We start from the raw sequence: 56,069 nt of genomic DNA, 5'->3' as shown, positions 1-56,069 counted from the left end.
CGGCGATGCGCCCAGGCTTCGCTCACGCTCAGGAGCACGCGCGCTAACCCAGGGCGGCCGTAGCGGTCATCCGGCGGAAAGTAGGTGCCACCGAAGAACGGCTCTCCTTGCGGTGTCAGAAACACCGTGAGGGGCCAGCCGCCGCCCTGTCCCATCATCTGGGGGATTTTCTGGTAAACGTCGTCGAGGTCGGGACGCTCCTGCCGGTCAACCTTGATGCTGATGAAACGCTCGTTCATCAGGCCGGCGATCCGGGGATTCTCGAACGATTCATGCGCCATGACGTGGCACCAATGGCATGTGGCGTAGCCGACGGAAAGCAGTACCGGCTTGTCCTCGTCGCGTGCGCGGCGAAACGCCTCTGCGCACCAGGGATACCAGTCGACCGGATTCTCCGCGTGTTGCCGGAGGTAAGGCGAGGTTTCTGTGGCGAGCCGGTTTTTCATCATGATCTCCAGCCTGGGCCGGTGGGGCTACTGTGGCGCAGAAGAAGGCGCCCGGCAAGCGCCTGGCTACCATGGAATCGACTGGCGATCGCGGAAGAAGCCACCGGTGGGGCCATCGTCGGGCAGCGTTGCCAGCCAGACCACGGTGTCGATGCCTTGCTCGGGCGAGCGCGGCGCATCGGGGCCGCCCAGGTCGGTGCGACACCAGCCGGGACACACCGAGTTGACCTTGACGCCGCTATCGGCCATCTCGGCGGCCAGGATGCGTGTGACAGCATTCAGCGCTGTTTTCGAGATCCGGTAGGCCGGCACGCCGCGGCCCATCTCCGCCAGCTGTCCCATGCCCGAAGCCAGGTTGACCACCCGGCCGGCGCGGCTGGCGCGCAGCAGCGGCGCCAACGCCTGGGTGATCCGAAGCACGCCGAAAAGATTGATATCCAGGGTGCGGCGCAGGGTCTCGAGCGACAGTTCGAGCAGGCTGGTGTCGTAGTGGTCGAGCGAAACACCAGCGTTGTTGATCAGCACGTCCACGCGCCCGAAGCGTCCGGTCAGCCAGTTGGCCAGCGCTGCCGCCGAGCTGTCCTCCGCGACGTCAAGGGGGTGGCAAGCGATCGCATGACCCGCGAGCCGGAGCTCTGTCTCCAGCACCTCGAGGTCCGCCGGCTGGCGCGCCGTGGCGACGACCAGATGGCCTTCAACGGTGGCCAGCCGGCGCGCGGCCGCGCGGCCCAGGCCGCGGCTTGCGCCAGTGATAACGGTAATAGGTTGGTTGACCATGCCGGAGTCTCCTCGCCGCCGGTGCCGCTACTCATCTATACACCGTCGACGGCTGCCTGGTGATTGTGGATTCTCCGTTTCCTGGCCTGACGCGAAACGGGGATGCTGGAACGAATGGGGACCAAATTGGTTCTAATTGACAAATACTGGTGGCGACCATGCTCAGACTAAGCAAGCTGACCGACTACGGCACGGTGATCATGACGCACCTGGCGCGAAACCCTGGCCGAACTTACAGTGCCGCCGAGCTCGCCGCCGCGATCGGCGTGGCGGTACCGACGGCAAGCAAGATTCTGAAGACGCTGGCAAGGCACCACTTGCTGCAGTCGTTGCGCGGCGCCAATGGCGGCTATCTGCTGGCACGAGCGCCGGAACAGATCTCGATCGCACAGGTGATTGACGCCATGGAAGGCCCGGCCGGCATGACCGAGTGCAGTGTCGCTGCCGGTCTGTGCGCACAGGAAGGTCTGTGCGCCATCCGCGCCAACTGGCAATCGATCAATAGAGTGATCTTTATGGCGCTTAGCGGTGTGACACTGGCAGATATGGCACAACCGATGTTGCACCCGGTGGATATTGGCGCCTTGCACGCCCGACGCGCACACGGCTCCGCAAGCTGACATTTCGTGATTCAGGTGACAGTGGCAAGCGAAGGCAGAACATGGAAACCCCGGCACGCAAGCTCGATGATCTGATCAGCCAGGGCTACAAGCATGGCTTCTACACGCCCGTGGAGACGGACACGGTGCCGTGCGGGCTGAATGAGGACGTGATCCGCATGATCTCGGCCATCAAGAGCGAGCCGGAATTCATGCAGGAGTGGCGTCTCAAGGCCTTCCGCCACTGGCTGACGATGTCCGAGCCGCACTGGGCGACGGTCAAGCACCCGCCCATCGACTACCAGGCGATCGCCTACTATTCAGCGCCGCGCTCGCAGAAGGCGGGACCGAAGACGCTGGACGAGGTCGATCCGGAGTTGTTGCGCACCTACGAAAAGCTGGGCGTGCCACTGCACGAGCGTGAACTGCTGGCAGGCGTGGCGGTGGACGCGGTATTCGACAGCGTCTCGGTGGCCACCACCTTCAAGCAGAAACTGGGCGAACTCGGCATCATCTTCTGCTCGTTTTCCGAGGCGGTGCGGGAGCATCCGGCGCTGGTGCAGCAGTATCTCGGCTCAGTCGTGCCCTATACCGACAACTTCTTCGCCACGCTCAACTCCGCCGTGTTCAGCGACGGCTCGTTCTGCTATATCCCGCCCGGGGTGCGCTGCCCGATGGAGCTGTCGACCTACTTCCGCATCAATGCCCGCAACACCGGCCAGTTCGAGCGCACCCTGATCATCGCCGACCAGGGCGCTTACGTCAGTTATCTGGAAGGTTGCACCGCGCCGATGCGCGACGAGAACCAGCTGCATGCCGCAGTGGTGGAGTTGATCGCGCTGGAAGATGCACAGATCAAATACTCGACGGTGCAGAACTGGTATCCGGGCGATAAGGAAGGCAAGGGCGGCATCTACAACTTCGTCACCAAGCGCGGCGACTGCCGCGGCGCGCGCTCGAAGATTTCGTGGACCCAGGTGGAGACCGGCTCCGCCATCACCTGGAAGTATCCAAGCGTGATCCTGCAGGGCGACGACTCGGTCGGCGAGTTCTATTCAGTCGCGCTGACCAATCACTACCAGCAGGCCGACACCGGAACCAAGATGACCCACCTCGGCAGGAATACCAGGAGCACCATCCTTTCCAAGGGCATTTCGGCCGGTCACGGCCGGAATGCCTACCGCGGGCTGGTGAGGATGGCCAGGAGCGCAGTCGGCGCGCGCAACTACTCGCAGTGCGATTCGCTGCTGCTGGGCGACAAATGCGCCGCCCACACCTTCCCATATATCGAGGTGAAGAACGCCACTGGCCAGGTCGAGCACGAGGCCTCCACCTCGCGTATCGGCGAGGACCAGTTGTTCTATTGCCAGAGCCGCGGCGTCAGCGCCGAGGATGCGGTTTCGATGATCGTGAACGGATTTTGCAAGGAAGTATTCAAGGAGCTGCCGATGGAATTCGCGGTGGAAGCCCAGAAGCTGCTGGGCGTGAGCCTGGAAGGCAGTATCGGGTAAGGGTGGCGCGCACGGGGCGCGCTGCAGGCGCATCGGAGAAAGAAGCCAGCCATGCTTGAGATTCGCAAGCTGCAGGTCAGCGTAGATGACAAGCCCATCCTGCACGGCATCGACCTCAGCGTGAAGGCCGGTGAGGTGCACGCCATCATGGGCCCCAACGGTTCAGGCAAGAGCACCCTGGCCCACGTACTGGCCGGTCGCGACCGCTTCACCGTGACTGCGGGCGAAGTCCTCTACGGCGGCACCAATCTGCTTGGCATGCCGCCCGAAGAGCGCGCCCGCGCGGGCATCTTCCTCGCCTTCCAGTATCCGGTGGAAATCCCCGGCGTCTCCAATATCTACTTGCTCAAGGCGGGGCTCAACGCAATCCGCAAGCACCGCGGCCAGCCGGCGCTGGACGCCATGGATTTTCTCGCCCTGGTCAAGGACAAGCTCCAGCTCATGGAAATGGACCAGGACCTGCTTTACCGATCGGTGAACGAGGGCTTCTCGGGCGGTGAGAAGAAGCGCAACGAGATCCTGCAGATGGCGGTGCTGGAGCCCCGGCTTGCCATTCTCGACGAGACCGACTCCGGGCTCGACATCGACGCGCTCAAGATTGTCGCAAGGGGCATCGAGGCCATGCGCAGCCCGCAACGTGCCATTGTGCTGGTCACGCACTACCAGCGCCTGCTCGACTACATCGTGCCGGACCAGGTTCACGTGCTTGCGCAGGGCCGCATCGCCAGGTCCGGCGGGCCCGAGCTGGCGCGCGAGCTGGAGCGGCACGGCTATGCCGGGATGGAGTCTTCAACATGAGCGCAAGCGGACAGGAGCACTATCTCGCCGAGTTCGACCGGGTCGAGGCCGCACTGCCCGGCCGCCACCTGGGCTGGCTCGCGCACGCGCGCCGGCAGGCGCTCGACCATTTCGCCCAGGCCGGGTTCCCCACGCTGCGTCAGGAGGACTGGAAATACACCAGCGTGGCCGCACTCGAGAGAAGCCGCTTTGCCGCGGCACTGCCGCAGGCCGGCGACGGCCTGGTCGCCGCGGTGGCAGCGCGGATCGAGGCGCTTGCCCTCGACGGCGCGCACCTGCTGGTATTCGTCAACGGCGCGCACCAGCCGCAATGGTCGCGCATCGGCGCCCTGCCAGCGGGGATGGAGCTCGCCAGCCTCGCCGCCACGCTGGAGCGCGCACCGGACAGCCTGGAAGCGCCGCTGCTGCGTCGCGCTAGCGATTACCCGTCCGGTTTCGCCGCCCTGAACATGGCGTTCATGACCGACGGTGCCTATATTCGCGTGGCGGCCGGAACCGTCCCCGAACAGCCGATCCACTTGCTGTTCCTCGCCACGGCTGGCGAGCTGGCTACCCATGCGCGCAACCTCGTGGTGGCGCAAGCCGGCAGCCAGGTCTGCATCGTGGAGCACCACGCGGGCCTGGATGGCCTGGGCTATTGCACCAATACCATCACTGACATCGTTGCCGAGCGCGATGCGCAGGTCGAACACCACAAGCTGCAGCAGGAGAGCCTCAAGGCCTTCCATATCGCCGGCGTGAACCTGGACCAGCGGCAGGGTAGCCGCTTCGTCTCCAGTTCCTTTGCCCTGGGCAGCGCCCTCGCGCGTGTCGACATCGAAGTCGGGCTGAATGCCGAGCATACCGAGTGTTCGCTGGACGGGCTGTATATGACCGCCGGGCGGCAGCATATCGACCACCACACCCGCATCGACCACGCCAGCCCGCACAGCAAGAGCCGCGAGCTGTATAAAGGCGTGCTGGCGGGCGCCTCGCGCGCCGTCTTCAATGGCAAGGTGGTGGTGCATGCCGATGCCCAGCACAGCGATGCGCATCAATCCAACCGCAACCTGCTGCTGTCCGATCAGGCCGAGGTCGACACCAAGCCGCAACTGGAGATCTATGCCGACGACGTCAAATGCGGCCACGGCGCCACCGTCGGCCAGCTCGATGCCGAGCAGATCTACTACCTGCGCTCGCGCGGGATGGACGATGCCGCGGCGCGTGCCCTGCTGACCTTTGCTTTCGCCGAAGAGGTGGTCAGGCGGCTCGGCCCCGCCCCATTGCGCACGCGGCTGGAAGCGATCCTGCGCGGCCGGCTGTCCGAGCCTGTGAAGGAGCTGCCATGAACACGGCTGCGCATGAACTGATGGCCGTAGAACGCGCGTTGCCGGGCGAAACCCTGGAGGTAGAGCGGCTGCGGCAGGATTTCCCCATCCTGCGCCAGACCGTCAACGGCAAGCCGCTGGTCTATCTGGACAACGCCGCCACCACCCAGAAGCCGCAAAGCGTGATCGCCGCCGAAGCGCGTTACTACAGTGCGCTCAACGCCAATATCCACCGCGGCGTGCATACCCTGAGCCAGCGCGCCACGGATGCCTATGAGGCCGCGCGCGACGCGGTGCGAGACTTGATCAACGCGGCGAGGCGCGAGGAAATCATATTCGTGCGCGGCACCACCGAGGCAATCAACCTGGTGTCGGCAAGCTTCGGCCAGCGCCTGCGCCCGGGCGACGAGATCCTGGTCAGCGCGATGGAGCACCACTCCAATATCGTGCCGTGGCAACTGGCGTGCCAGCGCGCCGGCGCCTTGCTGCAGGTGGCACCGATCAACGATGCCGGCGAGCTGATGCTGGAACAGTTTGCTCATTTGCTCGGCCCGCGCACCAGGCTGGTCGCGCTGACGCACCTCTCCAACGCGCTCGGCACGGTCAACCCGGTGCGAGACATCATCGAGCTGGCGCATGCCCGGGACATCCCGGTCCTGATCGATGGCGCCCAGGCGGTGCCGCACCTCAAGGTCGACGTACAGGCCCTCGATTGCGATTTCTACGCCTTCTCGGGGCACAAGCTCTACGGCCCCACCGGCGTCGGCGTGCTCTATGGCAAGGCCGCGTTGCTCGATGCCATGCCGCCTTACCAGGGCGGCGGGGACATGATTCGCGAGGTCACGTTCCGCAAGACCACATACAACGAGCTTCCCTACAAGTTCGAGGCCGGTACCCCCAATATCGCTGGCGTGATCGCCCTTGGTGCCGCCATCGAGTATGTGAGCGCAGTCGGCCTGGAGGCCATCGCCGCCCACGAGCATGCGCTGCTCGCGCACGCTAGCGCACAGGCAGCGCGGATCGCCGGCCTGCGCATGATCGGCACGGCTGCCGACAAGGCGAGCATCCTCTCGTTCACCCTGGCCGGCATCCATCCGCACGATGTCGGCACCATCCTCGATCAGCACGGCGTGGCGGTCCGTGCCGGCCACCATTGCGCCATGCCCGTGATGGAGCGCTTCGGCGTGCCTGCCACGGTGCGCGCTTCCTTCGCGCTGTACAACACGCATGAAGAAGTGGATGCACTGTTTGCTGCCGTGCGCGCGGCACAGGAGGTATTCGCCTGATGTCTGACCTGCGCAACCTCTACCAGGAAGTGGTTGTCGACCACAGCCGCTCGCCACGCAATTTCGGGCGGCTGGCGGCGGCAAGCCACAGCGCCGAGGGCTTCAACCCGCTGTGCGGTGACCGGCTGACGCTGTACCTGAGAATCAGGGACGGGGTGATCGAGGACGCCAGCTTCGATGGCTCAGGCTGCGCCATCTCCACCGCCTCAGCCTCGCTGATGACAGAAGCGCTCAAGGGCAAGACCGAGGCACAGGCACGGGCCTTGTTCTCCGGCTTTCACGCGATGGTGACCGGAGAGGCAGGGGAAGCCGGCGTGCCGCTGGGCAAGCTGGAGGTCCTGGCCGGCGTGCGCGAGTTCCCGGCACGCGTGAAGTGCGCAACGCTGGCCTGGCATACCATGCAAGCCGCTTTGGAGCATCGCGCCAGGCCAGTCTCAACGGAGTAAAACGTGAGCATGATCGATTGGCTGCACAAAACCAGGGAACACGAAGACAGGTTCGAGGCGGAGCCGGACAGCCTCGAGGGGCGTGTGATATCGGCCCTGCGCACCGTGTACGACCCCGAGATCCCGGTCAATATCTACGACCTCGGCCTGATCTACCAGTTATCGGTGGACGAAGCCAGCGGCAAGGTGAGCGTGCGCATGACCCTGACCGCACCGGGCTGCCCGGTGGCGCAGACCTTCCCCGGTGTGGTGGAGGGCGCAGTGATGGAAGCCAGCGGAGTGAACGAAGTCGAGGTTGAACTGGTGTGGGACCCGCCCTGGTCGAGAGAACGAATGAGCGAGGCGGCGCGCCTGGAACTGGGGCTGATCTGAAATGAGCGAGTGGATCGATGTCGCCCGCGCCGAAGACTTCGCGCCCGGCACTTGCCGCAACGTCGATGTCGATGGCGTACCGGTCGCGGTATTCAATGTGGGTGGCAATTACTACGCTATCGAGGACCTCTGCTCGCACGAGGCCGAGCCGCTTTGTGGCGGCGACCTGGAAGGCCAGGAAGTCGTCTGCCCGCGCCACGGTTCGCATTTTTCCCTGCTGACGGGCGAGGCGCTGTCCCCGCCCGCCTACGAGCCCGTGGCGACCTTTCCGGTCCGGGTGGAGGACGGCAAGGTGCAGGTCAGGGACGAGCGCTGGGACTAAGCGGCCGCGCCAACCTGGCACATTGATGCCGTTGTCGGGTGGCGGCGGCCATCCCATTGCTTAGGAACAACCTGGCGTCACCGCTAGTCGATCAGCTTGCCCTGCGCGTCAAAGAACGGATGCGCGGCCCCATAGTCCCCGATCGCCGCCGCATGCGTCACCAGTCCGTGCGCCGGATGCCACCAGTGCAGCAGGTAGCCGGGCGGCTCCATGCGAAAGCGCGAGGGCGCCTGGGGGTCCAGGTCCAGCGCCACCTGGTGCGCCGGCCCGGGCGCGGTGATCGCGACCGTGCCGCCGAAGCGGCGCGTGATGTGCCGGTGCAGATGGCCGCACAGCACGCGTTCCACTTGCGGGTGGCGGCGCACGATGGCTTCTAGCGCGTCGGCGTTGGCCAGGCCCTGCTCGTCCATGTGGCCGATGCCGGTAAAGAACGGCGGATGGTGCAGCAACAGCAGGGTGGGGCGGGCCGGGTCGGCAGCCAGTGCGGCTTCCAGCCACGGCAAAGCGGCCGGATCGACGCGCCCGCCGGGCTGGCCCGGCACGGTGCAGTCGAAGGCCACCAGCCGCAGCGGGCCCGCGTCGATGCTGTAGTGCACCGGGTCTTCGCCGCTGCCGGTGGCGAACAGGTAGTCGTGATCGGCGAAGACGCGGCGCAGCGCGCCGCGGCTGTCGTGGTTCCCCGGCAGCAGCCGCACGGGCATGGGCAGCCGCTGCAGGATCTGGCGCAGGAACTGGTATTCGCTGTCGGCGCCGAAGTCGACCAGGTCGCCGGTGACGATCACCGTGTCGGGCTGCTGCGGGGCCGCCAGCAGTGTGTCGATGCAGCGGTGCAGTGCGCCGGCGGTGTCAACCAGCCGGTACGACAGCTTGCCGCCGGCCTTGATATGGAGGTCGGTGATGTGCGCGACCAGGTAGGGGGCGGTGTTCATGCTGCCAGGGCTTCAGGAAGGGTGATGAGGTGGCCGGTGTCGATGCGCAGGCCGACGCGCTCTCCGGCGCGCCAGTTGTCGCGGCGCGTGGTGTCGACGATGAGCGGCGCGGCGGCGCCGACTTCCACCAGCAGGCGCGTGCAGTTGCCCAGGAACAGGGCCGTGACCACGCTACCGTGCAGATGGGCGTTGTCCGCGTCCACCAGCGCCACGTCTTCGGGGCGGAACATCAGGTCGGCGCGCGGCGCAAGCGCGGATTCGTGCGTCCGGGGCACGACGCCGCCAGGCACGCGCCAGGCGCCGTTTTCGGCAGCGGCGGGCAGGCGGTTCATGGTGCCGATGAAATCCGCCACGAAGGCATTGGCCGGCGCGCGGTAGATATCCTGCGGCGTGCCCGTCTGCGCGATGCGGCCCTTGTCCATCACGATGATGCGGTCGCCCAGCGCCATGGCTTCGGCCTGGTCATGCGTGACATAGACGGCGGTGATGCCCAGGCTGCGCAGCAACTGGTTGATGTCGGCGCGCAGGGCGTCGCGCAGCTTGGCGTCGAGCGCGGTCAGCGGCTCGTCCAGCAGCAGCACGCGCGGCTGCACGGCAATGGCGCGTGCCAGCGCCACGCGCTGGCGCTGGCCGCCCGAGAGCTGGTCCACGCGGCGGTCGGCAAAGGGTTCGAGATGCATCATCGCGAGCATGTCGTCAACCCGCCGGCGGCGCGTGGCGGCGTCCACGCGCCGCACGCGCAGCCCGTAGCCGATGTTCTCGGAGACGGTCATGTTGGGGAACAGCGCGTAGCTCTGGAACACCATGCCCACGCCGCGCTGCTCGATCGGCAGCGCGGTCACGCAGGTATCGCCGAACCAGACTTCGCCGCCCGCATCGGGATATTCCAGCCCGGCGATGATGCGCAGCGTGGTGGTCTTGCCGCAGCCGGACGGGCCCAGCAGCACCACGGTTTCCGCGGCGCCGATCTCGAGATCCAGCGGCTGCAGCGCCAGCGTGCCGTCGGCAAAGGTCTTGCCGCAATCGCGCAGCCTGATGGTGGTGGGTTCATGCATGGCGGGTCTCGGTATGAGGGTTGGCCGGTGTGGCGGCAACAGCAGGGGCGTGCGCCGCTTCGGGGACATGCTTGCGGGAACGCGCGCCCAGCGCGCTGAGCGCCTGCATCAGCACCAGCAGCGGAATGATCATGACGAAGAAGACGATGGTGTAGGCCGAGCCGATCTCGAGCCGCATCGAGGCATAGCTGTCGGCCAGGCCCACCGGCAAGGTCTGCGTGGTGGGCGTATGCAGCATCCAGGTCAGGTTGAATTCACCCACCGACAGCGTGACCACCATCAGCGCGCCGGCCAGGATGCCCTGGCGGCAATTGGGCAGCACCACGGTAAAGAAGCGCTGCAGGCGGCTGGCGCCAAGGCTGGCCGCCGCGTCTTCGAGCGTGCGGATGTCGATGGCGGACAGGATGGCCAGCACCGAACGCACCATGAAGGGCAGGGTGAACAGCACGTGGCCGATCAGGATAAATACCCAGCTCGTGCGCAGCGCCTGCCAGGTGCCGTAGAGCAGGATCAGGCCAAGCGCGGTCGCAAGGCCCGGAACGGCCACCGGCAGCATCAGCAGTTCCTCGATCAGCCGGGTGACGCGGTTGCGCCGCAGCGCCATGCAGTACGCGGCCGGCACGCCCAGCACCAGCGTGCACGCAAGGCAGGCCAGCGCGATCAGCAGCGACAGGAAGATGGTATTGCGATAGAGCGACCAGACTTCCACGAGCCAGCGCGTGGTCAGGCCGCTTTGCAGGCCGACGAAGATATTGTTGGTCAGGCCAGCCAGCACGGAGAGCACGACCGGTACGGTCATGAAGGCGCAGACCGCCAGCGTGAGCGCCAGTTGCAGCCAGTAGCCGGGGCGGCGATGGTTTGGGGTCATAAGGTTGGCTCCTAGGCGGTCGCGGCCACGGCGTCGCCGGAGAACCAGCGGGCGACGGCCAGCAAGGCCCAGGTGACGGTGCCCAGCAGGATGGACAGCGCGGCGGCCATGCCGAAGTTGGCGTAGTTGGTGAACTCGTTGTAGATGGTGAGCGGCAGCACGTCGAGTTGCGTGGCCAGCGTGAAGGCGGTACCGAACGCGCCCATGCTGGTGGCAAAGCAGATCGCGCCGCTGGAGATCATGGCCGGCATCAGCGCGGGCAGCATCACGTCGCGCACCACGCGCCAGGGACTGGCGCCGAGCGAGCGGGCCGCTTCTTCCAGCGAGGCGTCGAGCTTCTCCACGGCCGCCATCACCGTCAGGATCACGCGCGGGATCGAAAAATACAGGTAGCCGACGAACAGCCCGGCCAGGCCGTAGGCAAAGGTCCAGCGCTCGCCGGCGATCTTGTCGCCGACCATGGCCAGCAGGCCGTTGCGGCCGCCGAGCATGATGACCATGAAGCCGATCACCACGCCGGGAAACGCCAGCGGAAAGGTCAGCATGGCCACCAGCACGGACTTGCCAGGGACCGCGTTGCGCTGCAGGAAGGTGCCGGCAATGCCGGCAATCACGAGCGTGGCCAGCGTCACGGCGGCCGACAGCAGCACGGTGACCAGCAGGCTGTGCAGGTAGCGCGGACTGGAGACCACGGTCCAGTACACACCCGCGCCTTGCTCGCCGTTGATGCTGACCGCCAGGAGCCGTGCCATCGGCAGGCAGAAGAAGGCCAGGAAGACCACCAGCGCCGGCAAGGCGAACAGGAAGAGGGAGGGGGATCGGTTTGTCATGGCAGTGACGGGGTGATGAGCAGTGGGCAACGGCCTGGGTGAGCCGCACGGTTGTCTCCCGGCTCGCGGGGAGACAACCATCAGGCGGGAAACACCAGCGCCAGTCCTTAGCGCACTTGTCAGCGCACCTCCTTCAGGTACTGTTCGCTGAACGCCTTCTGCACGTCGGCCATCTTGCCGAAGTCCACCGCCTTGGCCCGTGCGTATTCGGTGGCCGGCAGGAAACGCGCCTGGACTTCCTTGGGCACCACGCCGGCGCGCACCGGGCGCAGGTAGGCGTTGGCCCACAGCGCCTGGCCGGCGTCGGACAGCACGAAGTCAAGCACCTTGCGGCCTTCGGCCTCATGCGGCGCCTTGTTGACCAGGCTCATCACGTAGGGCACCACCACCGAGCCCTCCTTGGGAATCACGAAGGCAACATTGGCGTGGTCCTTGTAGCGGGCACGATAGGCGTTGAAGTCGTAATCGAGCAGGATAGGGATTTCGCCGGACAGCACGCGCGCATAGGCGGTCTGCTTGGGCACGATCGGCTGGTTTTTCTGCAGGTCCTTGAAATACCTGAAGGCCGGGCCGAAGTTGTCGAGCGTGCCGCCCATGGCCTGGTTGACCGCCACTGCGCCCACGTAGCCGACGAAGGCGCTGGCAGGGTCGAGATAGCCGACCAGGCCCTTGTACTCGGGCTTGAGCAGGTCGGCCCATGACTGCGGCACCGGCTTGCCGCGCAGCGCGTCGACGTTGACCATGAAGCCCAGCGTGCCGGAATGGATGGCGAACCAGTTGCCCTGCGGGTCTTTCAGGCCGTCGGGAATGTCGGCCCAGTGGGCAGGCTTGTAGGCGGCGGTCACGCCGTCCTTCCTGGCCTGGATGCCGAAGGTCACGCCGTAGTAGACCACGTCGGCCACCGGGCTGGCCTTCTCGGCGACCAGCTGTGCCAGCGACTGGCCGGAGTTCTTGTTGTCCAGCGGCACGGTAACGCCGGTCTTTTCCTTGATGGCGCGGATCTGTGCCGCCCAGTCGGCCCATTCGGGCGGGCAGTTGTAGCAGATCGCGGTCTGGGCGGCCACGCCCTGGCTGAACGCGGCGGCGCCAAGCGCCAGGGCAATCCAGCGCAGCGGGCGGCGCCAGGAAGGAATAGGTTGCATGAGAGGCTCCTTGGTTGGGGACAGCGGTGGGGAATGCAGCATGCGCAGGCGGTCAGGCGCGATTCGGCGCGGTTATGGTGACGGCGGGGCGGCCACGGTGCCGTTGACGCGCAGCGCGTGCGGCAGCAGCGTGACGCGCGGCAGCGCCGCCGAGGCGCGTCCGCCATCGTGCAGCCGGGCAAGCAGCCGGGCGACGGCGCCGGCGCCAATCTCCGCATTGGGTTGCACGACGGTGGCCAGCGGCGGTTCGACCACGTTGCCCAGCGCGATCCCGTCATAGCCCAGCACGGAGATATCGCGCGGCACGCTCAGGCCGAGGCGCCGGAGGTCGGAGATCACGCCGATGGCCAGCAGGTCATTGGTGCAGAAAAAGGCGCTGGGCGCATCGTTTGCCCGCACCAGCGCGCCGATCTGTCCGGCATTGCTGGCGGTGTGCGATGGCAGGCAGACTGGCGCGGCGGGCTTCAGCCCGTGCGCGCGCATGGCGTCCTGATAGCCGGCAAAGCGCTGGCGCGCGCGGTCCGAGGCGACAAAGGCGCCCGACACCACGGCGATGCGGCGGTGCCCGGCGGCGATCAGGGCCTCCACGCCGGCGCAGGCGCTGCGCCGGTTGTCCACCGATACCGAATGACGCCGGCTGCGCGGCCCGGCCTGGTTGTACGCCAGCACGTAGGGCACGCCCTCGCCGTCGAGTTGATCCAGCACCGTGCTGCGCGCCGCGTCGGCCACGGTCAGCACCATGCCGTCCACGCGATGGCGCAGCAGGTATTCCACACGCTCGCGTTCGCGCGCCGGCTCGTAGCCGCTGGTGACCAGCATCAGCGAATAGCCGCCCGCCAGCGCGGCTTCCTCGATGCCGTGCCAGCACTCGGCGAACACCGCGTTTTCCAGCGTCGGCAGCATCACGCCGATCATGCGGGTCTGCTGGGCGCGCAGCTTGCTGCCCAGCAGGTTGGGGCGAAAGCTGAGCCGGCGCGCCGCCTCGTGCACACGCTGGGCCGTGCTGTCGCGCACCAGGTGCGGGCTGCTGAACACGCGCGATGCGGTGGCGAGCGAAACCCGCGCGGCTTGCGCCACGTCGATCAGGGTGGCGCCGGCCGTCGTATCGGACCTGGCCCCGGCGGGATCCTTGCGATTCACGCTTGCGGCTCCGGATGAAAACGTTTTCATTGAAGGCGGAAAAAAACGGGCGTCAAGGCATTCCGTCGCTGCACTGCCGCAGAAGGCGGCTGGCGGACGGGTGCCTGCACCCTGTCTGGACGGCATTCTGAGTGGGCTGGATGACAGGGGGATGACATCCGGTGGGAAGGGCGGCGCCCGGCCTACGTCACGACTGTCTGCGTCAAGGTGCGCCTGCCGGGCGTGCCCGGGGATCTGGCGTGGACCTGGCTGCCTAGGCCACCTCGCGCAGCGCGGTCTCGCGCGGCATGGGGATATCCCCCACGTGCCGCACCGACGGATACCCGGCCGCAAACACCAGCCGCCCGCCGGACCAGGTATGCGTGACCATCGGCAGCCCGGCGACGCCGGACACGGCAATCACGTCCGCGCGCAACCCCGGCGCCAGGCGGCCGCGGTCGTCCAGCAGGCAGGCGTCGGCGGGATTGGCGGTGACCAGCGCCAGCGCCTCGTTCAGCGGCAGGTCGGCCAGGCGCGCGGCGGCATACGCGGCGGCGATCAGCGTGGACGGCTGGTAGTCCGAGCACAGGATGGTGCCCACGCCGGCATGGATTGCGTCGATGGCGCGCATCGACCCGCTCTGGCTCTTGCCGCGCAGCACGTTGGGCGCGCCCAGGATGGTCGGCAGCGCGTGGGCGTAGGCGGCCTGCGCGGTTTCCAGGTTGATCGGGAACTCGCTCATGCGCACGCCCAGCGCCTGCATGGCGGCAATGCGCTGCGGCGAGTCGTCGTCATGGCTGGCGGTAGGAATACCCAGCGCATGCGCGCTGGCCACCAGCCGGTTGACGCGCTCATGCGCGCCCTCCAGCGCGGCGGCCTTCTTGTGGGCGGCGTCGGCGGCTTGCTCGCGGCTCATGCCGTGGTTGCCCATCATGTAGGCCAGGTAGGCGTCCATGGTCTTGAACTGGCCCTGGCCCGGCGAATGGTCCATCACGGACAGCAGGTCGACCACGCCCTCGGCCATCAGGGCTTCCAGCACCGGCACCGCGCCGGTATCGGTGACCTCGTAGCGGCAGTGGATGCGGTTGTCGACCAGGCTGTGGCTGCGATATGCGGCTACCGTGCGTACCACCGCGGCCGCGGTCTCGACATTGCGCACGCCGAACTGGTTGCCGGCAAAGGACAGCGCGTGGTACGGCGTGGTGATGCCCGCCGCGGCGTTGCGGCGGTCGACCTGGGCCACGGCAAAGTCCAGCGGGAACAGCACGCTGGCGCGGGGCTCGACTTCTTTCTCGATGGCGTCGCAATGCACGTCGACCAGGCCCGGCATCACGGTGTGGCCATGCAGGTCGATCACCGTTGCGTGGGCGGGCACGGCGGCGGGTGCCGGTTCGATGGCGGCGATGCGGCCATCCGCGATCAGCAGCGCGCTGTCATGCAGCACGCGGTCCGGCAGCACCAGGGTGGCGTGGGTCAGGTAGGTCGCAGACATGTCTGGCTCCGTTCTGGGCAGTTCGATTCAGGCTAGGGCGGTGGCGGGGTGCAACGGCAGCAGGCGGGTGGCGACGGCATCGCGCACGGTTTCGTCGTGGAAGATGCCGATCAGCGCGCGGCCTTCGGCCAGGGCTTCACGGATCAGGTCGACCACCACGGCGCGGTTGTCGGCGTCGAGCGAGGCGGTGGGTTCGTCCAGGAGCAGGATCGGATGGCCCCCGATCAGCCCGCGCGCAATATTCACGCGCTGCTGCTCGCCGCCGGAGAAGGTGGCCGGCGGCAGGTCCCACAGGCGGCGCGGCAGGTTCAGCCGCGCCAGCAGTTCGGACGCGCGGGCGCGGGCTGCCTCATGGCTGGCGCCGCGCTGCCGCAGCGGATCGGCCACGACGTCGAGCGCGCCGACGCGGGGAATCGCGCGCAGGAACTGGCTGACATAGCCGATCACGTCGCGGCGCAGCTTCAGCACGCGCTGTTCGGGGGCATCGGTCAGCTCGACCCAAGGCTCGCCCTCGGCGCTGGTATCGCGCAGGCGGATGCTGCCTTCGGTGGCCAGGTAGTTGCCGTACAGGCAGCGCAGCAGGGTGCTCTTGCCGGTGCCGGACGGCCCGGACAGCACCAGGCATTCGCCGCGCGCGGCATCGAAATCCATCGCGCGCAGCACCGGCAGGCGGATGCCGCCCTGGTTGTGCAGCGTGAACATCTTGCCGAGGCCACGGACCTCGACCAGGTTCTGGGAGTGTTCTGCGTGCATCGTCGTCAGCCCTGCAGGATGGAAGAGACCAGCAACTGCGTGTACGGATGCTGGGGATCGTCGAGGATCTGGTCGGTCAGGCCTTGCTCCACCACGCGCCCGCCCTGCATGACCAGCGTGCGGTGCGCCAGCAGCCGCGCCACGGCCAGGTCGTGCGTGACCAGCACGGCTGCCAGGCCAAGGTCCGCCACCAGGCGGCGCAGCAGGTCCAGCAGGCGGGCCTGCACCGACACGTCCAGCGACGCCGTGGGTTCGTCCATGAACACCAGGCGCGGGTGCGTGACCAGGTTGCGCGCGATCTGCAGGCGCTGCTGCATGCCGCCGGAGAAGGTGCCGGGCACGTCGTCCAGGCGCGCCAGGTCGATCTCCATCTTCTCCAGCCAGTTGCCGGCGACTTCGCGCAGGTTGCCGTAGTGGCGCTCGCCCACGGCCATCAGGCGCTCGGCGATATTGGCGCCGGCGCTGACCTGCATGCGCAGGCCGTCGCGCGCGTGCTGGCGCACGAAGCCCCAGTCGGTGCGGGCCAGCAGCCGCAGGCGCGCGCTGGACAGCGTGGCCAGGTCGGTCAGGCCGGACTCGCGCATGTCGTAGCTGACGCTGCCGCGCTGCGCCGGGGCCTGCATCGACAAGGCCTGCAGCAGCGTGCTCTTGCCGGAGCCCGATTCGCCCACCACGCACAGCACCTCGCCCGGGTACAGATCGAAGCTGACGTCATGGCAGCCGTGCAGGCCGTCCCAGGTGCGCGTCAGGTTGCGCACCGACAGCAGTGGAGTGGTGCTCATCGGGCACCTCCGGCAGCGGTCCTGACGGCCTGGGCCGCCTGGCGGTCGGCGCAGTATTCGGTGTCCGAGCACACGAACAGGCGCGTGCCGGCGTCGTCGGTAATGATCTCGTCCAGGTAGCTGTCGGTAGCACCGCACTGGGCGCAGCAGCTCGACCACTTTTCCACGGTGAAGGGGTGGTCGGCAAAGTCCAGGCTCTTGACCGCGGTAAAGGGCGGCACCGCGTAGACGCGCTTCTCGCGCCCGGCGCCGAACAGCATCAGCGCGGGGCTGCGGTCGAGCTTGGGGTTGTCGAACTTGGGAATCGGCGACGGCCGCATCATGTAGCGCTGGTTGACGATCACGGGGTAGTCGTAGGTGGTGGCGATATGGCCGTGATGGGCGATGTCCTCGTACAGCTTGACGTGCATCGCGCCGTACTCGGCCAGCGCGTGCATGGTGCGGGTCTCGCCCTCGCTCGGCTCCAGCCAGCGCAGCGGCTCGGGGATGGGCACCTGGAACACCATGGTCTGGCCCGCGCGCAGCGGGGTTTCCGGGATCCGGTGGCGGGTCTGGATGATGCTGGCCTCGGCGGTGCGCTCGGTGGTCTGCACGCCGGTGACGCGGCCGAAGAAGCGGCGGATATTGATGGCGTTGGTGGTGTCGTCCGAACCCTGGTCGATCACCTTGAGCACGTCATCCTTGCCGATGATGGCGGCGGTCACCTGGATGCCGCCGGTGCCCCAGCCGTAGGGCAGGGGCATCTCGCGGCTGCCGAAGGGCACCTGGTAGCCGGGAATCGCCACGGCCTTGAGCAGCGCGCGGCGCAGCATGCGCTTGGTTGACTCGTCGAGGTAGCCGAAGTTGTAATGGTCGTCGCGGGCAATGCCCGTGGACTGGGTAGCTTGGGCGGAGGTCATGCCAGCGTCTCCTCTTGCGGCTGCGGTTGCGTCTGAACGGGAGCGGACACGGCGCCATCCTGGTCCGCGCGCAGCCGGCGCAGCAGTTCCAGGTTGGCCTGGAAGTCCACGTAGTGGGGCAGCTTCAGGTGCTGCACGAAGCCGGAAGCCTCGACGTTGTCGCTGTGGTACAGCATGAATTCGATATCGTTGGCCGGGGCGTCGGCGGCCTCGCCCAGCTCTTCGGCGCGCATGGCGCGGTCGGCCAGCGCCATCGACATGGCCTTGCGCTCGTTGTAGCCGAACACCAGCCCGTAGCCGCGCGTGAAGCGCGGGGCCTCGTCGGCATTGCCGGCGAACTGGCTGACCATCTGGCATTCGGTCAGCTCGATCTCGCCGATGGTGACGGCAAATCCAAGCTCTTCCACGAACAGTTCGACCTCGGCCGTGCCGTAGCGGATCTCGGCCGCGAACGGGTGCGAGTTGCCGTAGCCGCGCTGGGTGGAATAGCCCATCGACAGCAGGAAGCCTTCATCGGCGCGCGCCAGGTTCTGCAGGCGCGCGGCGCGGTTGGCCGGGAAGGCCAGCGGCTCTCGCGTCAGGTCGGGCGGCGTGGGGTCGCCGGGGGGGATCGCGTCGGCCTCGACCAGTTCGTCGGCTTCCAGCAGCCCGGTCACGCGCGGCATGCTGGCGGCGAGGGGTTCGGGCGAGGGCGGCAGCGCTTCGGGATCGCGGCCGGCTTCAAGCGAGAAATCCAGCAGGCGCTGGGTGTAATCGTAGGTTGGCCCCAGTACCTGGCCGCCCGGCACGTCCTTGAAGGTGGACGAGATCCGGCGCTGCAGGCGCATCGCGCCGGTATCGACCGGCTGGGTATAGCCGAAGCGCGCCAGCGTGGTGCGGTAGGCGCGCAGCAGGAAGATCGCCTCGATCTGGTCGCCGGCGGCCTGCTTGAGCGCCAGCGCTGCCAGGTGCGGGTCGTACAGCGAGCCCTCGGCCATCACGCGCGATACCGCCAGCGGCATCTGTTCGCGGATCTGCGCCAGCGTGAGTTCCGGCACCGCGGTATCGCCGCGGCGGTAGGCATCGAGCATCTGGTACGAGTTGAGGATGGCGCGTTCGCCTCCCTTGACGGCTACGTACATGTCATTCCTCCACCAGCGTGGTGCGTGTCAGGGCGCAGAAGCGCTCGCCGCTGGCCAGCAGCAGGTCCACGCCGAGCGGGAAGCCGGCGTTGTTGGCACGCCAGCTCGCGCGGAAGTCCGCGGGCAGACCGGCCGGGCGCAGCAACTGCGTGGTGTCGATACCGGGGCCGCGCAGCGTGAGGGGGTCGCCGTCGGTCAGCGAGGCGACTTCCACCAGCAGCGTGGCCGAGCGGTCCGGGAACGCCGGGTCGCCCTGCGCGCAGTCCGCCAGGGCCGGCATGGCGTATCCGGCGGGCACACATACGAAGGCCGCGGTGCCGACATCATCGGTAAGCGGGCAGCCACAGTGAAAGCGCAGGAACGCGCGTGCCGCCGCCGGCACGCCGGCGGGCAGCCAGACCTGGGTATCGGGATCGGCCAGCGTCAGCAGCAGCGCGGCCAGCGCGGGCGACAGGCCGTCGGGCAGGCCGCTGGTCACGGGCAGCGTTTGCAGCTGGCCGGGATGGGCAAACGCCTGCAGCGCGGCGCGGAACACCTGCTGGGCGTCGTCGACCGGGTTATTGAAGCCCGGCAGCAGCGAGGCGGCCGGCGCGGGCAGGGTCGGTTGGGTGGCAGTCATGTCAGTCCTCTCCCCGGACCATGGTGAAGAACTCGACGCGGGTCTGGGCGGCGGTGGCCGCCGCGTGCGCGGCGCGCTCGGCCTGTGCGCCGGCCAGCGGCGCGAGCACGAGTTCCTGCACGCGCTGGTGCCAGGCCGGGCGCTGCAGCAGCGCGTCCAGCACCGCTGCCTGTTCGGCATGGCTGGCGCTGCGGCCCTGGATATAGGCCACACCCGCGGTGGCGCCGGCTGCGCCGTCCTCCAGCACGACCGCGCAGCGCGTGACCGTGATTTCCCCCAGGTTGAACTGGGCACCGGTACCGCCTGCCCGGGCCCGGACCATCGCCATGCCGGACTCCGGCTTGCGCAGCAGCCGGTAGGCCGGCAGGGCCTGCGCCTGGCCGAGCCGCTGGTAGGCGCCGTCGAGCGCGTCGGTGGGCGCGGTCGCCAGGACCCGGAGCCAGGCGGCGCGGGCGCTATGGTCGGCAAGGGCCTGCGCGGTTTCGCTTTGCATCATCACCCCTATACGTCTATACGTTTAGATGTTATTGCTGGAACACGCAGCTACTAGACCACATGCAGATGAACGTTTCATGACGGGGCAGGGCATCGCTCGGGCACCGGCGCCGCGGGGCGCAAACTGAGGCACAATCGCATGGGATTGGTGAACGCTTGATGACAAGAGGCAGCGCAAGATGTCAGATCGAGAAGTGGAGCGGGGTTCGGGCGTGGCCGTCTGGCGCCAGATTGGCGAGGCGCTGGCGGACGATATCCGCAAGAAGCTGTACCTGCCCGGCGAACAACTGCCCCCGGAGCCGGAACTGGCCACCCGCTTTGCCGTGAACCGCCACACCATCCGCCGCGCCATGGGCGAGCTGGAGCTGAGCGGGCTGGTGCGGATCGAGCAGGGCCGCGGCACCTTCGTGCAGGAGCATGCAATCGACTATGCGATCGGGCGCCGCACGCGGTTCTCGCAGAACCTGGCCGCGCAGGGCGTGCGCGGACACACCGAGATCATCGACAGCCAGGTGGTGCGCGCGCCGGACGTCGCCAAGCAGCTTGGGCTGCCGCGCACGGCCGAGATCCTGCACGTGCAGATGATCGGCAAGGCCGAGGACCGCACCATCGACGTTGCCGAGCATTACTTCGATCTCAAGCGCTTCCCTGGTATCGACGAGGTGCTGCGCGCCAGGCAATCGGTGTCGCGCGCGCTGGCGCATTTCGGCATAGCCGACTACACGCGCAAGTGGTCGCGCATCACGGCGGCCATGCCCAGCGCGCCGGTGGCGCGGTTGCTGAACCAGCCCAAGACGCGCCCGGTGCTGCAGGTGGAGGCGCTGAACGTCGATATCGACGGGGCACCGGTGCAGTACAGCGTGGTGCGGTTTGCGGGCGACTGGGTGCAGCTGACGGTGTCCGACCATGACTGAGGACGGCTGCGCCACCGGTCGCCGGTGTGCCGTCATTGGTCTAGACATCCGGCTGTCATCTGCCTTGGCTAACATGTGGCCCGTCCACACCACCAGACCAGCGCGGCCGCCATGCCGGGCGTCAGACGCCGCTGGTAACCTTGCCGCATGACGCACGCAGCGCACCGTTACGCCATCTACCTGACGCCATCCGGGCCCCTGCACAAGTTTGGCAGCCAGTGGCTGGGCCGCGACGCCGATACCGGCGCCCGGCTGCCAGCCCCTGAAGGCGTGGCGCCACCGCCTGCAGACTGGGTCAGGGCCCCGGCCCACTACGGCCTGCACGCCACGCTGAAGCCGCCATTCCAGCTTGCGCAGGGCACCAGCGGTCCGATGCTCGATGCCACCGCCCGTGACTTCGTGCGCGGCCTGGCGCCGTTCAGCGCGCCGCTGGCGCTGCGCGCGCTGCGCGGCTTTGTCGCCTGGGTCCTGGCCGATGGCGGTTCGCCGCCCATGCACGCGCTGGCCGATGCCTGCGTGCTGGCATTCGAGCGTTTCCGCGCACCGCCCTCCGCGGAGGAGGTCGCCAGGCGCAAGCCGGACCAGTTGACCGACGAAGAGCGCCGCATGCTCGGCGCCTGGGGTTACCCTTACGTGTTCGGCACCTTCGTTTTCCATATCACGCTGACCGGCATGCTCGACGCCGCCAGCCAGCGCGCCGCGATCGAGCGCCTGGAGGTTGCCAGCGGCAAGCTGCTGCAGACGCCGCTTCATGTGGACGGCATCAGCGTATTCGCGCAGCCGGCTCCGGGCGACGACTTTATCGTTGCGCGCCACTACGGCTTCAACGGCAGCACCACCGACGGCGCCGGCGCGGCGCACCTGGACGCATGAACGCACACACCACGGCCGACGGACACGGCCTGTTCTACCTGATGGGGCCATCCGGCAGCGGCAAGGACTCGCTGCTGCGCGCGCTGCGCGAGCGGCTCGGGCAGGACGACCGCATTGTCATCGCACATCGCTATATCACCCGCGAGGCCGATGCCAACGAGGCCTCCGTTGCTCTGACCCGGGATGAGTTCCGGCGCCGCCAGGCGCTCGGCTGCCTGGCGCTGGACTGGCAGAGCCACGGGCTGCACTACGGCATCGGCATCGAGATCGAGCAGTGGCTGGCCAGGGGCCTGAAGGTGATCGTCAATGGCTCGCGCGAGTATCTGCCGCAGGCGGTGGCGCGCTACCCGAAGCTGTGCGCGGTGCACGTGCGCGTTCGGCCAGAGGTGCTGGCCTCGCGGCTGCGCCAGCGTGGCCGCGAGTCGGAAGCAGCGATTGCCAGGCGCCTCGCGCGCGCGGCGCAGGCGTTCCCCGTGCCGGCAGGGTGCCGGCTGGTCGAGTTCGACAACAGCGGGGCGCTGGAAAACGCCGCGGAGGCGTTCGCGCGGCTGGTCGGCGCGACACCGGGCAGCGCATTAACCTTAAGCTAGTGTCCTGTTCCGCAAATACCTTGCCATGAAATCGCCCAGTTGGCCGCCATGCGTCGTTGCTCGTCGTTGCCATAGCTACGGCTATGGCGCCTCCTCGCGCCTAGCCTGACGACCAACTGGGCGATTTCATTTTGCCAAGTTATCTACGGAACAGGACACTAGCCAGTGCGTGGAGCGCAGCATCCGCCTGCTGGCCTTGCCATCACAGTCCGATGCTGAAGCTGATGCCGTGCTCGATGAAGCCGAGCTGTCGATAGAACCGGTGGGCCTGCAGGCGCCGCGCATTGGACGACAGCGCCAGCTTGGACGCACCGGCCTCGCGCGCCAGGCGCATGGCCTCACGCATCATCGCCTTGCCGATGCCCATGCCGCGCGCGGACGGCGCCACTACCACGGCCTCGACAATGGCCTCGGGCCGCCCGTCGTGGACCATCACGGGAAATACCAGCAGGCTGAAGGTGCCGACAGGCACCTCGTCCTCATCCACCATCATGTAGCAGCGGTAGTCCGGATAACGGCGCATGGTGGCGTAGCGCTCGCGCATGATGGCCAGCGGCAGCGGCGGTTCGTCGTCCATCGCGGCCAGCAGCGCGGACAGGTGCCGCAACTCCGCGTCGGAACCGCGCACTTCGCGCAGGGCAAGCACGACTTCGGTCATGGTGTTCATGCGTCATTCCGCGCGCAACGCGCGGCCATATCCAGATAGTGCGCCAGCGGCGGCGTGGCCAGGTCGACCACCTTGGCCAGGTCGTCGTAGCGGCGCAGGCGTACCGCGGCGGCGGCATGGTGGCCGGCGGCGAATGCATCGGCCTGCGCGGCGTTGTACGGACCGCCTTGCAGCGCCAGGCTCTGCACCGAAGCCGGCGACAGGGTGGCGAAGTATTCGGGATCAACGGCGCACAGATAGCGCTTGGCCGCCACGTGCAGGCGCACGGGTTCAGTCACGTCGTCGCCGAACAGCCCGGCCAGCGCATCGGCGGCGGCTTCCTGGTGGCGCATGTCGGTGGTGGTGCTTTCGGCCAGCAGCAGGTGGCCGACGTCGTGGAGCAGGGCCGCGACGATCAGCGGCTGCGGCTCGCCGGCCTGTTCGGCCAGTTGCGCGCATTGCAGCGCGTGCGCGGTCTGGCTGACGGCTTCGCCGCCGTACCAGGCGTTGCCGTGGTCGGCAAACAGGGTTTCGATGCGGGACAGGGTTAGCATGGTGTCAGACCAGTACCTTGCGGATCTGGGCGGAGAGGATGTCGATGGCCGAGACAAAGAGGATGATGATGATCATCACCGCACAGGTCTCACCATACTGGAAGCTGCGGATGATCTCCCACAGCACGGTGCCGATGCCGCCGGCACCAACGATGCCCACCACCGAGGCCGAGCGCACATTGGATTCGAAGCGGTACAGCGCGAACGACAGCCACAGCGGCAGCACCTGCGGAATCACGCCGTAGACGATCTCCTCGAGCGGGCCGGCGCCGGTGGCGCGCACGCCTTCGACCGGGCGCGGGTCGATGGCCTCCACGGCTTCGGCGAACAGCTTGGCCAGCACGCCGGTGGTGTGGATCCAGATCGCCAGCACGCCGGCAAACGGGCCCAGGCCGACGGCCACGATGAACAGCATGGCAAATACCATCTCATTGATGGCGCGGCACGCGTCCATGATGCGGCGCGCGGGCTGGTAGGCCCACGCCGGCACGATGTTGGCCGAGCACAGCAGCCCCAGCGGCACCGCCATCACCACGGCCAGGGCAGTGCCCCACAGCGCGATCTGCACGGTGACGAGCATTTCATCCAGGTAGTGCTGCCAGTCGCGGAAGTTGGGCGGGAAGAAGTCGGCGGCAAACTTTGCCATGTTGCCCGAGTCGCGCACCAGGTCCAGCGGGCGCATGTCGGCGCCTTGCCAGGACAGGGCCAGCATGGCCAGCAGGACCGCCCAGGTCAGCATCACGGCAAGGGAGGTGCGCGGCGGGCGCACGTTGCTTTGGGGCGTGGGAGGCAGGCCGGGCCTGGCGGTGACAGTCATGGAGCGATCCGGAATCAAGCGGGGGAAGCGAAATCGATGCGGGGCCGGTGGCGGCTTGCGCCGTCGGCCCCGGTGGTGCGTACTTATTGCGTGCTGGTGGCGTGGCCGGCGGCCTTGTCCAGCTCAGCCAGGCGGCGGCCCACCTCGGCCAGGCGCTTTTCCTTGTCGGCGGCGGCCAGGGTGGTGTCCGATTCGATCTTGGCCTTCTCGCGGGCCAGCTCGATCTGGCGGATCGGCACCAGCTGCGCATCGCTCGCGGTGCGGAAACCCTGGTAGGTCAGGGTGGTCAGCACCTGCTTTTCACGCGCGGCGTCGGCGCCCTTGCCGTAGTTGACGAAGAAGGCCTGGATCTTCTTCTTCATTTCCGGCGGCAGGTCCTTGCGGTAGACCATCGGGTCGGCCGGGATCAGCGGCGACTTCCACAGTACGCGCACCTGGTCATAGGCGTTCTTGCCCGTGTTGATGCGATAGCGCTCCATGTTTTCCGTGTTGTTCACGGCCACGTCCACCTGCTTGTTCAGCACCGACAGCAGGTTGGTCTCGTGGTTGCCGATGCGGACGGCCTTGAACAGCGTCTTGGGATCGACCTTGTTGGCGGTCCACAGGTAGAAGCCCGGCACCGCCGTGCCCGAGGTGGAGTTGGGATCGCCGGCGCCGTAGCTGAGATCCTTGCCGCGCTTGATCACGTCTTCGACGCTCTTCAGGTCGCTGTCCTTGTTGACGATCAGCAGCGACCAGTAGCCCGGGTTGCCGTCCTTGTCGATCACCGAGGCAAAGACCTCGCCGCTGGCGCGGTCCACGGCCTCCATCGCCGACTTGTTGCCGAACCAGGCGATCTGCACCTTGTTGAAGCGCATGCCTTCGATGATGCCGGCATAGTCGGAAGCAAAGAACGGCTTGACCGGAACGCCCAGCGTCTTGCTGAGATCGTCGATCAGCGGCTGCCAGGCGGACTTCAGGTTCGACGACGATTCGGTCGAGATAAAGCCGATGTTCAGGCTCTTGGCATCCTGCGCGAAAGCGGGCAGGGCGACCACGCCCGACGCCACGACGGCGAGAAAGGTTCTGCGAAGCATGGACAACTCCGGTGGGAAACGGTTTGGGTTAAAGCGATTTCGCGGATCGGCGGCCGTTCAGGCGGCTGCCAGGTGCATCGTGACCATTGCCGGTGCCGGCATGGCCGTGGTGGATTCGTCTTCTTCCGGAACGGAATCGAGCAGCAGCTCGTCGGCTTCCGTGCCGTAGAGATCGCGCAGCATGCCGGGCGTGAGCGCCGCGGAGGGGCCGTCATAGACCACCTTGCCGTGGCGCAGCGCCACCACCCGGGGGCAGTAGCGCATGGCCACGTCCACCTGGTGCAGCGACACCAGCACCGCGACCTTGCGCGTGCGGTTGATCTGCCTGAGCAGCGACATCACACGGCGCGAGGATTCCGGGTCGAGCGAAGCGATCGGTTCATCGGCCAGGATTACCTTTGCGTTCTGCACCAGCGTGCGGGCGATGGCCGCGCGCTGCTGCTGCCCGCCCGACAGCGTCGAAGCCCGCTGAAACGCATAGTCGTCTATACCAACTTGCGCAAGCGCATCGAGCCCGCTCTGGACTTCATCGGCCTTGAAGATGCGCAGCAGGCTGCGCCACTTGGGTACCCGGGCCAGCATGCCGACCAGCACGTTGGTGATGACCGGAAGACGGCCCACCAGGTTGAACTGCTGGAACACAAAACCGATCTCGCCCCGCACCTTGCGCACATTGCCGGCCAGGCGGCCGTTGCGCTGCACGTGGCGCCCGTTCACGAGGATCTCGCCGGCGCCGGCATCGCCGGTGACAAATCCCGCCACATGGCGCAGCAGCGTGGACTTGCCCGATCCCGATGCGCCCAGCAGGGCGACCATCTCGCCTGGCGCGATCTGCAGCGTGACATCGTCAAGCGCCTTGCGGTCCGCGCGGAACGATTTGGAAAGCCCGCGGACTTCAATTGCGTGCGTCATGGCGACTCCCTGACTTGAATGACCTGCGCATTCTGGCCGGGGTGGATGACAGAACGATGACTTGGGGTGCGATCCGGACAGGAGATGCTGCCGGCGTGATCCCGGTGGCGTTTATGCACGCGGTAAAGTCTCGTATATTCCCGTGCTTTGGGCAGATTTCCGGTTGCGCCATGCCAGCGCACTCATGCTTCGAATGCATGCATCTGCCCCGAGTCCTGGCTGCGACGTCCAAAACTAAGTGTCTGATATGAAAAAGCTTTTCCCAAAACGAATCTGGGCCTTCGCCGCCGCGGCCCTGCTTTGCGGCACCAGTGCCCACGCTGCCGACCGCGTCGATCAGGCTGGGCTCGAGCGCGCCGTGAACGAGGCCATCCTCCCGGTCATGACGGCGCACAACGTGCCGGGCATGGCCGTGGCGGTCACGGCCGGTGGCAAGCAGTACTACTTCAACTACGGCGTCGCCGCGAAGGAGGGCGGACGCAAGGTCGACGCCGACACGCTGTTCGAGATCGGCTCCATCAGCAAGACCTTCACCGCCACGCTCGCCGCCTATGCGCAGGCCGGCGGCGCCTTGTCCCTCACCGACAACGCAGCCAGGTACCTGCCCCAGCTTGCCGGCAGCAGCCTGGGCAAGACCAGCCTGCTGGATCTGGGCACGTATGCGGCGGGCGGGCTGCCGCTGCAGTTTCCCGATGCCGTCACCGATATGGACAAGATGGTCGACTACTTCAGGAACTGGCGTCCCAGGTATGCGGCCGGTACCCACCGGCAATACTCGAACCCCAGCATCGGCCTGTTCGGCTACCTGGCCGCCAGGAGCATGGGCCAGCCGTTCGATGCACTGATGGAGAAGACCCTGTTCCCGGCGCTGGGGCTGCGCAGCACCTATATCACGGTGCCGAAGGCGCGCATGGGCGACTACGCCTATGGCTATGCCAATGACGGCAAGCCGGTCCGCGTGACGCCCGGCGTGCTGGATGCCGAAGCCTACGGCGTGAAGACCACGTCGGCCGACATGATCCGCTTTGTCGAAGCCAACATGAACAGCGCCGGGCTGGATGCCAGGCTGCAGCAAGCGATCGCCGGCACCCACACCGGATACTTCAGGGTGGGCGACATGGTGCAAGGGCTGGCCTGGGAGATGTATGCCTGGCCTGCCAGGCTCGACAGCGTACTGGCCGGCAGCGCGCCGCAGGTGGTGTTCGAGGCCAACCCGGTGACCCGGCTGGAGCCGCCGCTGTCCGCATCCGCCAGCACGCTGGTCAACAAGACCGGCTCGACCAATGGCTTTGGCGCCTATGTGGTCTATGTGCCGGCGCAGCGCATCGGGGTCGTGATGCTGGCGAACAGGAACTTCCCGGTGGCGGAGCGGGTGAAGGCGGCATTCAGGATACTGGCGGCGCTGGAGGAGGTGCCTGGCGGCGGCCGCGCCGCGGGGTCCGAATGATGGCGATATGCAAGCCGTTCAGCCAGGTCAGTCGAGCGGCTTGACGCGCCGGAATGCGCGGAAGAGCGCCAGGTCATAGGCAATCTTGAGCACGCCGCACGCAACCAGCGGCGTTCCGACCCAGCCGACGGCCAGCAGTGCGCCGGCAAGCGTCGGACTGATTGCGGCAGCCAGGCTTCTGGGCACGGCGGTCAGGCTTGCAGCCGCCGGCCGTTCCGGCGGCGTCACCACGGCCATGACATAGGCGGTCCGGGTCGGCACATCCATCTGCGACAGGGCGCTGCGTGCCAGCAACAGCGCCAGCGTCGCTGCCAGGGAAGGGGAGAGCGCGGCTGCGATCAGGCAGACGCTGGATGGAATATGGGTGAACACCATCGTATTCAGCAACCCGAACTTGCGAGCCAGCGGCGCGGCAACCAGTTGGGAGCCTGCGCTGAGCAACCCTGCACAGAAGAAGAACTGGCCAGCGGCACCAGCGGAAAGACCGAAGCGCTGCATCAACCAGAGCGCCAGCAGGGAGTTCACCACCAGGCCGCCGGCAAACGCGTCGACGCTGAAGAGCAGGGCAAGGCGGGTCACGATCCGGCGGGACGGACCCAGCGGGACTCTTGCCGAAGCCAGGTGCGGCGGCGGGTCCGGCATGCGGGCATAGAGGAACCAGAGCGCGGCACCGGTCAGGGCATAGACCATGAACATGGCTCGCAGGGCGACAAGGACAGGGATCCCGAATCGTGCCGCGAGCCAGTCCGGCAGCGCCGCCGCCAGCGCGCCAATGGCGGCGCAGAGGCCTCCGGTCAGGCTGTAGCGGGCAAACAGCGCCGTGCGGGCATCGGCGGCAGCCGCATCGGCAAGGCCAGCGTGCTCCAGGGGCAGGAAGACGCTGACGTCGCCGGAGCTGGGATTGAGCGTGCCAATGAATGCGACGAGCAGCAGCGGCCAAAGGGAAGACAGCCCGGCGAAACCAATCCCGGTCGCGGCCATCAGAGCCGCCGCCGCCACCAGCAGGCGGCGCTGCGGATAGCGGTGCCCGATGACGCCCACCAGAATGGTTGCAAGTGCCGAGCCGATCAGGGTGGCACTGCTGATCAGTCCCACTGCCAGTTGCGCGAAGCCGAGCGCCAGCAGGTACGCTGGCAACAGAACCGCGATAAACCCGTCACAGAAGCCGCGGAGCGCGCGGCCAACGAGCAGCGGCACGGCACTGGGGTGGACGCCGTCAGGCAGTGCGATGCGAGCAAGCCGGCCCCTGCCACTGGTCATAGCAGCATCATCAGGATGAACAGGCGGATGGTCGATTCAGCCGAACCGTGAAACATGAGCCTTGGCCCTCTGTACTGGCGACGGAAATCTGCCCCTGATGCAGTTCAACCGCCAGCTTGACAAGATACAGTCCCACCCCGGCGCCCGTCGTGCCCGCCACGTTACCGCCGCGGACGTAGCGCTCGAACAGATTCTCGACATCCTTCCTGGGGATCCCGATACCGCGATCGGTTACTGCGACCTGGATAGCGTCCGCCTCGCCGGATACGCGCACCGTGATTGGCGAACCCTCTGGAGAATACTTGATGGCGTTGCCGAGCAGGTTGCTGAAGGCCTGGAACAGCAACTCGGCATCGCCGCAAAAGGCTGTCGGTACTTGTGCGTCGACGATCGTCTCGATCACGGCCGTCGGCGTACTGTCCCGGTGCATCTCGCAGACGTCGTCCAGAAGTCGCGGCAAGGAGAATTCTGTCCGTTGCAGCGTGCTGAGCGTGGCATTTTTCAGCAGTTGCGAGGAATCGAGCAGGTGGTCGATCAGGTTGGTCATGCGCTGCACGGCAGCCCGGATCTTGCCACAACGCTCACTGAGGATCTCGGCGGAAGGTGGCTCCTTCATCCGGGTCAGCCGCTGGGCATGGCCGTCGATCACATTCAGCGGTGTGCGGAACTCGTGTGAAGCCATCGTGACGAAATTACCCTGCATTTCCGCCATGCGGCGCTCATTCTCGAGTGTCTCCTGCAGCACCGCCGTCTGGGCGGCAAGCGCTGCCTTGTTGCGCTTGAGCTCGACGGTGTTATCGCGAAAGCGCACCACCGCGCGCGCAATGTCTCCGATCTCGTCCTGCCTGGCGGCACCAGGGACATCGATGCTCAGGTCGTTATCCGCGATGCGGTGCATGCGTTCGACCAGATCCGCGATCGGGCTTGAGATGGATTTGACGACATAGGCCACCGCTACGATCACAAGGAGGATCGACATCAGGATCGCTGCGGCGATCAGGCCGAGGGCTTCCTGATAGGCTAGCGCTTCGCGTTCGGTTGCCTCGGTAGCTCCGGCAATATTGCGTGCCGTCAGCGTGTCAAGCGTGCGGTTGGCCACGTCGAATGCATGCCGCGATTCGCCCTGATAGAGCCCGATTGCCGCGGCTGTCTCGCGCGCCCGCGCCAACGTCATGACGCGGGTGGCCAGCCGCCGGTATGCCTCCCATTGCGTGGTGAATTGCTCAAAGAGCGCGAGCTCGGTCGGATCGTGCTCGATGATCGCGTAGCGGATTGCACCCTCCGAGATGACCTCGCCCAGTATGGTCAGTTGCTGTGCCGCGGCGTGCAGGTCGGTGCGCGAGACGGCGATCAGCAGATCGCCCTCGCTACCGCGGAAATCGGAGATGTTGTTGTTGAGCTCGCCCAGGATACGGTTGCTCTGCAGCCAGCGGCCACTGATCTGGGCAGATACATTATGAAAACTTGCGAGTCGATCGATGCCAAAGGCTCCCACCCCGATCACCAGCAGGAGGAACAGCACGAGCACCAGCGACAGCCGGACACGAATCGGCCGCAGCATCGGCACGGAACCGGGCAGGCGGGCGAGCCGCCACAACGCCGCGCGCCTGATCGGCTTGCGCGGCGTCGCTCGCATCGAGTCATCCATAGTTCGACTTGCTTCGGGATCTGCCATCCCCGTCGCTGCATTCGCGGGCGCAGGAATTGGACGGACCGTGTGTCATGATGGTTCGCCCTGGACGGCTTTGCATAACTGCCGGGACGAGCCCTGGGCCCGCCCCGGGACGGGTGAAAATCACGGCTGAGCGCTTGCCTCGATGGCGCCGTCGCCGTCCGGCCCCTTGTCCTTGCCGAGGAACACCATCCGCAGCGCGGGCACGATCACCAGCAGCATCAGCGGTCCCACCAGCATGCCACCCACCACCACGGTGGCCAGGGGTCGCTGCACCTGACTACCGATACCAGTGGAAATTGCCGCCGGGAACAGACCGATGCAGGCCGAGAGGGCCGTCATCAACATCGGGCGCATACGGTGCTGGGCGGCCTGGAACATGGCCTCGGTCGACTGGAAGCCTTGCTGCCGCAACTCGTTGTAGTAGGTAATCATCAGGATCCCGTCCATCACCGAGACACCGAACAGCGAAACGAAGCCAATCGCCGCCGAGATGCTGAAGTCGAGTCCGGTGAGAAACAGTGCTGCCACGCCGCCGGCGATGGCGAATGGAATACCCGCCAGCGCCAGCAAGCTGTCGCGCAGCGAGTTGAACAGGCCATACAGCAGCACCAGAATCAGCAGAATGCTGACCGGCACGATCAGTTCCAGACGTTTCTTGGCTAACTCCAGCTCTTCGAATTCACCCGCCCATTCGATGTGGTAGCCCTCAGGCAGTTTGACCGCCTTCGTAATGCGCTCCTGCGCTTCGGCGACCGTGCCACCGAGGTCGCGCCCCCGCACGCTGAATTTGACCGGGATGTAGCGCTGGTTGCGCTCGTGGTAGATGTACGAGGCACCAGTGTCGAGCGTGATGTCGGCCAGCGCGCTAAGCGGAATGTAGGCGTTGCTCCCGCCCGAGGTCTGGTAGGCGACCTTGATATTGCGAACGGCGTCAATGCTGCCGCGGTACTCCGGCGCCATCCTTACCGTCAGCGCGAACTGGCGATCGCCTTCGAGCACCGTGGTCGCTTGCGTGCCGCCGAGCGCGGCCTGCACCACGGTATTGACGTCACCTGTGTTCAGGCCGTAACGCGCCGCGGCCTCCCGGTTGACCTTGATGTTCAGGTTGGGCTGGCCCAGCACGCGGAACACGCCAAGGTCAGTGATGCCCTTGACCTGTCCCATCTCGTGCTCGACCTGGTCGGCCAGCTTCTCCAGCACCGCCAGGTCGCGGCCGACGATCTTGACTGAATTCGCGCCCTTGACTCCCGACAAGCCCTCTTCGACATTGTCCTGGATATATTGCGAGAAATTCATGGAGACGCCAGCAAACTCGTCCGCAAATTCCTTCTGTACATCCGCGACCAGCTTGTCCTTGGTCATCCCCGCGGGCCACTTATCGAAAGGTTTGAGTGGTACGAAGAATTCAGCGTTGTAGAAGCCGGCGGCGTCGCTGCCATCATCGGGCCGGCCATGCTGCGATACCACCGTCTGCACCTCGGGATGCTTGAGCAGGATCTGCCGCATCCTTGCCACCGGCGGGATGCCGGCCTCGAGCGAGGCGGTCTGCGGCATGGTGGCGCGAATCCACAGATTGCCCTCCTCGAGCGTGGGCAGGAACTCGGTCCCCAGGCGCGGTATCAGCAGCCCGGTCACTACCAGCGCCAGGGCGCCGACGGTCACCGCAACCTTCTTGTTGGAAAGCGACCACTTCAACGCCGGCGCATAGACATGGTGCAGGGCACGCACCAGCCACGTTTCCTTCTCCTCGATATGCTTGGGCAACAGGTACGTGCAAAGCACCGGTGTGATGGTGAACGTCGCGATCAGGGCGCCTAGCAGCGCATAGCCATACGTGCGCGCCATCGGCCCGAAGATCTGGCCTTCCACGCCCTGCATGGTGAACAGCGGCACGAAGGCAGCCAGCGTGATCGCAGCCGAGAAGAACACCGCCTTGTCCACCTGCAGCGCGCTGACAAAGATCATCTTCAGGCGATCCGGCACGCGCATGCCCAGTATCTTGGCATCCCGGCTCGCCAGCAGCCGCGCCTGCTCCGCCAGCGGCATCTGGAAATTGCGGAAGATGTTTTCCACCAGGATCACTGAGGAATCCACGATGATGCCGAAGTCCACCGCCCCGACCGAGAGCAGGTTGGCCGACTCGCCCAGCAGGACCAGGATGATGATGCTGAAGAACAGCGCAAACGGGATGTTGACGCTGACGATGATCGCGCTGCGCAGGTCGCCGAGGAAGATCCACTGGATAAAGAACACCAGCAGGCAGCCGAACAGCAGGCTGTGCAGCACGGTGTGGGTGGTGACCGACACCAGCGTCGAGCGGTCATAATACGGCGCAATCTTGACCCCGGCCGGCAGCGTGCCGTCGCTGTTGATCTTGTCGATCTCGGCTTTGACACGGCTGACGACGTCGTTGGTCTGCAAGGTGCGGTTCATCACCACGACGGCGGTGACCACATCGTCCTCGTTGTCGCGCCCGGACTTGCCCAGCCGGGGCGTGAAGCCGACCTTCACCTTGGCCACGTCCTTGACCTGCACCGGTACGCCGTTGCTCTGTGTGAGGACGACCTTCTCGATGTCCTTGACGTCCTCGATCAGGCCGACGCCGCGGATGTTGACCGATTGCTGGCCGAGGTTGATGGTGCGCCCGCCGACGTTGATATTGGCGTTGCCAAGGGCGGTAATCATCTGTGGCAGCGTGACGTTGTACGTATCGAGCTTGTGCAGGTCGGCCTCGACGTCATACTCCTTGGTGGTGCCGCCCCAGCTGACCACTTGCATGACACCGGGCACGGTCTTCAGGCGGCGCTGCAGCACCCAGTCCTGGATGGTGCGCAGGTTGGTCAGGCCGAAGTGCTCGGGACCCTTCAGTTGGTAGCGATAAATCTCGCCCACCAGGCTCGATGCCTGGATCTGCGGCTGCACGTTGTTGGGCAGGCTGACGTTTTGCTGCAGGCTGAGGGCGGCCTGCGTATAGGCAAAGTAGTAAGGGATATCGTAACGGAAGGTCACGCGTACAAAGGAAAGCCCGTAGAACGAGGTCGAGCGGATGCTTTCCACCCCCGGCGTCGCCGCCAGCCCCACTTCCATCGGCACCGTGTAGTAGCGTTCCATCTCCTCGGCGGACAGGCCGGGCGCCTGCGCGGTAATCTCCAGGATCACCGGTGCCGGGTTCGGATAGGCCTCAATGTTCAGCCTGGAAAAGGCGAACAGTCCCGCCCCGGCAAACACCAGCAGGAACAACAGGATGAGCGGTCGTCGGGTCAGCGACAACCGGAGAATGGCCCTCAGCACGGTCTACCTCTTCGTGAGTCTTTGATGGATCGGCAACACTGGAAAGGCCGGCTTATTGGCTGGCGAGGGCGGCGGCGTTGCTCAGGAATAGCGCGCCTTCATTGGCAGCCAGTTCGCCTGGCTTGAGTCCGTCGATGATCTGGATCAAGCCGTCCTGCGACTGGCCAAGCTTGACCACACGCCGCACAAAACGCTTGCGATCGGTGGTCACCCAAGCCGTCATGGTGCCGTCGCCTTCGCGCACAATGCCATCGGCAGCAATCGCCGGCGAGCGGCTCGCATCGCCGGTGCGGATTTCGAACGAGGTGAACATGCCAGGGCGCAACTCATGCTTGGGGTCCTTGATCTCCGAGCGTACCAGCATGCGATGGGTGGCGGGGTCGACGGTGGCGCCGATGGTTGTCACGGTACCGGCGAACACGCGGCCGGGGAATGCCATGGCCTTCATCTGAACCGGCTGGCCGACATGCAGCAGCGGGGTGTCGGTTTCGGGGACGAACGCCTGCATCCACATGGTGGAGATGTCCGACACCGTAATCGGCGCGGTGCCGCTGCCGGGCTGCACCAGTAGTCCGGGTTGCGCACTACGGGCCGTAACCCGTCCTGCGATCGGGCTGACCACGGTCAGGATCGAATTGATCTTGCGCAGCTCGACAATCCGGTCCATGTCGGCAGGGCTGGAGCCAAAGATCGCCATCGCATCGCGTGCGGCCTTGTAGGCGGCTTCGGCGCCCTGCTGATCGGAGATGGCCTGGTCCAGGTCCTTCTGGGCAATACCCTGGATCTCGAACAATTGCCGCGCGCGCTCGAGCGCCTGCGTAGTCAGCTTGCGCGTGCCCGCCGCGGAAATCAGCGTGGACTGGGCCTGCACGTAGTCGGGGCTGTCGATATCAAACAAGGGCTTGCCCTTCGCCACGTCATCGCCAATCTTGGCAAACACATTGCGAATCTTGCCCTGGTAGGAGGTAAACACCTGGACCGATCGGTCCTGGTTGAAATCGATGTTGCCGATGGCCTCGCGCTGATTGGCGAACTCATGTTCTTCTACCGGGGTGACCTTCACGTGCTGCATCTGGGTTGCGGTCAGGGCGACCACCTCGCCTCTCGGAGCCACCGTAACCGCCGAGGGTCCGGTGCGACCCGGCTCCGGCTGCGGGCCGTACAGGGCGGTCGGCTGTGTCCAGGCCGAGAACGCGAACATCAAGCCCGCCACAGCGATGGCGGCGGCGCCGCCCCCGATGGCGGCGGATTTTGCATCGAGACGCACGACTGGACCCCCAAACGAGAAGAATTTTCCGCATGATGCTGGCGCCGGGGAGTGCCCGTCTACTGTGATCAATGACAGTACGCGGCCAAACCGCTCACGCATAGAATCGCCGCGAGGCCATCCCTGACCGAGATAGGCGCGCGTTGCGGTCATGGTGGGAGAGATGCCGCTGGTAGCACCAGCCGTGCAGGCGAACAGGCTGAATCGGTCGACCAAGCGTTCGAAAAGAAAGGCGATGTAGGTGAGGAAGATGCACAAGCACCCGGTTGAATGCGGAACCAAAAAGAGACTGGTTCAACTTGCAGCGGCACTGGCTGCCATAACAGCCGGCGGCTGCGCGGTCGGGCCGGATTTTCATCGTCCGGAAGCGCCTAAAGCCACCGACTATGCGCCGGCACCGCTGCCGCAATCGACCGCCTCCGCACCGGGCATCGCCGGGGCAGCGCAAACGTTCAGCACTGGGCGCGATATCCCCGCCGAATGGTGGACCCTGTTCCGCTCGCCAGAGCTCGACTCGCTGATCCGCAAGGCATTCAAGGCCAACCCAACCATTGACATCGCCAAGGCGTCGCTGCGCCAGGCCCAGGAGAACGTGTACGCGCAACGCGGCCTGTTCTTCCCCACGGTCTCGGCAAGCTATACGCCGTCGCGCATCAAGATTTCAGGCAACACGGGCGGTAACTCGCCGGGCCTGCAAGGCAACGGAAGCGTGATCCAGACGGGGCAGACCGACACCGCGCCCCCGGAGCCCACGCCAGTGATCTACAACTGGCACAGCGCCCAGCTGACGGTCGGCTACGTGCCCGACGTCTTCGGCGGAAACCGGCGGGCGGTGGAATCGCTCAAGGCGCAAACGGAAGCCCAGCGCTTCCAGCTTGAGGCCGCCTATATCACGCTGGCCTCCAATGTGGTCGCCGCGGCGATCCAGGAGGCATCAGTGCGGGACCAGATCGCTGCGGTCAATCGCATCATCGCCGCCAATACCCGCTCGCTCGAGATCATGCGGGCACAGCTCAAGCTCGGCGCTGCGGCGGGTCTCGATGTGGCAGCGCAGGAAACGGCCCTGGCGCAGGCGAAGCAATTGCTTCCCCCGCTGGAGAAGCAGCTGGCGCAGACGCGGGACCTGATCCGGGTCCTGGTTGGCAACACGCCTGACGTGGACGTGGAAGAGACATTTACGCTGACCTCCCTCAATCTGCCGGATGACCTGCCCGTCAGCCTGCCGTCCCAGCTGGTGGATCAGCGTCCCGACATCCGCGCGGCCGAGGAACAACTGCATGCGGCCAGCGCACAGGTCGGCGTGGCCGTGGCAGCGCGCCTCCCCCAGATTTCCCTCAGTGCGGCCTGGGGCGGCAATGCGTCGATCTTCAACCAGATGTTCTGGCCTTCGGGGCAGTTCTTCAACTTGGCCGGCAACGTGGCCCAGACGCTGTTTGACGGTGGCACCCTGATGCATCGGCAACGTGGCGCCGAGGCCGCCCTGGCCCAGGCCGCGGCACAGTATCGCAGCACGGTACTGACCGCACTTCAGAACGTGGCGGATACGCTGCACGCGCTCCACGCCGACGCCGATGCCCTGAACGCGGCCGTGGCGGCCGAGCAAGCGGCCAAGACTTCGCTCGAACTCACGCGCAAACAGCAGGCGCTTGGCTACGTCAACTATCTGGCCTTGCTGACCGCGGAAAACGCCTATCAGCAGACGGCGATTACGCTGGTGCAGGCGCAGGCCACGCGCTTCGGTGACACGGCCGCGCTGTTCCAGGCGCTAGGCGGGGGATGGTGGAACCGGGCAGCCGACGTCGCAGTCGCGGAGCCTGGTGCCCAGCCAGCCAGCAAATAGCGAGCGCGACGGCGATCTCGCTACCGTGTCGCAAATCCAGCCCTTCGCCATCACTCGCCCCGCGCCTCTTACTCCAAACCTTGATCGTCTAATGAGTCGGCCTCAACGACAATCGCGGGTCCATTCGGGATCCGGCATTTCTCACGCCGCCGTTCTGACGAACGCGCCGGACCTGGCTTATCCGAGCGATCCCCGTCAAGCCACAGCGCTGCTGCATGTTCGGCCATCCCATCCTCAGGACGGGAGCAACCACGATTTAGCGGCATTCCTGCAATCGGCCTGGCGCAAGCTGCATACACGCAGTCGTCGCCCTGTGCGTTGCCCTCGCTGCCATGCCGGTGGGACTCGCTATGACGGCGTGGATGGCAGTGGGCTGCCACAGTTCTTCTGCGATCACTGTCAACGCCGATTCAACCGGGTGACCGATACCCCGATGGCCAGGCTGAAGTCGCCAGACAAGATGCTGGCGTACTTCCATCTCATATCGCAGCCCATTTCGGTTGCCGAATGTGCAAGGCAACTCGGCATCCGGCACGAAACGGTCTTGAACTGGTCGCTACAGACGCGCTTGTGGTTGCTTGCGCTGGACCCCACGGGCAGTTGGGAGCGTCGCGCGCGGCTTGGCGTCCGCTATGCGGTGGCGCCTGGCAGCGCGCTGGAGCGGCCAGTCGTCCCGACGCAGGGCTGCAGGTGCGTGCTGGTGGAAGGTGAGGGCGCTTTCCCGCACGTCGCTGACAATGCACCATTGTTGATGCGCGTTTGCCCGCTATGTGAGCGGGCGCGCAGCCTTGCAAAGGGGTAGCAGAACGGCGTAAAGCCATCGTTGAAACAATGGTGCCGCGTTCTCGCCGTTCCTGCAGTTCAAGTCCGGCGTCAAGGAAGACCAGATTGCGGCGATCCAGACCGTCGGAGGGCAGGATCGCTCAGGGCACATTGCTCTGTGTAAAATCAAACGGCTTGCCAGGCACCGCATAGGCGCCGCCAAACTCGAACGGTTCGTTCCCCGACTCACCGATGCCGATATGCAGCGGCTTGTTGCCGCCTTGCAAGGCAATCGGCGCGTACCGGTAGTTCATCACCTGCCTGCCGGTGTAATCGGCAATGGTGATCACGCTGGTCAGCAGGGGATTTTGCTGGGTTTCATCCACGGTAATGGGATCAACGATGCGCGAGTCCTGAAGCGTCTTCTCGATGGTCAGGTTCACCAGATCCACAAGCTGGATCTTCTGCGCGCCGCGGGATACCACCCACAGCTTGGTGTTCGAGTTGCCAAGCCCGACGATCACATGATGGCTCATGCTGGTGGGGTTCTTGCCGACCTGCAGGCTCTGCATCTCCTTGATCAGGTTGGGATCCATATTCCGCCCAGACTGGGCGCCTGCCACGGAGAACGCCCGGATCTTCCCGTCCTCGGTTGCGACCCAGGCGCGGCCGGGATTCGGCAGGATCGAGACCTTTACCACCGTCGGCCTGTCAGGCAGGTTCATCGACTTGATCACGGTCGGCGCATAGTTGTCGACGGCAAAAACCGGGGGCCACTGCGTATCGCCCAGGCCCGTGTTCGCAAGGGTCGATCGCAGCGAAGCATTGCTGCCTTCAAAATAGGCGTTGTTGACCTTGTCGAAGAGGGGTTTCAGGTTCAGGAATATGACCTTCTTCTCGGATTTTGAAATCACCGCGGCAATGCCGGCCCGGGAAACCAGGTTCCCGTTGATGCCGGCGCGGGTGAAGCTCTTCTGGTTGATGCTGTTGGTGGCCGGGTTCACCTCGGTCATGGTCAGGCTGGCGCCCCGGTTCCCAACCGGGTCAATCAGCCATCCTTGCGTGCGGTTGTCCTGCATCACGCCAAAATCAGTCACCGCCGAAATACCCGTTGGCGCCACCATCTCGGGCAGATCAATAAAACCCAGAAGCTTGATAAAGATGAAATTGGACATGTTCCTCAGGCCTGGGTACAGACCCGGCCAGGATCCCGCGCTGGGATCGTAAGGCCCGCCCACCTTGCTGCCGTCTGCAAGACTGCCCAGCGCCAGCACTGCCACCTGGCCTTTGAGGTCTTTGGTGTCCCAGACAGTCACCAGCGCAAACTCGGAATTGGTCGTAATTGCGATGGCGGTGGGGATCTTGCCCGCCGGCAGCTTCACCGAGGCCGAGTGAGAGGCGGTATTGCTGCCGACCGAAGCGATCAAGCCGTTCTGAAAGGCGATCAGCGCCTGGGCGCAATCGTGCTCACTGCACCGGCCCATGGCAATCGGGCGCCTGGGCAGTACACCGCCATTGGCGGCGATATGATTTTTCAACTGGGGATCGGTCGAAACATGGCCGTAAACCCAGGGTAGCTGCGGTTTCTCGGCAATCGTGCCGGCGCTGAGGTCAAGCGTCAGCAGGGAGGTGACACCGGGGTCCGACGGCGTATCGGCGCGGTATATGACGTCGCCCATGTTGCTGCCGAAATCGTTCCTGGAACAATCCAGCGCGCCCAACTGGTAAATGATCCTGAGGTTGGTATTCAGTTTGTCCTTGGGAAATTCCTTCTGATAGCAGACATTGCCATGGGGATAGAAGGTCTTGTCGCCGGGCTGCCAGTAAGAGGGCGCCGCCAACGGTTTCGTGTTTGCCGGGCCATAACGATAGGCGATAGCTTCTTCACTGCTGAAGTCCGAAGCAATGGCGACATAGGCGTCGGGCACCAGCTTGCCGGAGGCATCCAGGATGTCATCGAACCATGGGCGCGGCGCGGCCGAAGCGCTGGGCATGGGGGCGGCCGGCACGGCTGCGCTGCGATCACCGTCACGATCGCAGCCCCACAGCGCAATGGCGGCGCAGGCTGCGACCACCAGGTGCAGGCCGCGGCGGCTGGAAACATGGCGCGCCGCGCGCGGTTGAATGCCGCCGTGCGCTGGCAAGGATTTCCCTGGCATCAGTCGGTAGGTTGCTGGTGGAAAGGTCGGCAATTGCGCAAGCATCCGCCAGTTCCACGTTGGCAGCCATCCTGGTGGGGTTCAGTTCGGCAGCGCATACAGGGCTGCCATCCCCCTGACAATCTGTGCCTGGGACGTTCTGATTTGCCGGCGGCCAGCCAGATTCAAAGGTCAGGCCGACCGTGCCATTTCTGCCGCGATATCGATCCTCACCCCTTCCGGTGCGCGTCCTTATCCAGCGCCCGCTCCGCCTCATCACCCGTCGCACCCTTGTAAAAGAGATGCACCCCGATCGCCAGCGAATCATGGCGGATTTCCTGGAAGGCCTGCCATGCCTTGGATGGGTCGCGGAACACCAGGTAGTGGGTTTCCTTGGCGATCAGGTCGGCCACCTCATGCAGTCCGTGGCCGTGCAGGGCGCTGACGAGAGCGTCCAGGCTGCGGTGCGTGCGGGCGTCGGTACGGGGATAGAGCATGTGTAGGACGGCGACCTGCTGCTCGGCGACGAGTGCTGAGAGAGCGACAACGATTTCCTGATGGTTTAGCGCGGTAACGCTGTGATCGGGGTTACCGACATGCTTGGCGAACAGGGCTTCGAGGATAGCACTCACGTTAGGACTCCTTTTTGCTGCTGGCTGGGGGCGGCGCGCCGGAAGCGGCCGCAGCGGCTGCCTGGCTCCGGCCCGCAATGGCCGGGAGGGCCGCGGCCGGAACGCTGGCGGGTCAAGGAAATGTAGACGAGACGACGGCTAGGGGAAACCCTTATCGAAGCAATGCACTGTTCTGCAAAATTGGAACAATGGAATTGAACTAATGCGCGTTTGCGCCGGCGGGACCTTATGACGATCCAACTGGTGCTTTGTCGTGGTGATCGTGTCCGGTCGCATGGCGGCTCCCTGGCAGGCTGCGGCCGTACAGGGTACCTTGCCAAAACTCGGACATTTGAATCTGGCTATAAGCGACATTACTATTTGGGTCTAACAAGACAATGTCTAGGCAAAGTTGAAATGTCCGGGCGCCAGCAAAGTTGAAATGTCCGGTTGTCCGGTGACTTTTCGTCTTGTTTGTTCAGTTTTTTGGGGTTCCCGTAGGGCGGTGGTGCTGGCCTGACACGACTGAGTCCAGCTCAGAGTGAAGCCGTCCTGCCAGGGCCGCGTTGAACTGCCAGTCGCAAGCTGAGGTTAGCTCTCCGTTCCGTTAAGTGGCCACGGCTGCTCTTGCAACCGTTTCAGAGCTTCCAACATATCGTTCTGGCCCAGCGATCGCTGCGACTTCTTGCCGGGCGGTCGTCCTCGCTTGCGGGGAGCCCCCTCCGTGCCAGGCACAGATAGTGACCGTGTGTTGTCGCGCTTCTCCTGAACGTATTGGGCCATCTGCAGCACATGTCCCAGGCGCTTGTTGTCCACGATCGCTCCCTGGTCCACTTCCGACAGCCGGTCATAGGTGGTATAGGGCAGGGCGGCGCCATTCGCCCGCGGCTCGATCCTGCCATCCGGGTAGTGATAGACATCAATGTAGCGGCCGGCCAGCTTGCGGTGCTCCGGGGTGTCCGCCAGCAGGTAGAGCATCTTGTCGTACTGGATCGTCAGGCTCTTGGACACGCAGCGTGGCTCGCGCCAAGCGAAGATCAGATCCAGATTCTCATCCGGTCGCAGTGGCCGATGGGCGTTGTGGTTATTGCGCGGCACCTTGGCAAAGCGCGCGTTGTAGTCGGCGATGAACTCCGCCATGAAGGCATTGGCGGCCTCCATGGTGCTGATGCCACGCAGGCGTAGCTCCTTGACCAACCGGTCCTGCAGGGTCAGGTGAGTCCGCTCGACGCGGCCCTTGGCCTGGCTGCTGTTGGCGCAGATGCCTTCGATGTTCAGCTCAAACAACGCCCGGGCAAACTGGGTGTGGCCGTCGCCGCTGGTCGCCCCTTGTTTGTTGACCCGGAAAACGCTGGCCTTGTCACTGTAAAACGCCACCGGCTTGCCGTGGCGCTCCAGATAGGCGCGGGTCGCGGCGAAGTACGTGAACGTGGCCTCCGAATGGGTAAAGCGCAGCTCCATGATCCGGCTGGTGGCGTCGTCGACATAAACCAGCAGCGTGCAGGCTGGCCCACGCTCCTCAAACCAGCGGTGATCGCAGCCATCAATCTGAATCAGTTCGCCATAGCAGGCGCGCCGGTTACGAGGCTGGTAGACCTTCGGCGGCCGCTGTTTGCGCGGCACCCACAGGCCGGCTGCCGTCATCAGTCGGCGGATTGTTTCCTTGGACAACGTCAGTCCATGGCGCTCGCGCAGCTTCTCGGCCGCCAGCGTTGGACCGAAGTCGGCGTAGTGTTCCCGAATCAGGCTGAGGGCTACGGATTCGCGGTCCGCTGGCATGCGATTGTTGCTGGGTCGACCGCGCCGGCGAGAAGCCAGCCCGGTTGCGCCTTCCAGCCGGTAACGCTCCAGCAGCCGCCGGAATTGCCGGTCCGTGATCTCCAATCGTTCGGCAGCCACCCCGGGCCGCAATTGACCATCCACGACCGCCTGGACGGTCTTGAGCCTGTCTAACTCACGCATGCTTACTGTAATGACCTCGGTTCCAGCCATCGCCGGGCGTCCTTTTATGCATTCAACCGGGCAGGCTGAATACCACGAACAGGCGCCTCAGGCGGACATTTCAACTTTGCTAAAACCGGACATTACAACTTTGCCGCTACAGACAAACTTCGCATAATAAGTGTTATGTTAAATTTGCCACAAGGGTAGACATACCGACCACGACTGGAACTTGACTAGGCATATATCCAGGTTCCCAGCTGCGGCGCGTGGGCCGATCCCCGGCGCTAGCAAATCCTGACAGTCCCGAGGCATAATCGTGAAACTGGTTTCAGCGAGACCCCACGCCTATGCCCCACCATGTGACCCAACCTGCGTCCCCTCTGAAAGCAGCAGAGAAGCTCACCATCCAGGACGTTGCTGACTATGCGGGCGTCTCGAAGGCAACGGTATCGCGCTACTTGAACCGGGGCGGCGAGCAACTGTCCGCGGACGTTGAGGCGCGCGTGGCCGCCGCCATCCGCGCGCTCGGCTATAGCCCCAGCCCCATGGCACAGGGTCTCAAGCGCGGCAAGTCGCGCCTGATCGGACTGGTGGTGGCGGATGTTTCCAATTCGTTCTCGGTGGCTGTGCTGCGCGGCGTCGAGAAGGCCTGCCGCGACGCCGGCTATATGGTGATGCTGTTCAACCTCGGCAATGACGAGCAACTGGAGCGCGAAGCCATTCGCTCGCTATCGGCTTACCGGGTCGAGGGTTTTATCCTGCACACGCTGGGCCACGATGCCGGCGCCCTGGCCGACGCGGCGCAGTTGGGCAAGCCAGTCGTACTGGTCGATCGCAAGGTTGGCAATGCGGAAGTCGACCTCGTGGCCCTCGACAATCTGACCGCCGTCCATGAAGCTGCCGGCCACCTGGTCGAAGCCGGCTATCGACAAGTGCTCTTTATCAGCGAGCCGATCAAGGCCATCAGCTCACGCAACGAGCGGGCCCGCGCCTTCCAGGGCTATATCTCCGAATACGCGGACTCGCTTGGCGGGACGATTTTCGAAGCGCACCGGGGCGACGACGATGCCCTGGATGAAGCGCTGCGCGACCTGCGCCGTCGTGCCGGCCAGGCGCCCATTGCCGTGCTGGCGGCCAACGCGGTGATCTCGCTGCGCGTGGCCGCATCGGCCGCCAGGCTGGGGTGGCAGCTTGGCACCGACCTTGGCCTGATTGGCTTCGATGACCCGGAATGGGCGGCATTGGTTGGCCCTGGCCTCAGCGCCATCTCCCAGCCCACCGACGACATCGGGCGCGTCGCCACCAATTGCCTGATCGAGCGCCTGCAAGGCGCGCAACTGCCGCCGCGCCGGGTACTTTTGCCCGGCACACTGGTCACACGCGGGTCCACCCGCCGCGCCTGATCCCTGACCCTGCTGCGCCCGGCGTCCGCCGCGCGCCCTGATCCACGCCCGCATCCGCTGCGCACGGCCAGCGGGTACGGGAACGTGCCTGTTCCGCATTCCGCCCGGACGTTGTTTCGCCCGTAAGGGTTTCCACTGCTGGATCTCTGAAACCGGTTTCCTATAATCCTGAAACCGGTTTCAAACAATGCTAGCCGAACCGCTGCGACGCCAGCGACACATTCCATAACCGTGCAGGAGACATTGATGAACGTCCAACGCTTGTTGCGCCGCGTAGCCGCGCCCGTGCTGACTCTGCTGGTCCTGACCAGCGCCGCTTTCACCGTCCAGGCGCAGACCGTCGCCGAGATCGTCAAGAAGGGCAAGGTCACCATCGGCGTGGTGACCGGTGCCCCGCCCTTCGGCACCACGGACGCCACTGGCAAGCCCGCCGGCTATGACGTCGACGTGGCCAACCTGCTGGGCAAGTACCTCGGCGTGCCGGTCGATATCGTCCCGCTCACCTCTCCGAGCCGGATTCCGGCGCTGGAAGCCGGCAAGGTCGACTTCCTGGTCGCCACGCTGGCGCCAACGCCCGAGCGGGCGCGCGCCATCATGTTCAGCGCGCCCTACAGCGCGTTCGAGCTGACCATCTTCGCGCCCGTCGCCGCCAAGTACGGCAAGCTGACGGAGCTGGGCAAGAAAAAGGTGGGCGTGACCCGCGGCACCACGCAGGACACCGCGCTGACCCGGCTGGCCGTACCCGGCATGAATATCGTTCGCTTCGAGGACGACGCCACCTGCGCGCAGGCGCTGATCAGCAACCAGGTCGACGCCATTGCCCTGCCCAACACCACCGGCAACGAGATCATGAAGGCGCGCGGCGCCGGCAAGTTCGACGCCAAGTTCGCCTTCTCGGTGCAACCGAATTCGATGGCCGTACGCCGCGACGCCTTCGAGCTGCGCCAGTGGCTCAACACCACCATCTCCTACGTCAAGCTCAATGGCGAACTCGATGCCATTGCGCAGAAGTGGACCGGCAAGGCGCTGCCCGCGCTGCAAGTGTTCTGAACCAGGCTGCCTGACGTTGCGCGCCGGCGCCAGCCGGCGCGCCAGGAGACCCCCATGCACTACCAATTCGAATGGACGCCGGTGTTGTCGCAGCTGGATCGCTTCGCAGAAGGCGCGGCGATGACGCTGGCGCTCAGCTTCGGCTCGATCCTGCTTGGCACCCTGGTCGGCACCGCCGGCGCCATTGCCGCCGCCTTTGGCGGCCCGTGGCTGCAGCGCGCCGCCAGGGCGTATGTCGAAGCCATCCGCAACACGCCCTTCCTGATCCAGCTCTTCATCATCTTCTTCGGCTTGCCCACTGTTGGCCTGCAGATCGACGCGGTCACCGCCGCGGTGATTGCCATGACCGTCAACCTCGGCGCCTACTCGACGGAAATCATCCGGGCCGGCCTGCAGGCGGTCCACCGCTCGCAGCTCGAAGCCGCCGCGGCGCTGGGCATGACGCGTTGGCAGCTGATCCGCCATGTGGCCCTGGTGCCGGCTTTCGAGAAGGTCTATCCGGCCCTGACCAGCCAGTTCACGCTGATGATGCTGACGTCGAGCGTCGTATCGGCGATCTCCGTGGAAGAGCTGACGGCGGTCGCCAGCCAGGTCGATTCGCAGACCTTCCGCACCTTCGAGAGCTACATCCTGGTCATGTTCATCTATATCGGCCTGGCACTGCTGCTGCGCGCCATGTTCGCCCTGATCGGCAACCTGGTGTTCAGGCGCCGTCGCGTGGTGGCGCGCGCACGAAAGCTGGCCCGCACGGCTCCGCTCGTCCCCCTGGCTAAGGCGGAGCTAACGGCAGCGGTTGCAGGGAGCGCGGAATGATCACCGAATTCTCCTGGAATCATCTTGAAATCCTGCTCCTGGCGGCACGCTGGACGCTCTGGGTGACCTTGCTCGCCTTCGCCGGCGGCACTCTGGCCGGCTTCATGGTGGCGCTGGCGCGTACCTCCAGAAGCCCCCTGCTGCGCCTGGCCAGCACCGCCTATATCCAGGTCGTGCAGGGCACCCCGGTGCTGATCGTGCTGTTCCTGAGCTACTATGGGCTCTCCGTGCTCGGGCTCAGGCTGTCGCCGATGGTCGCAGCCATGCTGGCGATGTCGATCTACGCCAGCGCCTATCTTGGCGAGATCTGGCGCGGCTGCATCGAGGCCGTGCCGCAAGGCCAGTGGGAAGCCAGCGAGGCGCTCGCCCTCACCCGCTGGCAGCAACTGCGCCACGTGGTGCTGCCGCAGGCGGTCCGGCTGGCGCTGCCACCCACGGTGGGGTTCTCGGTCCAGCTGGTCAAGAACACCTCGATCACTTCCATCATCGGCGTCATCGAACTGACCCGCGCCGGCCAGCTGATCAACAACGCGACCTTCCAGCCCTTCGCGGTCTTTGTCGTCGTCGCACTTATCTACTTCGCGCTTTGCTTCCCGCTGTCGTCGGCGGCCAGGCGCATGGAAAGGAGGCTCCATGTCCATCGTTGAAGCACAGGGCGTGCACAAGTCATATGGCCACGTCGAGGTCCTGAGGGGCGTCTCGTTCGCGATCGAGCCCGGCCAGGTGGTCGCCATCATTGGCCGCAGCGGTTCCGGCAAGAGCACCATGCTGCGTTGCCTGAACGGCCTGGAAACAATCAACGCCGGCAATATCACCGTCGCCGGGCACAAGCTCGACCACGACCGCAAGCGCTTGCTGGACCTGCGCCGGGACGTGGGCATGGTGTTCCAGAGCTACAACCTGTTTCCGCACCTGACCGTGGGCGAGAACATCGCGCTGGCGCCGTCCATCGTGAAGAAGATGGCCGCCAGCAAGATCGACGGCATCGTCGACCGGGTGCTGACCCAGGTCGGCCTGCTGGAAAAGAAGGACTGCTACCCCGAGCAGCTCTCGGGCGGCCAGCAGCAGCGCGTGGCCATCGCCCGTTCGCTGGCGATGGAGCCCAAGGTGATGCTGTTCGACGAGGTCACCTCCGCGCTCGACCCCGAGCTGACGGCGGAAGTGCTGCGCGTCATGGAAAACCTGGCCGCCTCCGGCATGACCATGGTGCTGGTCACGCACGAGATGGAGTTTGCGCGCCGCATGGCGCATACCACCATCTTCATGCACCAGGGCAAGGTGCACGAAGCGGGCCCGTCCAAGGCGCTGTTCGCACAGCCGCGGACGCCGGAACTGCAGCAGTTCCTCAGCGCGGGAGCCCTGAAATGAGCCAGCGGCAAGCAGAGAACTGCGCGCGCCCGCCGGTGCTGATTTCGCTGACGGCCTATGGCGCCCACCTTGCCCATCGAGACGGGCAAGCGGCACTGGCGCGGATCGCCGCGGCGGCCGGCGCCGATGGCGTGGAATATCGCGGCGAACTGCAGCGCGGCCATGCGAATGAACTCAGGGAACAGCGCGAGGTCGCGGCGCAGCACGGCCTGAGCGTGGTCTGGTCCAGCCCGGAAGGCCTGTGGAGCGAAGCCGGCAGCCTCGATGCCGCCGCGCTCGACCGCGCCTTCACGACCGCGCTGGCGCTCGGCGCCAGCCGGGTCAAGATGTCGCTTGGCGGGTATCGCGAAGGCACGGCAGTGGAGGCATTGCTCCCCTGGCTGCGGCACGACGGCATCGAACTGGTCGTGGAAAACGACCAGACCGCCAGCGCTGGCACCGTACCGCCGCTGCGCGACTTCTTTGCGCGTGCCAGGGCGCTCGGCGCGACCATACCGATGACCTTCGACATGGGTAACTGGCACTGGACCGGCGAAGATCCGCTCGATGCCGCACAGGTCTTCGCGGCCGACGTCGGCTATGTGCACTGCAAAGGCGTGCAGCGCACGCTCGCCAAATGGATCGCGGTGCCGCTGGAGCAGTCCGCCGCACCATGGCGCAGCGTGTTGCGCCGGTTGCCCGCGGACGTCGCCCGCGCCATCGAATTCCCGCTGCAAGGCGATGACCTGGTACAGGTCACGCGCCATCATGTCGAACTGCTGCGTTCGGCGGAGATCCCCGCATGAGTGCCGATCTTGACGTGGTCACGCTGGGCGAGGCGATGCTGATGCTGGTGGCTGGCGAAGCCGGCCCGCTCGAAGGCGTGCAGACCTTCCACAAACGCACCGCCGGTGCCGAGACCAATGTGGCCATCGGCCTGTCGCGCCTGGGCCTGAAGGTCGGATGGGCCAGCCGCCTGGGCGATGACTCGATGGCGCGCTACCTGCTCGATGCCATGCGGCGCGAAGGCGTGGATTGCAGCCAGGTGGTGTGCGAGGCCGGCGAACGCACCGGCTTCCAGTTCAAAGGCCGGGTCGACGACGGCAGCGATCCGCCTGTCGAATACCACCGCCGCGGCTCGGCGGCGAGCCGCATGCACCCGGGCCACCTTGACGACGGCTGGCTGCGGCGCTCGCGGCACCTGCACGTCACTGGGGTATTCCCGGCGCTTGCCGAAGGCACGCAGGCGGCCACGCGCCAGGCCATCGCCACCATGCGGGCCGCTGGCCGTACGATCTCGTTCGACCCGAACCTGCGGCCCACGCTGTGGGCAACGCCCGAACTGATGCGCGACACCCTGAACGACCTGGCGCACCAGTGCGACTGGGTGCTGCCCGGCATCGAAGAAGGCCGCTTCCTCACCGGCCATGCCGAGCCCGAACGCATTGCCGCCTTCTACCGCGCCCGTGGCGCCAGCCTGGTGGTGGTGAAGCTGGGGGCCGAGGGTGCCTACTTTGACGGCGAGGCCGGCACCGGCCGTGTCGCGGCGTTTGGCGTCGAGCGTGTGGTCGACACCGTTGGCGCGGGCGACGGCTTTGCCGTGGGCGTGATCAGCGCGCTGCTGGAAGGCCGCCCGGTAGGCGACGCCGTCCGGCGCGGCGCCTGGATCGGCGCCCGGGCGGTGCAGGTGCGGGGCGATACCGAAGGCCTGCCGACCCATGCCCAACTGGCGGCCGCCGGTTTGTGAAGCCACAGCAAGGATTACCCATGCGCAAGAATATTCTGGTGTTCCGTCCGATTCCTGACGACCTGCTCGCCAGGCTCGAGTCGGAGCACGACGTGATCGTGGCCGACCCGCGCCAGCCGGCGCAACGGCCGGCCTTCCGCGCCGCGCTGGCAAACGCCCACGGCCTGATCGGCTCCAGCGTGAAGCTGGGCGCGGCGGAACTGGCCGAAGCGGGCCGGCTGGAGGTGATCTCGAGCATTTCGGTGGGGGTCGACAATTACGACCTTGCCTGCCTGCACCGGCGCGGCATCACCCTGTGCCACACGCCCGGCGTACTGACCGAGACCACCGCCGACACCGTCTTCGCGCTCATCATGGCCACCAGCCGCCGTCTGGTCGAGCTTGCGGCCCATGTGCGCGAAGGCCGCTGGTCCGCCAATATCGGCGAAAGCCTGTTCGGCTGGGACGTGCACGGCAAGACCCTGGCAGTCCTGGGCTTCGGGCGCATCGGCCAGGCCGTGGCGCGCCGCGCGGCGCTTGGCTTCGGCATGGAGGTGATCTACGTCAACGAGACCGCCGCCGAGCCGCCCGACCTGGTCGGGCGCGCCACCCGGGTGGAACTCGACCATGCCCTGGCCAGGGCCGATATCGTCGCCGTCACGCTGCCGCTGACCGACAGCACGCGTGGCCTGATGGGCCCGCGCGAGTTTGCGCTGATGAAGCCGGGCGCCATCTTTGTCAACGGCGCGCGCGGCCAGATCGTGCAGGAAGACGCGCTGCTGGCGGCGCTCGACAGCGGCCACCTGCGCGCCGCCGGGCTCGACGTCTTCGCCACCGAGCCCCTGCCCCACGATTCGCCGCTGCGCAGCCATCCCAGGGTGACCGCCCTGCCCCATATCGGCTCTGCCACCCATGAGACCCGCCGTGCCATGGCCGAACTCGCCACGCGCAACCTGCTGGACGCGCTCGCCGGGCGGCAACCCGCTGCGCGCTTCGACCTGGCGGCCATAGCTGCCCAGGGCGCCCAGGCAGCCGCCTGATTTTCCCCGCAAGGACACCCCGCCATGCCCAGTTCCATTCCCACGCTGTGCGGCTCGATCATGGGCGAGCCCTTCACCTTCAACGTGCGCATCCACAACGCCGCCTACCGGGCGCTGGAGGTCGACTACACCTTTGTCTGCTTCGGCGTGCAGGACGTGCCCGGCGCCGTGCAGTCGATCCGCGCACTTGGCGTGCGCGGCATGAATGTCTCGATGCCGCACAAGCAGGCCGTGATCCCGCATCTTGACCACCTTGACGAGACCGCTCGCGCCATCGGCGCCGTCAACACCATCAACAATATCGAAGGCGTGCTGACCGGCTACAACACCGACTGCATCGGCGCCGTGCGCGCGTTCCAGGAAGTGACCGAGGTGACCGGCAAGCGCATTGCGCTGCTGGGTGCGGGCGGCGCGGCGCGGGCCATGGCCTATGGCCTGCGCGAGGCCGGCGCCAGCGTGACCGTGTTCAACCGTACCGCCGCGCGCGGGGAGGAACTGGCCATCTCGCTGGGCCTGCGCTTTGGCGGCGGCCTGGCGGACTTCCGCGCGGCGGATTTCGACATGCTCGCCAACGCGACCGCCGCGGGCTTTCGCGCCCCCGATGTCAATCCGGTCGCCGGACGACTCGCGTCGCACCTGGTCGTCATGGACGCAGCGTTCATCCCGGTCAGGAGCAAGCTGATCCGGGATGCCGCGGCGCTTGGCTGTCGGACCATCGACGGCACGCGCATGATGCTGCATCAGGCATGCGCGCAGGTCGAGTTCTACACCGGCTGCGCCCGCGCGCCGATCGAGGCGATGGAGACGGCGCTGCTTGAGGAGATTGCCCGCCTGTCTTGAGCCAGCCGTTCCGGCCACCTCACCGTATCTGTGCGGCACGGTTCGTAAAATGCGCTCCCGGTTTTGTCCTGCTGTTCATGCCATCATATGGTCTGATGACATAAAGATCTCATGGAGCATGGCAACAAGCGAACCCATTCAACGGCGCCGACTATTTGAGGACGTGCTGGACAGGCTCACCGAGCGCATCCGCAACGGCGAGATCGCCCCAGGCGAACAGCTTCCCGCCGAACGCGATCTCATGGAGTACTACGGTGTAGGTCGACCAGCCATCCGTGAAGCGCTCCAGGCATTGGAGCGCGCCGGGATCATTGAAATTGCGCACGGCGAGCGCGCGCGGGTCGTGATCCCCACCCCGCAACGCCTGATCCAGCAAATCGGGGCGGGTGCACAACATTTGCTGCGCTCTGACCCGGACTCGCTGGAACACCTGAAGGGCGCGCGCGTGTTCCTGGAATGCGGGATGGCGCAACTCGCCGCCGCCAATGCGACGCCGGACGACATCGGGCGCCTGCAGGCCCGCCTGGAAGAACAGCGCCAGGCCAAGGATGACTCGGCGCTTTTCCTGACGCGCGACATGGCCTTCCACTGTGAACTGGCACACATCAGCGGGAACCCAATTTTTCCCGCCATCGTCCAGGCCTTGTTCGAATGGGCGCGCGAATACTACCGGGGCATCGTGCGCGCACCCGGCGCCGAGGCGCTGACGCTCGCGGAACACCAGCGTGTCATCGACGCGGTTGCCTCCCATGATGGCGATGCGGCTGCACGCGCCATGCGCGAGCACCTCACCCGAGCCAACGCGCTCTACCGGACGCTGAACGGCACCACGGCGGATATATCGTAGCCGTCATCGCGTTATCTCCCCTCTCCTGGTGGCAGCGCCTGCCAGGTCTTGGCCGGCTTGCTTAAGCCGGCCCGCCCTTTCCCTCCCGCTGGGTCACGCCAGTTTTCTCCCTGGCGTTCCCGCTGTCTCTTTAGGCGCCTTTTCGTGCCCATTTCGGGTCTCGCGTAAACCCCGATAAAATGCCGCTTGGCGTGATGGTGTACTCATCATACCATTACACCACGACAGCAGCGGAAGACTGCGTCGAGACGCCGCCCGACGACCGTGCCGGCGTGCGACCTACTGGAGACAACGTGGAAAACACTGGAACCACCGCCGTCGAGCGGTCCGCGATCCGCAAGGTATCGCTGCGGCTCGTACCGTTCATTGCGTTGATGTTCTTCATCAACTTTCTGGACCGGACTGCCATTTCATTTGCCGGCCCCAACGGCATGACAAAAGACCTGGGCCTGACCGCCGCGCAGTTCGGTTTCGCTGCCGGGGTGTTCTTCGTCGGCTACATCCTGCTGGAGATTCCCAGCAACCTCGCGCTTCACAAATACGGCGCCCGCCGCTGGCTGGCGCGCATCATGGTGACGTGGGGCATCGTCGCCCTCCTGTTCACCTGGGTCAGCAGCATCGAAGGCCTGTACCTGCTGCGTTTCCTGCTGGGCGTTGCCGAGGCCGGGTTCTTTCCCGGCGCCATCCTGTTCCTGAGCATGTGGGTGCCGGCGCGCCATCGCTGCCACGTGCTGGCGCTGTTCTATCTGGCGCAGCCCCTCACCATCGTCATCGGCGCACCCGTTGCCGCGCTGCTGATCGAGGCGCACGGCCTGTTCGGGCTCGCGGGCTGGCGCATCATGTTCTTCGGCGTGGCGGTGCCGGCGATCGTGGTTGGGGTGATCACGTGGTTCTACCTGGCCGACAAGCCCGGACAAGCCAAATGGCTGACCGCCGCCGAGCGTGACTGGCTCACCGAGGAGCTGGACAAGGAAGAGCAGATCAAGCCCCACTCGCATGGCCGCATGGCTGGCCAGGCGCTGCGCGACGGCCGCGTCTGGGTCCTGGCGCTGACCTATTTCGGGCTGATCTACGGCCTGTATGCCCTGGCGTTCTTCCTGCCAACCATCATCGGCGGCTTCGAAGCGCAATACGGCACCAAGTTCGACGTCTTCCAGAAGGGCTGGATCACGGCCATTCCGTACTTGCCCGCGGCGTTCGCACTGTTCCTGTGGAGCCGCGATGCGACGCGGCGCGGCGTGCGGCCGTGGCACGTAGGCGTGCCCGCGCTGATCGGCGCCGTCAGCATTCCCGTGGCGCTGTATATGCAATCGCCCGCCGCGACCGTGGCTGTGATCACCGTGACGGCCTGCGCCATTTTCTCGGCCCTGCCCAACTTCTGGTCGATCCCGGCTCGCTTCCTTTCCGGCGCCGGCGCTGCAGCGGGCATTGCACTCATCAACACCATCGGCAACTTCGCGGGCTTCGCCGCCCCGTTCGTGACCGGCACGGTCAAGGACGCGACCGGCTCCTACCAGGTGCCCATGTTCATCGTCGGCGGCTTCATGCTGCTTTCCGCAGTGCTCGTCTTCGCCATCTCTACCCGCGAGCAGCAGGCCGCGCCGGAGCACAACGGTGCGCTGGAACCGACGGCTAACCTGAAATGAATGCGCAGTGCATCGGTATCACGATGCCTGCTTAACTGGAGAACCAGCATGAAAGAGAAGATCGCCCTGTTTGGCGCCGGCGGCAAGATGGGCGTGCGCCTGGCCAGGAACCTGCTCAAGTCGGACTATCGCGTCAGCCACGTTGAGGTGAGCGAGGTCGGCAAGAAGCGCCTGATGGACGAGCTCGGTATCGAATGCGTGAGCACCGAAGCCGCCTTGGACAATGTCGATGTGGTGATCCTGGCCGTGCCCGATACCATCATCGGCAAGATCGCGGCCCAGATTGCCCCGCAACTACGGCCCGGCACCATGGTCATGACGCTCGATGCCGCCGCCCCGTTCGCGGGCCACCTGCCCGACCGGCCGGACCTGACCTATTTCGTCGCCCACCCCTGCCACCCGTTGATCTTCAACGACGAGACCGACCCCGAGGCGCGCCGCGATTATTTCGGCGGCGGTGCCGCCAAGCAGTCGATCACCAGCGCGCTGATGCAGGGCCCCGAGGAAGCCTTCGACCTGGGCGAGGCCGTGGCGAAGGTGATCTATGCCCCGATTCTCCGTTCCTATCGCCTGACCGTCGACCAGATGGCCTTGCTGGAGCCGGGCCTGTCGGAGACGATCTGCGCCACCCTGCTCTATGTGATGCGCGAAGCGATGGATGAGACCGTTCGTCGCGGCGTGCCGAAGGAGGCGGCGCGCGATTTCCTGCTCGGTCACATGAACATCCTCGGCGCGGTGATCTTTAACGAAATCCCTGGTGCCTTCTCGGATGCCTGCAACAAGGCCATCGAGTTTGGCAAGCCGCGCCTGATGCGCGACGACTGGATCAAGGTCTTCGACCGAGATGAGATTGCGGAGAGCATCCGCCGCATTACCTGATCCCACGGCCAACCAAAGCGAGCAATGCTGCCGGGCAAACCGGCGGCAGGAACCAAGAGCAGGAGCAAGCAGTGAGCGAACGAATCTATGCCAGCTACTGGCTGGAAACCGGCGACGACCCGCGGCGCGCAGCCGAGGTCATCGCCGGGGAACAGTCGAGCGGCACCTTCATCGCGTTGCCGAACGAGACGCCCGAACTCAAGCAGCGCTCGGGGGCGCGCATCGAGCGCCTCGAAGTGCTGGAGACCGTGGACAAGCCAAGCTTGCCCGGCGGGATGCCAGCCGATGTCTATCACCGCTGCGCGCTGGAGATCTCGTGGCCGCTCGAGAATCTCGGCCCGTCGCTGCCGAACCTGATGTCCACCGTCGCGGGCAATCTTTTCGAGCTCAGGCAGGTCAGCGGACTGCGCATCACGGATCTGCAACTGCCGGCTTCGTTTGCCGGCGCCTACCAGGGGCCGGCATTCGGCATCGACGGGACACGAAAGCTGGCCGGAGTCTCCTCGGGTCCGCTGATCGGCACCATCATCAAGCCAAGCGTCGGGCTATCCGTCGAGCAGACGGTGCAACAGGTCCGGGAGCTGGTGGCCGGTGGCATCGACTTTATCAAGGACGACGAACTGCAGTCGGACGGCAGCTTCTGCCCCTTCGACGAGCGTGTGACCGCGGTGATGCGCGTCGTCAACGAGGCGGCGCAGCGCAGCGGCCGCAAGGCGATGGTGGCGTTCAACCTGACCGGTGACCTGGACCAGATGAAGCGCCGGCACGACCATGTGCTGGCACAGGGCGGAACGTGTGTCATGGTCTGCCTCAATTCGATCGGCATCGTCGGGCTGCAGGAACTGCGCCGGCACAGTCAACTGCCCATTCATGCCCATCGGGCGGGCTGGGGCTACCTGTCGCGCAGCCCCGCGCTCGGTTGGGACTATGCGCCCTGGCAGAAGATCTGGCGGCTTGCCGGCGCCGACCATCTGCATGTGAACGGCCTGCGCAACAAATTCAGCGAAGCGGACGAAAGCGTCATTGCTGCCGCAAAAGCAGTGCTGGCACCAATCATGCCCGAGGCAGCCATGCCGGCCATGCCGGTCTTCAGTTCTGGTCAGACTGGCCTGCAGGCCGAGGACACCTATCGGGCCCTGGGAACGACAGACCTGATCCACACTGCGGGCGGCGGCATCTTCGGCCATCCGGCAGGCGTTTCCGCAGGCGTGGAAGCCTTGCGCGAAGCTTGGGCCGCTGCGGTCAACCATATTCCGCTGCCGCAGCATGCGGCCACCAGCACCGCGTTGCGCCAGGCCATGGAGTTCTGGCGATGAACACATCCACGACCACCGGCCTGCCTCCGGGCCTGCTGCTGACCTACTATGGCGACGACTTCACCGGCTCCACCGATGCCATGGAAGTCATGGCGGCGGCTGGCATTCCCACCGTCCTGTGCCTGGAGCCGCCCACCGCCGAACTGCTGGAGCGCTTCCCTGAGGCGCGCTGCGTCGGCCTTGCCGGGTCGGCGCGCGGACGTAGTCCCGAGTGGATGGACACAGAATTGCCGAAGGCCTTCGCCAGCCTGAAGCAGCTTGGTGCGCCAGTTCTGCAATACAAGATCTGCTCGACCTTCGATTCGTCGCCAACCATCGGCTCGATCGGAAAGGCCATCGACCTGGGCGTGCAAACGGCCGGCGGGCGATGGGTACCGATGGTGGTTGGCGCACCGCGGTTGAAACGCTATCAGTTGTTTGGCAACCTGTTCGCCGCCATCGGCGGAGAAGGTTATCGGCTCGACCGCCATCCGACCATGTCGCGCCACCCTGTCACGCCGATGGCCGAGGCCGACCTGCGCGTACACCTGCGGCAGCAGACGACGCGCCCGATCACCCTGGTTGACATGGTGCAACT

General features: G+C 65.8%; 55 protein-coding genes (2 of these 55 running past the window's edge). 28 read left to right on the top strand and 27 right to left on the bottom strand.

What is annotated here, in order from left to right; genetic code table 11:
- Both ACZ5MJ_RS32345 and ACZ5MJ_RS32340 read right to left on the bottom strand, forming a co-directional pair.
- A protein-coding gene (locus tag ACZ5MJ_RS32345; RefSeq protein WP_464225168.1) for a thioredoxin domain-containing protein crosses the window boundary here: on the bottom strand, positions 1–449 show its 5' end (the start). It extends 1,543 nt beyond the left edge of the window; 449 of the gene's 1,992 nt are visible here — the first part of the coding sequence; its start codon is at positions 447–449; its stop codon lies off the left edge, out of view.
- A gap of 63 nt (positions 450–512) precedes the next feature.
- On the bottom strand, positions 513–1,223 hold the full coding sequence (locus ACZ5MJ_RS32340; protein WP_464225167.1) for an SDR family oxidoreductase: 711 nt from the start codon (positions 1,221–1,223) through the stop codon (positions 513–515).
- Positions 1,224–1,381: 158 nt separating this feature from the next.
- Here ACZ5MJ_RS32340 and ACZ5MJ_RS32335 point away from each other — a divergent pair, with 158 nt between their 5' ends.
- From ACZ5MJ_RS32335 to ACZ5MJ_RS32300, 8 genes are read left to right on the top strand one after another with little or no spacing between them, the layout of a single operon-like run.
- On the top strand, positions 1,382–1,843 hold the full coding sequence (locus ACZ5MJ_RS32335) for an SUF system Fe-S cluster assembly regulator (protein WP_464226674.1): 462 nt from the start codon (positions 1,382–1,384) through the stop codon (positions 1,841–1,843).
- A 41-nt stretch (positions 1,844–1,884) separates the two neighbouring features.
- A complete protein-coding gene (sufB, locus tag ACZ5MJ_RS32330) occupies positions 1,885–3,333 on the top strand; it encodes a Fe-S cluster assembly protein SufB (protein WP_464225166.1) in 1,449 nt (482 codons plus the stop codon).
- A gap of 51 nt (positions 3,334–3,384) precedes the next feature.
- Positions 3,385–4,131: a Fe-S cluster assembly ATPase SufC gene (gene sufC / locus ACZ5MJ_RS32325; RefSeq protein WP_464225165.1), complete on the top strand. Its 747-nt coding sequence runs from the start codon at positions 3,385–3,387 to the stop codon at positions 4,129–4,131.
- A complete protein-coding gene (gene sufD / locus ACZ5MJ_RS32320; protein ID WP_464225164.1) occupies positions 4,128–5,459 on the top strand; it encodes a Fe-S cluster assembly protein SufD in 1,332 nt (443 codons plus the stop codon). Before sufC ends, sufD begins: the two co-directional genes overlap by 4 nt.
- Positions 5,456–6,724, top strand: coding sequence for a SufS family cysteine desulfurase (locus ACZ5MJ_RS32315; RefSeq protein WP_464225163.1), 1,269 nt, complete (start codon positions 5,456–5,458; stop codon positions 6,722–6,724). Before sufD ends, ACZ5MJ_RS32315 begins: the two co-directional genes overlap by 4 nt.
- Entirely contained in the window at positions 6,724–7,170 is a 447-nt protein-coding gene (sufU, locus tag ACZ5MJ_RS32310) for a Fe-S cluster assembly sulfur transfer protein SufU (protein ID WP_464225162.1), read from the top strand. Before ACZ5MJ_RS32315 ends, sufU begins: the two co-directional genes overlap by 1 nt.
- Positions 7,171–7,173: 3 nt before the next feature.
- Complete coding sequence (locus ACZ5MJ_RS32305; RefSeq protein WP_464225161.1) at positions 7,174–7,542, top strand: SUF system Fe-S cluster assembly protein; 369 nt, start codon at positions 7,174–7,176, stop codon at positions 7,540–7,542.
- Position 7,543: 1 nt separating this feature from the next.
- Positions 7,544–7,864, top strand: a complete 321-nt coding sequence (locus ACZ5MJ_RS32300) for a Rieske (2Fe-2S) protein (protein ID WP_464225160.1) — start codon at positions 7,544–7,546, stop codon at positions 7,862–7,864.
- A gap of 83 nt (positions 7,865–7,947) precedes the next feature.
- Here the strand turns inward: ACZ5MJ_RS32300 and ACZ5MJ_RS32295 are convergent, their stop codons facing one another.
- The 13 genes from ACZ5MJ_RS32295 to phnG all read right to left on the bottom strand — a co-directional run bounded on the left by ACZ5MJ_RS32295 (position 7,948) and on the right by phnG (position 19,969).
- Entirely contained in the window at positions 7,948–8,793 is an 846-nt protein-coding gene (locus ACZ5MJ_RS32295; protein WP_464225159.1) for a phosphodiesterase, read from the bottom strand.
- Positions 8,790–9,848: an ABC transporter ATP-binding protein gene (locus ACZ5MJ_RS32290; RefSeq protein WP_464225158.1), complete on the bottom strand. Its 1,059-nt coding sequence runs from the start codon at positions 9,846–9,848 to the stop codon at positions 8,790–8,792. Before ACZ5MJ_RS32290 ends, ACZ5MJ_RS32295 begins: the two co-directional genes overlap by 4 nt.
- A complete protein-coding gene (locus ACZ5MJ_RS32285) occupies positions 9,841–10,716 on the bottom strand; it encodes an ABC transporter permease (protein ID WP_464225157.1) in 876 nt (291 codons plus the stop codon). Before ACZ5MJ_RS32285 ends, ACZ5MJ_RS32290 begins: the two co-directional genes overlap by 8 nt.
- 11 nt (positions 10,717–10,727) lie before the next feature.
- The gene (locus tag ACZ5MJ_RS32280; protein ID WP_432260582.1) at positions 10,728–11,546 is read right to left on the bottom strand and encodes an ABC transporter permease; all 819 of its coding nucleotides are present in this window, start codon (positions 11,544–11,546) and stop codon (positions 10,728–10,730) included.
- 119 nt (positions 11,547–11,665) lie between these two features.
- On the bottom strand, positions 11,666–12,688 hold the full coding sequence (locus tag ACZ5MJ_RS32275; RefSeq protein ID WP_464225155.1) for an ABC transporter substrate-binding protein: 1,023 nt from the start codon (positions 12,686–12,688) through the stop codon (positions 11,666–11,668).
- Positions 12,689–12,760: 72 nt separating this feature from the next.
- Entirely contained in the window at positions 12,761–13,858 is a 1,098-nt protein-coding gene (locus ACZ5MJ_RS32270) for a substrate-binding domain-containing protein (RefSeq protein ID WP_464225153.1), read from the bottom strand.
- Positions 13,859–14,081: 223 nt separating this feature from the next.
- Positions 14,082–15,299, bottom strand: coding sequence for an alpha-D-ribose 1-methylphosphonate 5-triphosphate diphosphatase (locus ACZ5MJ_RS32265; protein ID WP_464225152.1), 1,218 nt, complete (start codon positions 15,297–15,299; stop codon positions 14,082–14,084).
- Positions 15,300–15,326: 27 nt separating this feature from the next.
- On the bottom strand, positions 15,327–16,052 hold the full coding sequence (gene phnL, locus ACZ5MJ_RS32260) for a phosphonate C-P lyase system protein PhnL (protein ID WP_464225151.1): 726 nt from the start codon (positions 16,050–16,052) through the stop codon (positions 15,327–15,329).
- Between the two features lie 5 nt (positions 16,053–16,057).
- Positions 16,058–16,834, bottom strand: a complete 777-nt coding sequence (gene phnK / locus ACZ5MJ_RS32255; protein WP_464225150.1) for a phosphonate C-P lyase system protein PhnK — start codon at positions 16,832–16,834, stop codon at positions 16,058–16,060.
- The gene (locus ACZ5MJ_RS32250) at positions 16,831–17,733 is read right to left on the bottom strand and encodes an alpha-D-ribose 1-methylphosphonate 5-phosphate C-P-lyase PhnJ (protein ID WP_464225149.1); all 903 of its coding nucleotides are present in this window, start codon (positions 17,731–17,733) and stop codon (positions 16,831–16,833) included. Before ACZ5MJ_RS32250 ends, phnK begins: the two co-directional genes overlap by 4 nt.
- Complete coding sequence (locus ACZ5MJ_RS32245; RefSeq protein WP_464225148.1) at positions 17,730–18,854, bottom strand: carbon-phosphorus lyase complex subunit; 1,125 nt, start codon at positions 18,852–18,854, stop codon at positions 17,730–17,732. Before ACZ5MJ_RS32245 ends, ACZ5MJ_RS32250 begins: the two co-directional genes overlap by 4 nt.
- Position 18,855: 1 nt before the next feature.
- Positions 18,856–19,473: a phosphonate C-P lyase system protein PhnH gene (gene phnH / locus ACZ5MJ_RS32240; RefSeq protein WP_464225147.1), complete on the bottom strand. Its 618-nt coding sequence runs from the start codon at positions 19,471–19,473 to the stop codon at positions 18,856–18,858.
- Between the two features lies 1 nt (position 19,474).
- Complete coding sequence (gene phnG / locus ACZ5MJ_RS32235) at positions 19,475–19,969, bottom strand: phosphonate C-P lyase system protein PhnG (protein WP_464225146.1); 495 nt, start codon at positions 19,967–19,969, stop codon at positions 19,475–19,477.
- Between the two features lie 178 nt (positions 19,970–20,147).
- On the opposite strand from phnG, the gene phnF reads away from it, so the two are divergent.
- The 3 genes from phnF to phnN all read left to right on the top strand — a co-directional run bounded on the left by phnF (position 20,148) and on the right by phnN (position 22,345).
- Positions 20,148–20,882, top strand: coding sequence for a phosphonate metabolism transcriptional regulator PhnF (gene phnF, locus ACZ5MJ_RS32230; protein ID WP_464225145.1), 735 nt, complete (start codon positions 20,148–20,150; stop codon positions 20,880–20,882).
- Between the two features lie 147 nt (positions 20,883–21,029).
- Positions 21,030–21,755, top strand: coding sequence for a DUF1045 domain-containing protein (locus ACZ5MJ_RS32225; protein WP_464225144.1), 726 nt, complete (start codon positions 21,030–21,032; stop codon positions 21,753–21,755).
- Positions 21,752–22,345, top strand: coding sequence for a phosphonate metabolism protein/1,5-bisphosphokinase (PRPP-forming) PhnN (phnN, locus tag ACZ5MJ_RS32220; RefSeq protein ID WP_464225143.1), 594 nt, complete (start codon positions 21,752–21,754; stop codon positions 22,343–22,345). The genes ACZ5MJ_RS32225 and phnN overlap by 4 nt, the downstream gene beginning before the upstream one ends.
- Before the next feature lie 202 nt (positions 22,346–22,547).
- Here phnN and ACZ5MJ_RS32215 read toward each other — a convergent pair whose 3' ends face one another.
- The 5 genes from ACZ5MJ_RS32215 to phnC all read right to left on the bottom strand — a co-directional run bounded on the left by ACZ5MJ_RS32215 (position 22,548) and on the right by phnC (position 26,350).
- A complete protein-coding gene (locus ACZ5MJ_RS32215; protein ID WP_464225142.1) occupies positions 22,548–23,012 on the bottom strand; it encodes an N-acetyltransferase family protein in 465 nt (154 codons plus the stop codon).
- Positions 23,009–23,545 carry a phosphonate degradation HD-domain oxygenase gene (locus ACZ5MJ_RS32210; RefSeq protein WP_464225140.1) on the bottom strand — a complete coding sequence of 179 codons (537 nt, stop codon included), beginning with the start codon at positions 23,543–23,545 and terminating at the stop codon, positions 23,009–23,011. The genes ACZ5MJ_RS32215 and ACZ5MJ_RS32210 overlap by 4 nt, the downstream gene beginning before the upstream one ends.
- Before the next feature lie 4 nt (positions 23,546–23,549).
- Entirely contained in the window at positions 23,550–24,362 is an 813-nt protein-coding gene (phnE, locus tag ACZ5MJ_RS32205; RefSeq protein ID WP_464225139.1) for a phosphonate ABC transporter, permease protein PhnE, read from the bottom strand.
- Positions 24,363–24,445: 83 nt separating this feature from the next.
- Positions 24,446–25,438, bottom strand: coding sequence for a phosphonate ABC transporter substrate-binding protein (phnD, locus tag ACZ5MJ_RS32200; RefSeq protein WP_464225138.1), 993 nt, complete (start codon positions 25,436–25,438; stop codon positions 24,446–24,448).
- Between the two features lie 57 nt (positions 25,439–25,495).
- Entirely contained in the window at positions 25,496–26,350 is an 855-nt protein-coding gene (gene phnC / locus ACZ5MJ_RS32195) for a phosphonate ABC transporter ATP-binding protein (RefSeq protein ID WP_115214878.1), read from the bottom strand.
- 247 nt (positions 26,351–26,597) lie between these two features.
- Here phnC and ampC point away from each other — a divergent pair, with 247 nt between their 5' ends.
- On the top strand, positions 26,598–27,797 hold the full coding sequence (gene ampC / locus ACZ5MJ_RS32190; protein WP_464225136.1) for a class C beta-lactamase: 1,200 nt from the start codon (positions 26,598–26,600) through the stop codon (positions 27,795–27,797).
- 27 nt (positions 27,798–27,824) lie between these two features.
- Here the strand turns inward: ampC and ACZ5MJ_RS32185 are convergent, their stop codons facing one another.
- The 4 genes from ACZ5MJ_RS32185 to ACZ5MJ_RS32170 form a co-directional block, all read right to left on the bottom strand.
- Positions 27,825–29,057 (bottom strand): MFS transporter, encoded by a 1,233-nt coding sequence (locus ACZ5MJ_RS32185; protein WP_464225135.1) that lies wholly within the window; start codon positions 29,055–29,057, stop codon positions 27,825–27,827.
- 10 nt (positions 29,058–29,067) lie between these two features.
- The gene (locus tag ACZ5MJ_RS32180; protein WP_464226671.1) at positions 29,068–30,618 is read right to left on the bottom strand and encodes a sensor histidine kinase; all 1,551 of its coding nucleotides are present in this window, start codon (positions 30,616–30,618) and stop codon (positions 29,068–29,070) included.
- A 234-nt stretch (positions 30,619–30,852) separates the two neighbouring features.
- Positions 30,853–34,023, bottom strand: coding sequence for an efflux RND transporter permease subunit (locus ACZ5MJ_RS32175; protein ID WP_464225134.1), 3,171 nt, complete (start codon positions 34,021–34,023; stop codon positions 30,853–30,855).
- Positions 34,024–34,075: 52 nt separating this feature from the next.
- Entirely contained in the window at positions 34,076–35,290 is a 1,215-nt protein-coding gene (locus ACZ5MJ_RS32170; RefSeq protein ID WP_464226670.1) for an efflux RND transporter periplasmic adaptor subunit, read from the bottom strand.
- A gap of 250 nt (positions 35,291–35,540) precedes the next feature.
- On the opposite strand from ACZ5MJ_RS32170, the gene ACZ5MJ_RS32165 reads away from it, so the two are divergent.
- Both ACZ5MJ_RS32165 and ACZ5MJ_RS32160 read left to right on the top strand, forming a co-directional pair.
- Complete coding sequence (locus tag ACZ5MJ_RS32165; protein WP_464225133.1) at positions 35,541–37,130, top strand: efflux transporter outer membrane subunit; 1,590 nt, start codon at positions 35,541–35,543, stop codon at positions 37,128–37,130.
- A 91-nt stretch (positions 37,131–37,221) separates the two neighbouring features.
- Entirely contained in the window at positions 37,222–37,932 is a 711-nt protein-coding gene (locus tag ACZ5MJ_RS32160) for a DUF746 domain-containing protein (RefSeq protein WP_464226668.1), read from the top strand.
- Between the two features lie 121 nt (positions 37,933–38,053).
- Here the strand turns inward: ACZ5MJ_RS32160 and ACZ5MJ_RS32155 are convergent, their stop codons facing one another.
- The 3 genes from ACZ5MJ_RS32155 to ACZ5MJ_RS32145 all read right to left on the bottom strand — a co-directional run bounded on the left by ACZ5MJ_RS32155 (position 38,054) and on the right by ACZ5MJ_RS32145 (position 42,633).
- The gene (locus tag ACZ5MJ_RS32155) at positions 38,054–40,096 is read right to left on the bottom strand and encodes a hypothetical protein (protein ID WP_464225132.1); all 2,043 of its coding nucleotides are present in this window, start codon (positions 40,094–40,096) and stop codon (positions 38,054–38,056) included.
- A gap of 164 nt (positions 40,097–40,260) precedes the next feature.
- The gene (locus ACZ5MJ_RS32150; RefSeq protein WP_464225130.1) at positions 40,261–40,662 is read right to left on the bottom strand and encodes a hypothetical protein; all 402 of its coding nucleotides are present in this window, start codon (positions 40,660–40,662) and stop codon (positions 40,261–40,263) included.
- Positions 40,663–41,232: 570 nt separating this feature from the next.
- Positions 41,233–42,633 carry an ISNCY family transposase gene (locus tag ACZ5MJ_RS32145; protein WP_464223391.1) on the bottom strand — a complete coding sequence of 467 codons (1,401 nt, stop codon included), beginning with the start codon at positions 42,631–42,633 and terminating at the stop codon, positions 41,233–41,235.
- Positions 42,634–42,932: 299 nt separating this feature from the next.
- Between ACZ5MJ_RS32145 and ACZ5MJ_RS32140 the strand changes: the two genes are divergently transcribed.
- The 14 genes from ACZ5MJ_RS32140 to oiaK all read left to right on the top strand — a co-directional run.
- Positions 42,933–43,988: a LacI family DNA-binding transcriptional regulator gene (locus tag ACZ5MJ_RS32140; protein WP_464225129.1), complete on the top strand. Its 1,056-nt coding sequence runs from the start codon at positions 42,933–42,935 to the stop codon at positions 43,986–43,988.
- 246 nt (positions 43,989–44,234) lie between these two features.
- A complete protein-coding gene (locus ACZ5MJ_RS32135) occupies positions 44,235–45,038 on the top strand; it encodes a transporter substrate-binding domain-containing protein (protein ID WP_464225128.1) in 804 nt (267 codons plus the stop codon).
- Positions 45,039–45,092: 54 nt separating this feature from the next.
- On the top strand, positions 45,093–45,851 hold the full coding sequence (locus tag ACZ5MJ_RS32130) for an amino acid ABC transporter permease (protein ID WP_464225127.1): 759 nt from the start codon (positions 45,093–45,095) through the stop codon (positions 45,849–45,851).
- Positions 45,848–46,498 carry an amino acid ABC transporter permease gene (locus ACZ5MJ_RS32125; RefSeq protein WP_464225126.1) on the top strand — a complete coding sequence of 217 codons (651 nt, stop codon included), beginning with the start codon at positions 45,848–45,850 and terminating at the stop codon, positions 46,496–46,498. The genes ACZ5MJ_RS32130 and ACZ5MJ_RS32125 overlap by 4 nt, the downstream gene beginning before the upstream one ends.
- Positions 46,485–47,219 (top strand): amino acid ABC transporter ATP-binding protein, encoded by a 735-nt coding sequence (locus tag ACZ5MJ_RS32120; RefSeq protein ID WP_464225125.1) that lies wholly within the window; start codon positions 46,485–46,487, stop codon positions 47,217–47,219. The genes ACZ5MJ_RS32125 and ACZ5MJ_RS32120 overlap by 14 nt, the downstream gene beginning before the upstream one ends.
- Complete coding sequence (locus ACZ5MJ_RS32115; RefSeq protein WP_464225124.1) at positions 47,216–48,004, top strand: sugar phosphate isomerase/epimerase family protein; 789 nt, start codon at positions 47,216–47,218, stop codon at positions 48,002–48,004. Before ACZ5MJ_RS32120 ends, ACZ5MJ_RS32115 begins: the two co-directional genes overlap by 4 nt.
- Positions 48,001–48,945, top strand: a complete 945-nt coding sequence (locus ACZ5MJ_RS32110; protein ID WP_464225123.1) for a sugar kinase — start codon at positions 48,001–48,003, stop codon at positions 48,943–48,945. The genes ACZ5MJ_RS32115 and ACZ5MJ_RS32110 overlap by 4 nt, the downstream gene beginning before the upstream one ends.
- 20 nt (positions 48,946–48,965) lie before the next feature.
- Complete coding sequence (locus tag ACZ5MJ_RS32105) at positions 48,966–49,964, top strand: 2-hydroxyacid dehydrogenase (RefSeq protein WP_464225122.1); 999 nt, start codon at positions 48,966–48,968, stop codon at positions 49,962–49,964.
- Positions 49,965–49,988: 24 nt separating this feature from the next.
- Entirely contained in the window at positions 49,989–50,804 is an 816-nt protein-coding gene (locus ACZ5MJ_RS32100; protein WP_464225121.1) for a shikimate dehydrogenase family protein, read from the top strand.
- Between the two features lie 118 nt (positions 50,805–50,922).
- Positions 50,923–51,651: a transcriptional regulator NanR gene (locus ACZ5MJ_RS32095; RefSeq protein ID WP_464225119.1), complete on the top strand. Its 729-nt coding sequence runs from the start codon at positions 50,923–50,925 to the stop codon at positions 51,649–51,651.
- Between the two features lie 374 nt (positions 51,652–52,025).
- Positions 52,026–53,297, top strand: coding sequence for an MFS transporter (locus ACZ5MJ_RS32090; protein ID WP_464226667.1), 1,272 nt, complete (start codon positions 52,026–52,028; stop codon positions 53,295–53,297).
- Positions 53,298–53,345: 48 nt separating this feature from the next.
- Entirely contained in the window at positions 53,346–54,176 is an 831-nt protein-coding gene (apnO, locus tag ACZ5MJ_RS32085) for a D-apionate oxidoisomerase (RefSeq protein ID WP_464225118.1), read from the top strand.
- Between the two features lie 71 nt (positions 54,177–54,247).
- A complete protein-coding gene (locus ACZ5MJ_RS32080; protein WP_464225117.1) occupies positions 54,248–55,492 on the top strand; it encodes a ribulose-bisphosphate carboxylase large subunit family protein in 1,245 nt (414 codons plus the stop codon).
- Positions 55,489–56,069, top strand: partial view of a 3-oxo-isoapionate kinase OiaK gene (gene oiaK, locus ACZ5MJ_RS32075; RefSeq protein WP_464225116.1) — the start only. Its footprint extends 793 nt past the window's final position; the window shows 581 of its 1,374 coding nt (coding positions 1–581); the start codon lies at positions 55,489–55,491; the stop codon falls past the right edge of the window. Before ACZ5MJ_RS32080 ends, oiaK begins: the two co-directional genes overlap by 4 nt.

This window comes from Cupriavidus sp. LA-1, from assembly GCF_055385985.1.
Note: the sequence above shows the minus strand (reverse complement) of the source record. Positions and strands in the feature narration are given on the sequence as shown.

Coding starts and splice junctions, on each gene's coding strand:
- ACZ5MJ_RS32340 (WP_464225167.1), bottom strand. CDS start 1,223: ATGGTCAACCAACCTATTACCGTTATCACTGGCGCAAGCCGCGGCCTG.
- ACZ5MJ_RS32335 (WP_464226674.1), top strand. CDS start 1,382: ATGCTCAGACTAAGCAAGCTGACCGACTACGGCACGGTGATCATGACG.
- sufB (WP_464225166.1), top strand. CDS start 1,885: ATGGAAACCCCGGCACGCAAGCTCGATGATCTGATCAGCCAGGGCTAC.
- sufC (WP_464225165.1), top strand. CDS start 3,385: ATGCTTGAGATTCGCAAGCTGCAGGTCAGCGTAGATGACAAGCCCATC.
- sufD (WP_464225164.1), top strand. CDS start 4,128: ATGAGCGCAAGCGGACAGGAGCACTATCTCGCCGAGTTCGACCGGGTC.
- ACZ5MJ_RS32315 (WP_464225163.1), top strand. CDS start 5,456: ATGAACACGGCTGCGCATGAACTGATGGCCGTAGAACGCGCGTTGCCG.
- sufU (WP_464225162.1), top strand. CDS start 6,724: ATGTCTGACCTGCGCAACCTCTACCAGGAAGTGGTTGTCGACCACAGC.
- ACZ5MJ_RS32300 (WP_464225160.1), top strand. CDS start 7,544: ATGAGCGAGTGGATCGATGTCGCCCGCGCCGAAGACTTCGCGCCCGGC.
- ACZ5MJ_RS32295 (WP_464225159.1), bottom strand. CDS start 8,793: ATGAACACCGCCCCCTACCTGGTCGCGCACATCACCGACCTCCATATC.
- ACZ5MJ_RS32290 (WP_464225158.1), bottom strand. CDS start 9,848: ATGCATGAACCCACCACCATCAGGCTGCGCGATTGCGGCAAGACCTTT.
- ACZ5MJ_RS32285 (WP_464225157.1), bottom strand. CDS start 10,716: ATGACCCCAAACCATCGCCGCCCCGGCTACTGGCTGCAACTGGCGCTC.
- ACZ5MJ_RS32280 (WP_432260582.1), bottom strand. CDS start 11,546: ATGACAAACCGATCCCCCTCCCTCTTCCTGTTCGCCTTGCCGGCGCTG.
- ACZ5MJ_RS32275 (WP_464225155.1), bottom strand. CDS start 12,688: ATGCAACCTATTCCTTCCTGGCGCCGCCCGCTGCGCTGGATTGCCCTG.
- ACZ5MJ_RS32270 (WP_464225153.1), bottom strand. CDS start 13,858: ATGAAAACGTTTTCATCCGGAGCCGCAAGCGTGAATCGCAAGGATCCC.
- ACZ5MJ_RS32265 (WP_464225152.1), bottom strand. CDS start 15,299: ATGTCTGCGACCTACCTGACCCACGCCACCCTGGTGCTGCCGGACCGC.
- phnL (WP_464225151.1), bottom strand. CDS start 16,052: ATGCACGCAGAACACTCCCAGAACCTGGTCGAGGTCCGTGGCCTCGGC.
- phnK (WP_464225150.1), bottom strand. CDS start 16,834: ATGAGCACCACTCCACTGCTGTCGGTGCGCAACCTGACGCGCACCTGG.
- ACZ5MJ_RS32250 (WP_464225149.1), bottom strand. CDS start 17,733: ATGACCTCCGCCCAAGCTACCCAGTCCACGGGCATTGCCCGCGACGAC.
- ACZ5MJ_RS32245 (WP_464225148.1), bottom strand. CDS start 18,854: ATGTACGTAGCCGTCAAGGGAGGCGAACGCGCCATCCTCAACTCGTAC.
- phnH (WP_464225147.1), bottom strand. CDS start 19,473: ATGACTGCCACCCAACCGACCCTGCCCGCGCCGGCCGCCTCGCTGCTG.
- phnG (WP_464225146.1), bottom strand. CDS start 19,969: ATGATGCAAAGCGAAACCGCGCAGGCCCTTGCCGACCATAGCGCCCGC.
- phnF (WP_464225145.1), top strand. CDS start 20,148: ATGTCAGATCGAGAAGTGGAGCGGGGTTCGGGCGTGGCCGTCTGGCGC.
- ACZ5MJ_RS32225 (WP_464225144.1), top strand. CDS start 21,030: ATGACGCACGCAGCGCACCGTTACGCCATCTACCTGACGCCATCCGGG.
- phnN (WP_464225143.1), top strand. CDS start 21,752: ATGAACGCACACACCACGGCCGACGGACACGGCCTGTTCTACCTGATG.
- ACZ5MJ_RS32215 (WP_464225142.1), bottom strand. CDS start 23,012: ATGAACACCATGACCGAAGTCGTGCTTGCCCTGCGCGAAGTGCGCGGT.
- ACZ5MJ_RS32210 (WP_464225140.1), bottom strand. CDS start 23,545: ATGCTAACCCTGTCCCGCATCGAAACCCTGTTTGCCGACCACGGCAAC.
- phnE (WP_464225139.1), bottom strand. CDS start 24,362: ATGACTGTCACCGCCAGGCCCGGCCTGCCTCCCACGCCCCAAAGCAAC.
- phnD (WP_464225138.1), bottom strand. CDS start 25,438: ATGCTTCGCAGAACCTTTCTCGCCGTCGTGGCGTCGGGCGTGGTCGCC.
- phnC (WP_115214878.1), bottom strand. CDS start 26,350: ATGACGCACGCAATTGAAGTCCGCGGGCTTTCCAAATCGTTCCGCGCG.
- ampC (WP_464225136.1), top strand. CDS start 26,598: ATGAAAAAGCTTTTCCCAAAACGAATCTGGGCCTTCGCCGCCGCGGCC.
- ACZ5MJ_RS32185 (WP_464225135.1), bottom strand. CDS start 29,057: ATGACCAGTGGCAGGGGCCGGCTTGCTCGCATCGCACTGCCTGACGGC.
- ACZ5MJ_RS32180 (WP_464226671.1), bottom strand. CDS start 30,618: ATGCTGCGGCCGATTCGTGTCCGGCTGTCGCTGGTGCTCGTGCTGTTC.
- ACZ5MJ_RS32165 (WP_464225133.1), top strand. CDS start 35,541: ATGCACAAGCACCCGGTTGAATGCGGAACCAAAAAGAGACTGGTTCAA.
- ACZ5MJ_RS32160 (WP_464226668.1), top strand. CDS start 37,222: ATGAGTCGGCCTCAACGACAATCGCGGGTCCATTCGGGATCCGGCATT.
- ACZ5MJ_RS32155 (WP_464225132.1), bottom strand. CDS start 40,096: ATGCTTGCGCAATTGCCGACCTTTCCACCAGCAACCTACCGACTGATG.
- ACZ5MJ_RS32145 (WP_464223391.1), bottom strand. CDS start 42,633: ATGGCTGGAACCGAGGTCATTACAGTAAGCATGCGTGAGTTAGACAGG.
- ACZ5MJ_RS32140 (WP_464225129.1), top strand. CDS start 42,933: ATGCCCCACCATGTGACCCAACCTGCGTCCCCTCTGAAAGCAGCAGAG.
- ACZ5MJ_RS32135 (WP_464225128.1), top strand. CDS start 44,235: ATGAACGTCCAACGCTTGTTGCGCCGCGTAGCCGCGCCCGTGCTGACT.
- ACZ5MJ_RS32130 (WP_464225127.1), top strand. CDS start 45,093: ATGCACTACCAATTCGAATGGACGCCGGTGTTGTCGCAGCTGGATCGC.
- ACZ5MJ_RS32125 (WP_464225126.1), top strand. CDS start 45,848: ATGATCACCGAATTCTCCTGGAATCATCTTGAAATCCTGCTCCTGGCG.
- ACZ5MJ_RS32120 (WP_464225125.1), top strand. CDS start 46,485: ATGTCCATCGTTGAAGCACAGGGCGTGCACAAGTCATATGGCCACGTC.
- ACZ5MJ_RS32115 (WP_464225124.1), top strand. CDS start 47,216: ATGAGCCAGCGGCAAGCAGAGAACTGCGCGCGCCCGCCGGTGCTGATT.
- ACZ5MJ_RS32110 (WP_464225123.1), top strand. CDS start 48,001: ATGAGTGCCGATCTTGACGTGGTCACGCTGGGCGAGGCGATGCTGATG.
- ACZ5MJ_RS32105 (WP_464225122.1), top strand. CDS start 48,966: ATGCGCAAGAATATTCTGGTGTTCCGTCCGATTCCTGACGACCTGCTC.
- ACZ5MJ_RS32100 (WP_464225121.1), top strand. CDS start 49,989: ATGCCCAGTTCCATTCCCACGCTGTGCGGCTCGATCATGGGCGAGCCC.
- ACZ5MJ_RS32095 (WP_464225119.1), top strand. CDS start 50,923: ATGGCAACAAGCGAACCCATTCAACGGCGCCGACTATTTGAGGACGTG.
- ACZ5MJ_RS32090 (WP_464226667.1), top strand. CDS start 52,026: ATGTTCTTCATCAACTTTCTGGACCGGACTGCCATTTCATTTGCCGGC.
- apnO (WP_464225118.1), top strand. CDS start 53,346: ATGAAAGAGAAGATCGCCCTGTTTGGCGCCGGCGGCAAGATGGGCGTG.